Origin of the sequence: Kitasatospora sp. NPDC051705 (genome assembly GCF_044453265.1) — a bacterium.
Taxonomy (GTDB): Bacteria; Actinomycetota; Actinomycetes; order Streptomycetales; family Streptomycetaceae; genus Kitasatospora.
On sequence record NZ_JBITCO010000001.1, the window covers coordinates 1 to 56,317 of the forward strand.

Annotated in this window: 51 protein-coding genes and 1 pseudogene (1 of these 52 cut by a window edge); 16 read left to right on the plus strand and 36 right to left on the minus strand. The window is 73.5% G+C overall.

The window, feature by feature from the left end:
- Window positions 1-670: 670 nt before the first annotated feature.
- From ACIA8Q_RS00005 to ACIA8Q_RS00015, 3 genes are read right to left on the minus strand one after another with little or no spacing between them, the layout of a single operon-like run.
- Window positions 671-1,426 (minus strand): SDR family NAD(P)-dependent oxidoreductase, encoded by a 756-nt coding sequence (locus tag ACIA8Q_RS00005; protein WP_360206677.1) that lies wholly within the window; start codon window positions 1,424-1,426, stop codon window positions 671-673.
- Entirely contained in the window at window positions 1,423-2,406 is a 984-nt protein-coding gene (locus tag ACIA8Q_RS00010; RefSeq protein WP_360206675.1) for a beta-ketoacyl-ACP synthase 3, read from the minus strand. Before ACIA8Q_RS00010 ends, ACIA8Q_RS00005 begins: the two co-directional genes overlap by 4 nt.
- Before the next feature lie 21 nt (window positions 2,407-2,427).
- On the minus strand, window positions 2,428-2,688 hold the full coding sequence (locus tag ACIA8Q_RS00015) for a hypothetical protein (RefSeq protein ID WP_360206673.1): 261 nt from the start codon (window positions 2,686-2,688) through the stop codon (window positions 2,428-2,430).
- Between the two features lie 3,129 nt (window positions 2,689-5,817).
- Here ACIA8Q_RS00015 and ACIA8Q_RS00020 point away from each other — a divergent pair.
- The 5 genes from ACIA8Q_RS00020 (at window position 5,818) to ACIA8Q_RS00040 (ending at window position 11,154) form a co-directional block, all read left to right on the plus strand.
- Window positions 5,818-6,705: a class I SAM-dependent methyltransferase gene (locus tag ACIA8Q_RS00020; RefSeq protein ID WP_360206670.1), complete on the plus strand. Its 888-nt coding sequence runs from the start codon at window positions 5,818-5,820 to the stop codon at window positions 6,703-6,705.
- Window positions 6,706-6,723: 18 nt separating this feature from the next.
- Window positions 6,724-8,328 carry a flavin-containing monooxygenase gene (locus ACIA8Q_RS00025; RefSeq protein ID WP_396316462.1) on the plus strand — a complete coding sequence of 535 codons (1,605 nt, stop codon included), beginning with the start codon at window positions 6,724-6,726 and terminating at the stop codon, window positions 8,326-8,328.
- Window positions 8,329-8,535: 207 nt separating this feature from the next.
- Window positions 8,536-10,032 (plus strand): FAD-binding protein, encoded by a 1,497-nt coding sequence (locus ACIA8Q_RS00030; RefSeq protein ID WP_360206664.1) that lies wholly within the window; start codon window positions 8,536-8,538, stop codon window positions 10,030-10,032.
- Window positions 10,033-10,205: 173 nt separating this feature from the next.
- Window positions 10,206-10,973 (plus strand): 4'-phosphopantetheinyl transferase, encoded by a 768-nt coding sequence (locus ACIA8Q_RS00035; RefSeq protein WP_396316463.1) that lies wholly within the window; start codon window positions 10,206-10,208, stop codon window positions 10,971-10,973.
- Between the two features lie 19 nt (window positions 10,974-10,992).
- Window positions 10,993-11,154: a hypothetical protein gene (locus ACIA8Q_RS00040; protein WP_396316464.1), complete on the plus strand. Its 162-nt coding sequence runs from the start codon at window positions 10,993-10,995 to the stop codon at window positions 11,152-11,154.
- Between the two features lie 103 nt (window positions 11,155-11,257).
- On the opposite strand, the gene ACIA8Q_RS00045 is transcribed toward ACIA8Q_RS00040, so the two are convergent.
- Window positions 11,258-11,482, minus strand: a complete 225-nt coding sequence (locus tag ACIA8Q_RS00045; RefSeq protein ID WP_360206656.1) for an e9imm peptide — start codon at window positions 11,480-11,482, stop codon at window positions 11,258-11,260.
- 115 nt (window positions 11,483-11,597) lie between these two features.
- Between ACIA8Q_RS00045 and ACIA8Q_RS00050 the strand changes: the two genes are divergently transcribed.
- Complete coding sequence (locus tag ACIA8Q_RS00050) at window positions 11,598-12,191, plus strand: hypothetical protein (protein ID WP_396316465.1); 594 nt, start codon at window positions 11,598-11,600, stop codon at window positions 12,189-12,191.
- 90 nt (window positions 12,192-12,281) lie between these two features.
- On the opposite strand, the gene ACIA8Q_RS00055 is transcribed toward ACIA8Q_RS00050, so the two are convergent.
- Complete coding sequence (locus ACIA8Q_RS00055; protein ID WP_387903729.1) at window positions 12,282-12,986, minus strand: metal-dependent hydrolase; 705 nt, start codon at window positions 12,984-12,986, stop codon at window positions 12,282-12,284.
- A gap of 872 nt (window positions 12,987-13,858) precedes the next feature.
- Here ACIA8Q_RS00055 and ACIA8Q_RS00060 point away from each other — a divergent pair.
- Together ACIA8Q_RS00060 and ACIA8Q_RS00065 are read left to right on the plus strand one after the other, a co-directional pair.
- Complete coding sequence (locus tag ACIA8Q_RS00060; protein ID WP_360206649.1) at window positions 13,859-14,029, plus strand: hydrophobic protein; 171 nt, start codon at window positions 13,859-13,861, stop codon at window positions 14,027-14,029.
- Between the two features lie 498 nt (window positions 14,030-14,527).
- Window positions 14,528-16,258 (plus strand): thiamine pyrophosphate-dependent enzyme, encoded by a 1,731-nt coding sequence (locus ACIA8Q_RS00065; protein WP_396316466.1) that lies wholly within the window; start codon window positions 14,528-14,530, stop codon window positions 16,256-16,258.
- A 251-nt stretch (window positions 16,259-16,509) separates the two neighbouring features.
- On the opposite strand, the gene ACIA8Q_RS00070 is transcribed toward ACIA8Q_RS00065, so the two are convergent.
- The 3 genes from ACIA8Q_RS00070 to ACIA8Q_RS00080 form a co-directional block, all read right to left on the minus strand.
- The gene (locus ACIA8Q_RS00070) at window positions 16,510-16,989 is read right to left on the minus strand and encodes an ATP-binding protein (RefSeq protein ID WP_396316651.1); all 480 of its coding nucleotides are present in this window, start codon (window positions 16,987-16,989) and stop codon (window positions 16,510-16,512) included.
- A gap of 104 nt (window positions 16,990-17,093) precedes the next feature.
- Window positions 17,094-17,492 (minus strand): STAS domain-containing protein, encoded by a 399-nt coding sequence (locus tag ACIA8Q_RS00075; RefSeq protein ID WP_396316467.1) that lies wholly within the window; start codon window positions 17,490-17,492, stop codon window positions 17,094-17,096.
- The gene (locus ACIA8Q_RS00080) at window positions 17,489-18,469 is read right to left on the minus strand and encodes a SigB/SigF/SigG family RNA polymerase sigma factor (protein ID WP_396316468.1); all 981 of its coding nucleotides are present in this window, start codon (window positions 18,467-18,469) and stop codon (window positions 17,489-17,491) included. Before ACIA8Q_RS00080 ends, ACIA8Q_RS00075 begins: the two co-directional genes overlap by 4 nt.
- A gap of 396 nt (window positions 18,470-18,865) precedes the next feature.
- Here ACIA8Q_RS00080 and ACIA8Q_RS00085 point away from each other — a divergent pair.
- Window positions 18,866-20,212: pseudogene (locus ACIA8Q_RS00085) on the plus strand (ATP-binding protein); the annotation flags it as partial.
- Between the two features lie 127 nt (window positions 20,213-20,339).
- Entirely contained in the window at window positions 20,340-21,569 is a 1,230-nt protein-coding gene (locus ACIA8Q_RS00090) for a PP2C family protein-serine/threonine phosphatase (protein ID WP_396316469.1), read from the plus strand.
- An 86-nt stretch (window positions 21,570-21,655) separates the two neighbouring features.
- Here ACIA8Q_RS00090 and ACIA8Q_RS00095 read toward each other — a convergent pair whose 3' ends face one another.
- From ACIA8Q_RS00095 to ACIA8Q_RS00145, 11 genes are all read right to left on the minus strand, one after another.
- Window positions 21,656-22,042, minus strand: coding sequence for an STAS domain-containing protein (locus ACIA8Q_RS00095; protein WP_396316470.1), 387 nt, complete (start codon window positions 22,040-22,042; stop codon window positions 21,656-21,658).
- Between the two features lie 57 nt (window positions 22,043-22,099).
- On the minus strand, window positions 22,100-23,770 hold the full coding sequence (locus ACIA8Q_RS00100) for a fused response regulator/phosphatase (RefSeq protein ID WP_360206625.1): 1,671 nt from the start codon (window positions 23,768-23,770) through the stop codon (window positions 22,100-22,102).
- Window positions 23,767-25,614, minus strand: coding sequence for an ATP-binding protein (locus ACIA8Q_RS00105; protein WP_360206623.1), 1,848 nt, complete (start codon window positions 25,612-25,614; stop codon window positions 23,767-23,769). Before ACIA8Q_RS00105 ends, ACIA8Q_RS00100 begins: the two co-directional genes overlap by 4 nt.
- Window positions 25,611-26,879 carry an ATP-binding protein gene (locus ACIA8Q_RS00110; RefSeq protein WP_396316471.1) on the minus strand — a complete coding sequence of 423 codons (1,269 nt, stop codon included), beginning with the start codon at window positions 26,877-26,879 and terminating at the stop codon, window positions 25,611-25,613. The genes ACIA8Q_RS00105 and ACIA8Q_RS00110 overlap by 4 nt, the downstream gene beginning before the upstream one ends.
- Window positions 26,867-27,283: an anti-sigma regulatory factor gene (locus ACIA8Q_RS00115; RefSeq protein ID WP_360206618.1), complete on the minus strand. Its 417-nt coding sequence runs from the start codon at window positions 27,281-27,283 to the stop codon at window positions 26,867-26,869. Before ACIA8Q_RS00115 ends, ACIA8Q_RS00110 begins: the two co-directional genes overlap by 13 nt.
- Complete coding sequence (locus ACIA8Q_RS00120) at window positions 27,280-27,657, minus strand: STAS domain-containing protein (protein ID WP_360206616.1); 378 nt, start codon at window positions 27,655-27,657, stop codon at window positions 27,280-27,282. The genes ACIA8Q_RS00115 and ACIA8Q_RS00120 overlap by 4 nt, the downstream gene beginning before the upstream one ends.
- Entirely contained in the window at window positions 27,654-28,496 is an 843-nt protein-coding gene (locus tag ACIA8Q_RS00125; RefSeq protein ID WP_360206614.1) for an STAS domain-containing protein, read from the minus strand. Before ACIA8Q_RS00125 ends, ACIA8Q_RS00120 begins: the two co-directional genes overlap by 4 nt.
- Window positions 28,497-28,811: 315 nt before the next feature.
- Window positions 28,812-30,776, minus strand: a complete 1,965-nt coding sequence (locus tag ACIA8Q_RS00130) for an APC family permease (protein ID WP_396316652.1) — start codon at window positions 30,774-30,776, stop codon at window positions 28,812-28,814.
- Window positions 30,777-30,967: 191 nt separating this feature from the next.
- On the minus strand, window positions 30,968-31,327 hold the full coding sequence (locus ACIA8Q_RS00135) for an STAS domain-containing protein (protein ID WP_360206613.1): 360 nt from the start codon (window positions 31,325-31,327) through the stop codon (window positions 30,968-30,970).
- The gene (locus ACIA8Q_RS00140; protein ID WP_387903816.1) at window positions 31,324-32,433 is read right to left on the minus strand and encodes a B12-binding domain-containing protein; all 1,110 of its coding nucleotides are present in this window, start codon (window positions 32,431-32,433) and stop codon (window positions 31,324-31,326) included. Before ACIA8Q_RS00140 ends, ACIA8Q_RS00135 begins: the two co-directional genes overlap by 4 nt.
- An 11-nt stretch (window positions 32,434-32,444) precedes the next feature.
- Window positions 32,445-34,100, minus strand: coding sequence for a PP2C family protein-serine/threonine phosphatase (locus ACIA8Q_RS00145; RefSeq protein WP_396316472.1), 1,656 nt, complete (start codon window positions 34,098-34,100; stop codon window positions 32,445-32,447).
- 221 nt (window positions 34,101-34,321) lie between these two features.
- Here ACIA8Q_RS00145 and ACIA8Q_RS00150 point away from each other — a divergent pair, with 221 nt between their 5' ends.
- Together ACIA8Q_RS00150 and ACIA8Q_RS00155 are read left to right on the plus strand one after the other, a co-directional pair.
- Window positions 34,322-34,711 carry an STAS domain-containing protein gene (locus ACIA8Q_RS00150; protein WP_360206610.1) on the plus strand — a complete coding sequence of 130 codons (390 nt, stop codon included), beginning with the start codon at window positions 34,322-34,324 and terminating at the stop codon, window positions 34,709-34,711.
- A gap of 158 nt (window positions 34,712-34,869) precedes the next feature.
- The gene (locus tag ACIA8Q_RS00155) at window positions 34,870-35,310 is read left to right on the plus strand and encodes an ATP-binding protein (protein WP_396316473.1); all 441 of its coding nucleotides are present in this window, start codon (window positions 34,870-34,872) and stop codon (window positions 35,308-35,310) included.
- A gap of 284 nt (window positions 35,311-35,594) precedes the next feature.
- On the opposite strand, the gene ACIA8Q_RS00160 is transcribed toward ACIA8Q_RS00155, so the two are convergent.
- The 6 genes from ACIA8Q_RS00160 to ACIA8Q_RS00185 all read right to left on the minus strand — a co-directional run bounded on the left by ACIA8Q_RS00160 (window position 35,595) and on the right by ACIA8Q_RS00185 (window position 40,083).
- Window positions 35,595-36,317 carry a hypothetical protein gene (locus ACIA8Q_RS00160; RefSeq protein ID WP_360206604.1) on the minus strand — a complete coding sequence of 241 codons (723 nt, stop codon included), beginning with the start codon at window positions 36,315-36,317 and terminating at the stop codon, window positions 35,595-35,597.
- A gap of 273 nt (window positions 36,318-36,590) precedes the next feature.
- Window positions 36,591-36,944 carry a beta/gamma crystallin domain-containing protein gene (locus ACIA8Q_RS00165; RefSeq protein ID WP_360206601.1) on the minus strand — a complete coding sequence of 118 codons (354 nt, stop codon included), beginning with the start codon at window positions 36,942-36,944 and terminating at the stop codon, window positions 36,591-36,593.
- Between the two features lie 561 nt (window positions 36,945-37,505).
- Window positions 37,506-37,730 (minus strand): translation initiation factor IF-1, encoded by a 225-nt coding sequence (gene infA, locus ACIA8Q_RS00170; protein ID WP_360206599.1) that lies wholly within the window; start codon window positions 37,728-37,730, stop codon window positions 37,506-37,508.
- A 112-nt stretch (window positions 37,731-37,842) separates the two neighbouring features.
- A complete protein-coding gene (locus ACIA8Q_RS00175) occupies window positions 37,843-38,640 on the minus strand; it encodes a GNAT family N-acetyltransferase (RefSeq protein ID WP_360206596.1) in 798 nt (265 codons plus the stop codon).
- A gap of 214 nt (window positions 38,641-38,854) precedes the next feature.
- The gene (locus tag ACIA8Q_RS00180; protein WP_360206593.1) at window positions 38,855-39,139 is read right to left on the minus strand and encodes a hypothetical protein; all 285 of its coding nucleotides are present in this window, start codon (window positions 39,137-39,139) and stop codon (window positions 38,855-38,857) included.
- Window positions 39,140-39,285: 146 nt separating this feature from the next.
- Window positions 39,286-40,083, minus strand: a complete 798-nt coding sequence (locus tag ACIA8Q_RS00185; RefSeq protein WP_360206590.1) for an SDR family oxidoreductase — start codon at window positions 40,081-40,083, stop codon at window positions 39,286-39,288.
- Window positions 40,084-40,269: 186 nt separating this feature from the next.
- Here ACIA8Q_RS00185 and ACIA8Q_RS00190 point away from each other — a divergent pair, with 186 nt between their 5' ends.
- Both ACIA8Q_RS00190 and ACIA8Q_RS00195 read left to right on the plus strand, forming a co-directional pair.
- Window positions 40,270-40,986 carry a GntR family transcriptional regulator gene (locus tag ACIA8Q_RS00190; protein ID WP_396316474.1) on the plus strand — a complete coding sequence of 239 codons (717 nt, stop codon included), beginning with the start codon at window positions 40,270-40,272 and terminating at the stop codon, window positions 40,984-40,986.
- 107 nt (window positions 40,987-41,093) lie between these two features.
- Complete coding sequence (locus ACIA8Q_RS00195) at window positions 41,094-42,197, plus strand: NADH:flavin oxidoreductase/NADH oxidase (RefSeq protein WP_387903762.1); 1,104 nt, start codon at window positions 41,094-41,096, stop codon at window positions 42,195-42,197.
- Between the two features lie 148 nt (window positions 42,198-42,345).
- On the opposite strand, the gene ACIA8Q_RS00200 is transcribed toward ACIA8Q_RS00195, so the two are convergent.
- The 3 genes from ACIA8Q_RS00200 to ACIA8Q_RS00210 all read right to left on the minus strand — a co-directional run bounded on the left by ACIA8Q_RS00200 (window position 42,346) and on the right by ACIA8Q_RS00210 (window position 44,681).
- Entirely contained in the window at window positions 42,346-43,239 is an 894-nt protein-coding gene (locus tag ACIA8Q_RS00200; protein WP_360217300.1) for a hypothetical protein, read from the minus strand.
- A 145-nt stretch (window positions 43,240-43,384) separates the two neighbouring features.
- A complete protein-coding gene (locus ACIA8Q_RS00205; protein WP_396316475.1) occupies window positions 43,385-43,687 on the minus strand; it encodes a hypothetical protein in 303 nt (100 codons plus the stop codon).
- A gap of 145 nt (window positions 43,688-43,832) precedes the next feature.
- A complete protein-coding gene (locus tag ACIA8Q_RS00210) occupies window positions 43,833-44,681 on the minus strand; it encodes a hypothetical protein (RefSeq protein WP_396316476.1) in 849 nt (282 codons plus the stop codon).
- Window positions 44,682-44,871: 190 nt separating this feature from the next.
- Here ACIA8Q_RS00210 and ACIA8Q_RS00215 point away from each other — a divergent pair, with 190 nt between their 5' ends.
- Window positions 44,872-46,134 (plus strand): glycosyltransferase, encoded by a 1,263-nt coding sequence (locus ACIA8Q_RS00215; RefSeq protein ID WP_396316477.1) that lies wholly within the window; start codon window positions 44,872-44,874, stop codon window positions 46,132-46,134.
- Between the two features lie 145 nt (window positions 46,135-46,279).
- Here the strand turns inward: ACIA8Q_RS00215 and ACIA8Q_RS00220 are convergent, their stop codons facing one another.
- Window positions 46,280-47,332 carry a DNA polymerase IV gene (locus ACIA8Q_RS00220; RefSeq protein ID WP_360217291.1) on the minus strand — a complete coding sequence of 351 codons (1,053 nt, stop codon included), beginning with the start codon at window positions 47,330-47,332 and terminating at the stop codon, window positions 46,280-46,282.
- A gap of 463 nt (window positions 47,333-47,795) precedes the next feature.
- Between ACIA8Q_RS00220 and ACIA8Q_RS00225 the strand changes: the two genes are divergently transcribed.
- Window positions 47,796-48,302 carry a hypothetical protein gene (locus tag ACIA8Q_RS00225; RefSeq protein ID WP_360217288.1) on the plus strand — a complete coding sequence of 169 codons (507 nt, stop codon included), beginning with the start codon at window positions 47,796-47,798 and terminating at the stop codon, window positions 48,300-48,302.
- Window positions 48,303-48,407: 105 nt separating this feature from the next.
- On the opposite strand, the gene ACIA8Q_RS00230 is transcribed toward ACIA8Q_RS00225, so the two are convergent.
- The 7 genes from ACIA8Q_RS00230 to ACIA8Q_RS00260 form a co-directional block, all read right to left on the minus strand.
- A complete protein-coding gene (locus tag ACIA8Q_RS00230) occupies window positions 48,408-48,677 on the minus strand; it encodes a hypothetical protein (RefSeq protein WP_396316478.1) in 270 nt (89 codons plus the stop codon).
- 122 nt (window positions 48,678-48,799) lie between these two features.
- Window positions 48,800-49,759 (minus strand): hypothetical protein, encoded by a 960-nt coding sequence (locus ACIA8Q_RS00235; RefSeq protein ID WP_360217282.1) that lies wholly within the window; start codon window positions 49,757-49,759, stop codon window positions 48,800-48,802.
- A gap of 75 nt (window positions 49,760-49,834) precedes the next feature.
- On the minus strand, window positions 49,835-50,050 hold the full coding sequence (locus tag ACIA8Q_RS00240) for a hypothetical protein (RefSeq protein ID WP_360217279.1): 216 nt from the start codon (window positions 50,048-50,050) through the stop codon (window positions 49,835-49,837).
- Window positions 50,047-51,027 carry a S8 family serine peptidase gene (locus ACIA8Q_RS00245; RefSeq protein ID WP_360217276.1) on the minus strand — a complete coding sequence of 327 codons (981 nt, stop codon included), beginning with the start codon at window positions 51,025-51,027 and terminating at the stop codon, window positions 50,047-50,049. The genes ACIA8Q_RS00240 and ACIA8Q_RS00245 overlap by 4 nt, the downstream gene beginning before the upstream one ends.
- A 157-nt stretch (window positions 51,028-51,184) precedes the next feature.
- Window positions 51,185-53,245 carry a phosphocholine-specific phospholipase C gene (locus ACIA8Q_RS00250; RefSeq protein WP_396316479.1) on the minus strand — a complete coding sequence of 687 codons (2,061 nt, stop codon included), beginning with the start codon at window positions 53,243-53,245 and terminating at the stop codon, window positions 51,185-51,187.
- A gap of 217 nt (window positions 53,246-53,462) precedes the next feature.
- A complete protein-coding gene (locus tag ACIA8Q_RS00255; protein WP_360217270.1) occupies window positions 53,463-54,542 on the minus strand; it encodes an inosamine-phosphate amidinotransferase 1 in 1,080 nt (359 codons plus the stop codon).
- A 585-nt stretch (window positions 54,543-55,127) separates the two neighbouring features.
- Window positions 55,128-56,317 carry the 3' portion of a hypothetical protein gene (locus ACIA8Q_RS00260; protein ID WP_396316480.1) on the minus strand. The gene runs 763 nt beyond the window's last position, so 1,190 of the gene's 1,953 nt are visible here — the last part of the coding sequence; its start codon lies beyond the right edge, outside the window; its stop codon occupies window positions 55,128-55,130.

The window sequence follows — 56,317 nt, forward strand, 5'->3', positions numbered from 1 at the left end:
GCCCGCCCGCCCCCCGCCCCACCCCACGGGGCCCCCCCCCGGGGGGAAACCGGTCCACCCCCCACCCCCCCGGCCGCGCCCCGCCCCCCGGGGACAGGGGGCGGCCCGCGACGGGACCCCACCAAGGCGGCAAACCCCAGGAACGAGGGGCCACCGCCTCGGCGGGACAGGAGAACAGACAGACCAGACAGACCAGCCCCCACCCCGCCGAACGGACGGACCCGGCCGGGGCCACCGAGGGCGGACCGACCGCACGGACCAGACCCGGCAGCCCGCACGGGACGGGACGGACCAGACCCGGCAGCCCGGACGGGACAGGAACCGGCCCGACCGGGCGGGCCACGCCGAACCGGGCGGGCCGGCGGGGAGCCGGCCACAGCGGCCGGACCCCGACCGGCCCGACAAGCCCAACAGGCCGGCCGAGCGGGCCGGGAGGCGGCCGGCCCGGGCCGGCCCCGGGCGCCTGCGGACGGCGGGCTCCCCGGACCGGCAGGCCGCCCCGGGGAGGGCGGGCCTGCCCGGGAGGATGAGACGCCCGCACCGGCGGGCCGCCCCGGGGGTTGGCCGCCCCGGGGGTTGGCTCCCCCCGGGGGTTGGCTCCCCCGGGGCTTGGGCGCCCGGGGGGCCGCCCGGGGGCTCCCCGGGGGGTGGGGCGGCCCCCCGGCGCGGGTCAGGTGATGGAGGCGCCCGAGTCGATGCTGATGACCTGCCCGGTCATACAGTCCTGATCGAGGAAGAGCCCGATCGAACGGGCCACCTCCCGCGGGGTCACGAACCGCGGCACCGGGACCTTCTGCAGCATCCCCGTGACCACGTGCTCGGGCAGCGTGTCCGTCATCCCCGTGATCATGAACCCCGGCGACAACGCGTTGACCGTCACCCCCCGCCGCCCGCACTCCGCGGCCAGCGTACGGGTCAGCCCCACCAGACCGGCCTTGGACGCCGCGTACGCGGTCTGCCCGGCGGTCGCGATCAGCGCCGACGGCGACACGATGTTCACCACCCGCCCCCACCGCGCCCGCAGCATCGCCGGCACACACACCCGCGCCGTGTGGAACGCACCCACCAGATTCGTGTCGATCACCTGCCGCCACTGCACCGGATCCTGCATCGCCATCAACGCGTCCTTGCGCACCGCACCGTTGTTGACCAGCACGTCCACCGGCCCCAACACCTCACCGATGCGCTCGTACATCGCCGTGACCGCCGCGAAGTCCGCCACGTCACCGGTGACCACCACATGCGCGTTCACCAGCTTGCCCGCCACGTCCTCGGCCGCCTCACGGGCACTGTTGTAGTGCACCGCCACCCGACACCCGGCCGCGTCCAGCTCCAACGCCAGCTCACGCCCCAGCCCACCGGAGGCACCCGTCACCAACGCCACCGGCGCATCCGGACGCACACCGAACACCTGAGCCCCGCTCACCGCGCCCCTCCCCACGTCAACAGCACCGAACCCCACGTCATCCCCGCCCCGAACCCGGCCAGCAACACCGTGTCACCGTCCTGGATCCGGCCCGCGTCCAACGCCTCCGCCAACGCGATCGGAATCGACGCCGACGCCGTGTTCCCGTACCGCTCCAGATTCGTCACCAACCGATCGGAGGGAATACCCGTGTGCGCGAGAACCGAGTTGATGATCCGGATGTTCGCCTGATGCGGCACCACATGATCCACATCCGCCGGCGTCAGCTTCGCCTGCTCCAGCGTCTCGCGGATCGTGCGCACCGTGTACCGCACCGCGTTCAGATAGATCTCGTTCCCGTTGATCTGCGCGTAATGCAGACCCCGACGGACCGTCTCCTCACTGGTCGGCAACCGCGAACCACCCGCCAGGACCTTCAGACTGTCCTTGCACGAGCCGTCCGCACCCAGGTTCCACGCCAGGATCCGCTCCACCGAACCCGGCTGCAACACCACCGCACCAGCACCGTCACCCACCAGGATCGACAGATCCCGGTCCTGCGGATTCGCCGTCAGCGTGTGCGTGTCCGAACCGATCAGCAGCACCGGCCGCGGATCCATCCGCAACAACCCCGCCGCCGTCACCAACCCGTACACGAACCCCGCGCACTCCGAATTCACGTCATGCGCACTGCCCGCGATCTCCAGCGCCTCGTGCACGAACGCCGACGTCGCCGGCGAAGGCTGCTCGGGCGTGGCCGTCGCCACGATCAGATGCGCGATGTCCGCACCCGACAGCCCCGCCCGCTCCAACGCCCGCCGACCGGCCTCGACAGCCATCGACGCGGTCGACTGCCCCGCCCCGACCGCCCGCCGCTCACGGATCCCGCACCGCGACACGATCCAGTGCTCATCCACACCGAACCGCTCGGCCAGCTCCACACTGGTCACCACACGCTCAGGGACCGAAATCCCCCACCCCGTGATGTCGAAGCCGCTCATCGACCGACCCTTCCCTGCGGATCAGACGCCGGCCTGGCCCACGAGCGCCAGAATCCGCCCGTGCACCACCCGCAACGTCGTCGTGTCATCGATGTCCGCGAACAACGACTCATCCGCCGGAATGTGCGGGTACCGGTTCTGGAACCCGTACAACCACTCCATCAGATCCAGCGAATCCACATCCGCGATGTGCTGCAACGCCGCATCCGCATCGATCTCCTGAGCACCCGACACCGCCTGCAACTGCGCGGCCAGATCCTCGACACTCGGAACCTCGGACATAACCATCTTCCCTTTCACTCAGACGATCCCTGACAGACAGACCCCACCCACAACCACCAGGCAGAGCCACAACACAACCGAACCCGCACAACCCGAACCAACAGGCCACACGGACCGAACAGGCCGAACAGGCCGAACAGGCCGCACGGACCGGACCGGAGGAACCAGACCAGAGGAACCGGACCAGGCCGAGCTCGAACGAGCCAGACCATCCCGGGCCAGGCCCGAACGAACCGGACACAACAGGGCTGGACCACCCCGGACTCCAACAGGCCGGACCGAAAATGACCGGACCGGGCAACGCTCGGACGGACGGACCGGACAGACCGGACCCGGCGGACCGGACGGACCGGGCCAGGTGAACCGGACGGACCGGACGGACCGGACGGACCGGGCCAGGTGAACCGGACGGCACGGGCCAGACCAGGCCGGACTGCACCTGGCTGCACGACCTGGAGCAGGCCGCGCCGGAGCAGGCTGGACGACACCCGACCCGACAGGCCCGAAACGGACCCGACCAGACCCGGCCGGACAAGGCCGGACAGGACCGGGCCGGAACGGAACGGGCTTCGTGGGCCGCACGGCCGGGACAGACACCGCACCCCACAGGCCACCGGCCCAGGGCGACGACGCCACCCGCACAGCCCACACGAGACCCGACCCGCGAACCCGGACCGGACCCCACAGCGAGAGCCCCACCCACGGCAGAACCGGCCCGCGACCGGCCCCCGCGAAGCAGGACACCCGACGCCGGCCCCGCGAACGAGACCCTCACCCACGGACCCTGCAACGGCCGGCCCCCGCGAACGAGGGAACCGAGGCAAGCCCGGGCCGGACAGACCCGCGGGAAACCACCCCCACCCCCGCCCGCACACCACCCCGCACCCCCGCCCCGCCCCGCCCCCACCCCCGACTCACCGGAGACAAGAACGAACGCGACGAAAGACGAACGAGACGACACACGAACAAGCAACAGGAACGGTCAGCCCGCACCCCGCGACACGACACCGCGAGACCCGAAGCCGTCTGCCTTACCGAAACCGCATGAAACCCGCCCCCACGCAAACAACCCGCAACCCCCCACCAGCCACCACGCTTGCGCACCGCTTGCGACAAGCACGCTTACCTGACCACCTGACCCACCCCACAACACACCGCACCCACACGCACGAACACCCAAGCCCAACACCCCGACAACCACACACCAACCGGCAACCGGCAACCGGCAGAACAGCCAGACACCGGGCAACCAGGCACCAGAACAGCCAGGCAGCCAGGCAACCAGGCAACCAGGCACCAGAACAACCGGGCAACCAGGCACCAGAACAGCCGGGCAGCCGGGCAACCGGGCAGCCGGGCAGCCGGGCAGCCGGGCAGCCGGGCAAGGCCACCAGGCCACCAGGCGCCCGAACAACGGGACAGCGGGACAGCGGGAAGCCGAACCGCGGACAACAGGCAGCCGGCCACCAACCGGCAGCACTTCAGACACCGGGGCACCGGCACCAGGACGCGAAGGGAAGGGACCACGTGCAACCACCACCAACAACGCACACCACCCCCACCCCCGACGACCACGCCACCCACCACCGCGCACCGGCCACCACCCCGCACCGTCACCACCACGGCAACACCCCCGGCCGGACAGCACCCCACCTCCGCCAACACCCGCACCCGCACCCGCACCCGCACCCGCACCCGCACCGGGAACGGGAACGGAACCGGGCCCGCACCGGGAACGGGAACGGAACCGGGCCCGCACCGGGACCCGCACCGGGACCGGCAGCCCCCGGGTACCCGCCACCCACACCCCGGGTACACCGCCGCCCCTGCCCCCAACGGCAGGGACCGCACCCGGCAACGACCGACAGGCCGACACGGGGGGTCACGGGACGGCGGCAGCAACCGCGCTCACAGCCACACCAAGAGCGACCACGCCGCCCACCGGCACAACCCGGGCCGCCACCCCCGTCCCACCCCGCAACCACAAGCCCCTCCACGGGCCAACAGGACGCGGACCGCACCACACACCCGGCCCGCACCGGGCGACGAACAGCCCCACCCCACTCAGCGCGGGACACCACCACACCAACCGGCCACCACCACACGGCCGTTCACGCAGGCAGGCCACCAGCACCCGGGCACCCCTCCCACCGGACGGCACCAGGCCGCCCCACGGACAGCACCAGCCCACACACAACGGCCAACCCACACCCTCCGGGGCAGCACCAACCCAATGGAAGGCGGCCCACCACCCGGCACCAGGCCGCACCACCCACCACCGCACAGCGCAACCAGCCACACAGCGCAACCCCGCCAGGCCACAAGCCGCACACGAAACGCGACACAGCCCGGCACCCACACCCGACGGCGACGTCAACCAACCACGGAAACACCGCAGTTCACCTACACACCCCCGCAAGCCACGCCGACGCCACCCCGGCGCCACCCAGCACGACCCGGGCGTGCCACCCAGCGCCGAACAACGCCACCCCCGGACCAGCCCACCCAAAGCCGGCCCCCGCACCACCAACGGCCACCAGGCCCACCAGGCCCACCGCACCACCCGGCGTCTGCTCCCGGCGACCACCGCCAACACCCCTGCAGACACCCAAAGCCCCACCCAACAACACACCCCAGCACCACCGCACCAAAGCACCACAGCGGCCCGAGGCATTGAGGCACCACAGCACTGAGGCAACAAGGCACTGAGGGACCGGGACACCGGGACACCGGGACACCGGGACACCGGGGCACCGGGGCACCACCGGGCGCCGATGGCACCGGCGATCACCGCCGGCCACCACGCCCCCAAGACCACACAACCTCAGGGCCCAACGACCTCAGGGCCCAACGACCTCAGGGCCGCACAGACTCGACGCCCCACGGTCCCGCGAGCTCGAGGCCCCACAGCCTCAACGCCCAACGGCCACACGGCTCCACGGCCCCACAGGCCAACGGCCACACGGCTTCAGGGCCGCACAGACTCAACGCCCCACGGCCACACGGCTCCAGGACCCACAGGCCCGCGGCCCCTCAGGCCCACGGCCGCGGCCCCACAGGGGCCCGGCCCGCGGCCGCGACCACCGGGCACCACCGCCCACCCACCACCACCACGTGAGGACCCACCCCATGACCACCATCGACGCCCGCACCATCAACCCCGACGTCGAAGCCATCCGCCACCACTACGAGGTCGGCAACGACCTGTACCGCCTCATCCTCGGCCCCACCATGATGTACTCCGGCGGCTACTGGGAGGACGGCGAAGACCTCGTCGCCACCCTCGACGAAGCCCAGGAACGCAAGCTCGACGTCTTCACCGACCTCGCCCACGCCACCGGCACCGCCAAGGTCCTCGACATCGGCTGCGGCTGGGGCACCATGCTCAACCGCCTCACCACCGTCCACGGCGTCAAGCACGCCGTCGGCGTCACCCTCTCCCGCACCCAAGCCGACTTCGTCCACGCCCTCGGCAACCCCGCCATCGAAGCCCGCGTCGAAAGCTGGGAAGACCACAAGGCCGACGGCGACCCCTACGACGCCGCGTTCTGCATCAACGCCCTCGAACACTTCGTCCTGTCCTCCCTCACCCCCAAAGAGCGCACCCAGCGCTACCGCGTCTTCTTCAAGCAGGTCCACTCCCTCCTCAAGCCCGGCGCCCGCTTCGTCCTCCACACCATGACCGTCGAAAACCCCCCACTGCGCCGCCAGCTCCTCGACGACCTCAAGTTCCTCCAGCGCGAAGAATTCGAAGGCTGCCACATCCCCCGCCTGCCCGAACTCGCCGCCGGCCTCGACGGACTCTTCGAAGTCACCGAAATCCGCAACGAACCCGAATCCTTCGCCCGCGCCTGCCGCGCCTGGCTCGAACTCCTCGCCGCCCGCCGCGACGAAGCCGTCACCATGTCCGACGAAACCACCGTCAAGCGCTTCGAACGCTACCTCGACATCTTCGCCTACACCCTCGAAGACCACATCTTCAACAACTTCCGCGTCACCCTCACCCGCCGCGCCTGACCCCGGAGGGACACCACCATGACCACCACCGCCCCACCCCCCACCGGCCCCGCCCACAACCACCCCACCACCCCGGCAACAAACACCGGCACAGCCACCGACACAGGCACGGCAACAGCCACGACCGCGGACACGGCCGGCGCCGACACCACCCCCCTACGCCACCTCAAAGTCGCCGTCATCGGCGCCGGCATCTCCGGCCTCGGCGCCGCCATCCGCCTCCTCCAAACCGGCACCGACGACTTCCTCGTCTTCGAACGCGCCCACGACCTCGGCGGCACCTGGCGCGACAACACCTACCCCGGCTGCGCCTGCGACGTCCAAGCCCACCTCTACTCCTACTCCTTCGCCCGTAACCCCGACTGGAAATCCACCTTCGCCACCCAAGCCGAAGTCCACACCTACCTCAAAGACACCGCCCGCCGCTTCGGCGTCGAACCCCACCTGCGCTACGACCACGAACTCCTCACCGCCCGCTGGAACCCCACCCGCCAGCACTGGCACATCCACACCACCCAGGGCCACTACACCGCCCAGATCCTCATCACCGGCACCGGCTACCTCTCCGAACCCGCCCTGCCCGACATCCCCGGCCTCTCCACCTTCACCGGCACCCTCTTCCACTCCGCCCAATGGCGCCACGACCACGACCTCACCGGCCGCAACGTCGCCGTCATCGGCACCGGCGCCTCCGCCATCCAATTCGTCCCCCAGATCCAACCCACCGTCGCCCACCTCGACCTCTACCAACGCACACCCCCCTGGGTCGCCCACAAACCCGACAAACCCAACACCCCCCGCCACACCTGGCTCCTCCGCCACCTCCCCGGCTACCAGAAATTCCGCCGCAACTTCAACAAACACGGCCGCGAAATCGTCGCGTTCTTCATGTCCCGCCCCAGCCGCACCACCGGCATGAAAAACATGGCCGCCGGCCACCTCAAAAAATCCGTCCCCGACCCCGAACTCCGCAAACTCCTCACCCCCGACTACACCGTCGGCTGCAAACGCCTCCTCTTCTCCAACACCTGGTACCCCGCCATCCAACAACCCAACGTCACCATCATCCCCGACACCATCACCCACATCGGCCCCACCCACATCACCACCCAAGACGGCACCACCCGCCCCATCGACACCATCATCCTCGCCACCGGCTTCACCACCACCACCCGCCCCATCGCCCACCGCATCCACGGCACCAACGGCACCACCCTCGCCCACCACTGGACCACCCACGGCATGACCGCCCACCGCGGAACCACCATCCACGGCTTCCCCAACCTCTTCATGATCCTCGGCCCCAACACCACCCTCGGCCACTCCAGCCAAACCGTCATCATCGAATCCCAGATCACCTACATCACCCAAGCCATCAAAACCCTCACCACCCGCAACATCACCAGCATCCAACCCCGCCCCGAAGCCCAAACCACCTACAACAACACCCTCAACAAACGCCTCAAAAACACCGTCTGGAACACCGGCGGCTGCACCAGCTGGTACACCGACAAACACGGCAACAACCCCAACATCTGGCCCACCTACACCTACCGCTTCAAAAACCAAACCCGCCACCTCGACCTCACCAACTACCAAACCACCACCCACACCCACCCCTAACCACCCCACACACCAAAACCACCAAAACCAAACAACCGGAAATCACCGCCGGGATTCACCGGTGACGACGCCCCCCACGCCCGCCGGCCACCCCCACGGACCGGCGGGCACACGCCCGACCGCCGCACCCAGCCCCAGGCTCAGACCCACCGAACGCCGAAGTACGGACATGCGAAACACCGAATCCGACCGAGAGAAGGACCTCCCATGACCCGCCCGCCCCTGTCCCGACGCTCCGTGCTCGCCGGCACCGCCGCGACCGCCACCGCGATGGTCATCGGCTTCGACTCGGCCACGCGCGCCTGGGCGACCACCCAGGACGCAGTCCCGGCCGGGCGCCTCGTCCCCGTCCCGACCCTGGACGGCACGCTGACCTCGAGCGCGGCCACCGTGGCCGAGTTCAGCCAGGACTTCGGGCGGCTGACGACCAGCACCCCGTACGCCGTCCTGCGGCCCGGCTCCGACCAGGACGTCGTCAAGATCGTCAACTACGCGCGCTGCAACGGCCTCAAGGTCGCCATGAACGGTCGCAGCGGCACCGGGACCGAGCTCGAGTCGCACTCCAACTACGGCCAGGCCGGGGTCGCCGGCGGGATCAGCATCGATGCCCGTTCGCTGAACCGCATCCACTCCATCTCGGCGACCAGTGCGACCGTCGACGCCGGCGTCACCTGGGCCCAGCTCACCGATGCCGCGCTCGCCAAGGGTCTGACGCCGCCGTGCCTGACCGACTACCTCCACCTGTCCGTCGGCGGCACCATCAGCGTCGGCGGCATCGGCTCCACCGTCCAGAAGTACGGCCTCCAGGCGGACACCGTGGAGTCGATCGACATCGTGACCGGCACCGGGCAGCTCGTCACGGCCACCGCCACCCGCAACCGCGACCTGTTCAACGCCGCGCTGGCCGGCGCCGGGCAGTTCGGCATCATCCTGCGCGCGACGGTCAAGCTGGTGCCCGCCCCGCAGCGCGCCCTCGTCTTCAACCTCTTCTACGACAACCTCGCCACGTACCTCGCCGACCAGGAGACCATCCTCCGGGACGGCCGTTTCCCCAGCCAGGTCGGCGAGATCGTCCCGCAGCCGAACGGGGCCGCCCCCCGGTACAAGATCGAGACCGTCGTCTACTACAACGGCACCACCGCGCCCGACCCGGCGCGTTACCTGGCCGGTCTGTCGCCCGTCGCCGCCGACACGCTCATCGCCGACCAGACGTACCGCGAGTACACGTTCCGTGCCGACGCCTTCGCCGACAACCTGAAGAACCTGGGCTACTGGAACGAGCCCAAGCCGTGGCTGAGCCTCTTCCTCCCCGCTTCCAAGGCCGCCACCTTCGTCAACTACGCCCTGCCCGCGCTCACCCCGGACGCCATCGGCGGCGGCCTGCTGCTCTTCTACCCCTTCCCGACCAACAAGATCACCCGGCCCAACGCGATCACGCCCAACGAGCCGGTCACCTACCTCTTCGACCTGCTGACCTTCCCCCACCCCGGCACCGACCCGGCCCCCCAGCTGCAGCGCAACCGCACCCTGTACGACTACGCCACCACGCTCGGCGCCAAGCGCTACCTGGTCGGCGCCGTACCGCGGATGACCCAGACGGACTGGCAGCGCCACTACGGTTCCCAGTGGGCCACCCTGACCGCCCAGAAGTTCCGCTACGACCCGGCTCGCATCCTCACGCCGGGCCAGAACATCTTCGGCTGAGGCGCCGCGCCGCACCGCCCGTTGACGCGACCCCGGTTACTTCCCCTCCCCGACCAACCGCGTCACCGAACGACCGGGTCCAGGGCCCGCACCGCCCGCGGACCGCCCGGAGCTCCAGACCGCCCGGAACCCACCTCACCACGCCTCGTCGAGGCCACCAGCGGAGGCCGGAGATGACCACAACCCACCCCGCCCCGACGACCGTCCACACCATCCCCGGTGGGCCCGCCGCCCCCGGTGGCATCCGACGCCTCGGCGTCGCCACCGTCCTCGGCACCCTCCTCCCGCCCGGCGTCGAGTGCGCCGAGGCCTTCGGGCCCCCGCCCGAGGGCCCGCTCCTCGGGCCGGAGGCCGAGCACATCAAGGGCCGGACCCCCCGCCGGCGGCGCCAGTTCACCGCCGCCCGCACCCTCGCCCGCACCACCCTCACCGCCCTCGGCCACCCGCCCGTCCCGCTCGTGCCCGGCCCCGGCGGCGCCCCCCAGTGGCCCGAAGGCGTGACCGGCAGCATCACGCACACCCACGGCTACACGGCCTGCGCCACGGCCCCCACCGCGCGCCTCGCCTCCCTGGGCATCGACGCCGAGCCGGCGCAGCCGCTCCCCCACGGCCCCCTGCAGCTCGTCACCAGCGAGGCGGAGCGCCACCACCTCGCCGGACTGCCGGCCGGCCGCGTGCCCTGGGACCGCCTCCTCTTCAGCGCCAAGGAGGCCGTGTACAAGGCCGGCTACCCGCTCACCCGGCGCTGGATCCCGCTCGCCGCCATCACCGTCACCCTCGACCGGGGCCACGGCTTCACCGCGCACCACCCCGATCTCCCCGACGCCCACCGGGGCCGCTGGACGATGGTGCAGAACGTGCTCATCACCGCCCTCGTCATCCCCCGGACGGAAGAACCGGCAGGTCAGCGCCCCCTGCCCGGGGTCGACGCGCCGCGCTGACCGCTGCCAGGATGTCCCGGTGTCCTCCCGCGCCCTCACGGAAGCCCGCCTGCGCGGGGTCGCCGCCAATCCGGCCGCACCGCCCGAGGTGCTGCTGCGGCCGCTGAGCCCGCAGGCCCGCGCCGCCCGGGCGCCGCTCTGTCAGGAGCGCGCCTGCCCGCCGACGTCGTCGAGGCGGTGATCGCGCACCCGGAGCGGGCGGTGCGGGCCGGCTTCGCCCGCAACCGGCGGGCCGCCCCCGAGCAGCGCGGCCCCGGCCGGCCGACGAGGAACGGCTGCTGCTCTCACGGCGCGAACGGCCGGTAGGCGAGGGCCAGTTCGACCACCTCGGCGGCTGTCGGCTCCGGCTCGCCGGGCGGGTAGATCGAGTAGATCAGGTCGCTGACATAGCCAGTCGGACAGCCAAGGCCCCTGTCCAGCGCCTCCAGCGTGCGGTCGATCTCGGCGTCGTTGTAGCAGTCCCCATCCATGATCTTCTGCACCATCGCAACGGCCGACTCAAACGTCATCACTGCTCCGACCACTCCCTCCAGGACGCGGAGAGTTTAGCGAGTCGCGTGATCGACCGGACTGTCCCTAGGGTGGGACCGAAGAACGATCACCGAGCGCCCGGGGGGGGCCGAGATGACCACGACCACAGCCGTCCGATGGCGACGCCGCACCGTCCAGGGGCTCGTCGGCGGCGCAGTGGTGCTGGCGGCCCTCGGGCTGGTGGGCGACCGGTGCAGTGAGGACGGCGGTCTGCTCACCCCCGCCGAGCTGTTCCACCGCCCGCTGCTGTTCGGCACGTTGATCGCGGGCGCGCTGCTCGCCGCGGTCCTGATCGGCGTCCGCGACATCGTCGTCCGGGCCCTCACCACCGTCATGGCCGTCCTCCTCGGCCTGCTCGCCTCGCCGTTCTACATCCTGGCCGGCGACGGGACCAGAACATCGATGAACGAGGCCGCACCCGGCCGGGACGACCGCCACCTCGTCGTCGAGGAGGGGTCCGCGATGATCGACCCGCTCTGGTGGGTCTACGTCGACCAAGGCACCGGCCTCACCGAACGCCGGTGGAGGGTCGGCTACTTCAACGGCGACGCGGGCACGAACGCCCTGACGGGCGCCGCCTGGGACGGCCCCGACCACATCCGCCTCACCACCGGCGACACCCGGACGCAGGTCGTGGAGCTCACCGCATCCGGCCGCCCCACCCGGACCGTGACCCGCGGCCAGTGACCGCCGCAGATCCGCCCGGCGGCGGCCGCCGTCGAACGGGGCCACACCGGGTGGCCTGCCGGATCCGGCCGGTCTACCGGGTCGCCGTCCTCAGGTGGCCGGCGTGAAGGCCGGGAAGGCCGCGAACCAGAGCACCACGAAGGTCGCGATCGTCATGAGCGGGACGAGGAACCTCGTCTCCACCCTGTTGCCGGTGCGCTTGATCAGGGCGATTTCGTAGTGCCGCCCGAGAGGCCAGAACAAGGGTATTCCCCGCCTGGTCAGAAGGTCACCGAGCAGGTGCGCCGATACGCCCAGGGCCACCGCGCAAGGCAGCCACTGCGGGGTGTTCGGCAGCCAGGAGTCCAGCCCGGCCGCCCCGAGCGCGGCCAGGCCGGTGGGGTAGACCCAGGTCGCCGGACCGCTGCCGGGCGGATGCAGGTGCAACGCCCGGACGGCCAGCGTCAGGAGGCAGAACGTCAGGCCGAGGGTGAAGCCGCGCCCGAGACAGCTGATGCCGGTCCAGGTGCCACCGCCCGCCAGCACGACGAACAGCAGCGAGTGGGTGGCGCGGCGGTGACCGCCGGAGATCCAACCGACCAGTCGGCAGAGCGCTCTGGAGACCGGCCCGAGCCAGTGCGCGAACGTGCTGTCGTGGTGGTCCAGGTCGGGCAGGAGGGCAGCACCAGCACACAGGATCGTGCCCATCAGGACGTCGGCCGGCCCGAGAGGTCGGCCGACGAGTACGGGCGGGAGATGGGGTGAAGCGGCCGCGAACAGCAGCGCCCCACCCACCGCGTGCGAATGTCCCATCATGCGGCCCCGCCCCCTGTCGCTCTCTTCGGCCGGCCGGCCGACCGATCGGGCGGTCGACACGAGACGGGTCGCCGGGCTATCGGGGACGGCCGGTTCGCGCTGTGCGCCCGACAGCACGTCGGCTACCCGCGATCATCATCTTGAAGCACCGCCCGTGTGATCCCGACACCTTGACGAGGTGGCGCACCTGCTGGGGCAGCGCCCACCTGCTGGGGCAGCGCCACTCACGTGGTCTGCGCACCGGTGTCAGGAGCCTGACGGTGTACCGCCCCGAGCACCCCGCCACGCCGTGACCCGGCGCCGCGCGGTATCACGCGGCGATCCACGGCTCGGCCCTCATCCGGTGACGAAGGCGGCTGAGGGCTGGAGGCCCGCGAGGTCCGGAGCCGTGGCCGGCCGTTCGGGGCTGCCGGGTTCCCGGGGCTCCCGGTGACGCCGGTGAGGCCCCGGTCACGTCACCGGCCGGGACGTCGACACGGTCGGCCCGCGGCGGTGGTTCCGGCTGCCGGGCCGGGCCGCGGACACCGGTCCGCCCGGGCCGACGGGGGAACGAGCGCGGTGAGGATCGCCGCGAGCGCGAACGGAACCGGCAGCAGGACCACGGCCATGATCATGGACGCCCCTCGGGTGACGAGCAGGATCTGTACCGGCTTCCCCGATCTCCCCTGGCCATGTCGGGGAGGAACGGCCCGTCTCGACGGCACGGGATGCCGCCGCACCTGCCGGCGGCGGTCCGCGGGCCCGGAAGGACTCGCAGCGCCCGGCCGACCGGGCCGCGCCGAGACCCTCGCCGCCGTGTGAAGCAGCCATGTGCATACGTCTGCGGAAGCGGGGCATGCGGGGACCCATCACCAACCGAAAGGCCACTGACCATGGTTCCCCTGCTGCTCGTCCTCCTGCTGGCACTGCTCCTGTTCGGCGCCGGCTTCGCCGTCAAGATCCTCTGGTGGATCGCCATCGCGGTCTTCGTCGTCTGGCTGCTGGGCTTCGTCGCCCGGAGCACCGGCGTCTCGGGCACCCGCGGACGGTGGTACCGCTGGTGACCCGTCACGTCCCCGAACCGGTCGCCGACTGCCCGGCGCACGGGGCGGCCCCCGGCACGGCGCCGACGAACGGGGCCGGCCGGTGGCCGTCGTGAGGCTCCCGCAGGTCACCGGCCTCACGGTGGCGGCCGTCGCCCTCCCGGCGACGGCCGCCATCCTGTCCCGGCGTGTCCACGCAGGACCGCGACCGGGCACGTGCACGGCACGGCGGTGACGAGTCCGCACGGGTTCACCGCCCCCGGCAGCCGACTCTGCGGAGCGCCCGGCAGATCGTGGCCGCGACGGGCGTCGACCACCCGCCCCGACGGAACCCCGCACATGCTGCACCGCCGGGTCGACCCGCAGACCCTGCGCAGCCCCGCGCACCTCCAGCCCCGGCCGGCGCCGGGCCGGATCCTCCACGAGGCGCCCCCGTCCTGGGAGCAGGACCGGGAAGGCCGCCGGCCCCGACCGCTTCACCCTCTGACCCCGTGACCGCTCCTGCGAAGGGGAGTCCCCGTGCCGCGTACCGTCGCCCGTCTGATCGTCGACGCCCTGCAGGAACTGGGCGTGCGCCATGTCTTCGGCGTCGTCGGCGACGCCCTGAACCCGTTGACCGACGCCATCCGCACCACCGACGGCCTCTCCTGGGTCGGCTGCCGCCACGAGGAGGCCGCAGCGTTCGCCGCCGGTGCCCAGTCGCAGCTCTCCGGACGGCTGGGCGTGTGCATGGGCACCGTCGGCCCCGGCTCGGTACACCTGCTCAACGGCCTGTACGACGCGGCCAAGAGCCGCACCCCGGTACTGGCCATCGCCGGGCAGGTGCCCACCGCGGAGATGGGCGGCGACTACTTCCAGGAGGTCGACAACGACCTGCTGTTCCGCGACGTCGCGGTCTACCGGGCCACCCTGACCTCCCCCGGACAACTGCCCCGGATGCTCGAGGCCGCCGTCCGCGCGGCGACCGGCGAGCGGGGCGTGGCGGTCCTCACCGTCCCCGCCGACCTGGGTGAGCGCGAGGTACCGGACGACCGCCCGGCCCGCTTCCCGCGTTCCGGCCCGGTCATCCGACCGGACGACACGGGGATCCGGGCGGCCTCCGACCTGATCAACGCCGGCGGCCGGACCACCCTGTTGGTCGGACGCGGCGCCCGGGAGGCCCGCGCGGAGGTGCTGGCCCTCGCCGAGCGGTTGTCGGCACCGATGGTGCTCACCCTGAAGGCCAAGGAAGGCTTCGAGCACGACAATCCGTACCAGGTCGGTCAGACCGGCCTGATCGGCAACCCCGCCGCGGTCCACGCGCTCGAGGGCTGTGACACGCTGATCATGCTCGGCACGGACTTCCCGTACCGGGACTGGTACCCCACCGGCTGCAGGACCGTGCAGATCGACCTCCACCCACGCCACCTCGGCCGTCGCACACCGGTGGACGTCGGTCTGGTCGGGGACACCGCGGCCACCCTGCGCGCGCTGCTCCCCCACGTGGACGCGGTCGAGGGGAGCGCGCACCTCGACCGGGCACGCGCACGCTTCGACGACTGGCTCGCCGGCCAGCGGAAGCTCGCCGAACCACGCCGCGACCAGCACTCCCTGCTCGGCCGCATGCGCAGCGCCCTGGACAACCGGGGCCACGACGTCCGCCCCGAGGCACTGGCCGCCGCCGTGGACGCCTTCGCGGACGACGACGCCATCTTCACCTCCGACACCGGCATGGCCACCGTGTGGCTCTCGCGCTTCGTGACCATGCGCGGCCGGCGCCGGCTGCTGGGCTCCTACGACCTCGGCTCGATGGCCAACGCCATGCCCCAGGCCCTCGGTGCACAGCTCTGGGCCCCGGACCGCCAAATCGTGGCGTTCTGCGGCGACGGTGGTCTGAGCATGCTGCTCGGCGATCTGATGACGATCAGGGCCTACCGGCTGCCGGTGAAGCTCGTGGTCTTCGACAACCGACGGCTCGGCATGGTCAAGCTCGAACAGGAGCAGTCGGGCCTGCCGGAGTACGGAACGGAGCTCGACAATCCCGACTTCGCCGCGGTCGCCACCGCCCTCGGGCTGACCGGCATCCGCGTCACCGACCCCTCCGACCTGCAGGACGGCGTACGGCGGGCCTTCGGCACGCCCGGGCCGGTGCTGCTCGACGTCCTCACCAACCCCGGAGAGCTGGCGGTCCCGGGCAAGCCGACCGTCGAGCAGGGATGGGGTTTCGCCATCGCCAGGATCAAGGAGACCCTCCGCAGCCACGACGGCTGACACTCCCCCCGGGTGCGGAGGGCCTTTGCCCGGGTCGCCCGGCACTCGGCTCCGGGCGACCCGACGCCTGCCTGTGGGGCCGGCTGCTCTTACCGCCGGGACGCTGCGGCGAAGGCCGACGCGTCCCGGCGGTCGGCCCCGCCGTGTCCGTCGCCCGCGTCACCTCACCGGCTCGGCCGCGGGGCCGCTCGGCCGGTCCACCAGGTCTCCGGGGCTTGGAAGCCCCGGGGCCCCCGGGCCAGTAGCCGACCCTACGCGTAGTCGGCAGCGGGTGGACGGCCGGGGATGCCGGTCTCGGCCCACACGGTCTTGCCGGGGCCCCGGGGCTCGACGCCCCACCGACAGGCCAGCCGCTCGACGATGAGCAGCCCGTGACCGCCGGGGCTCGCGGGTGGCCGGGGAGTGCACAGGGCGGGCAGTGCCGGAGAGCCGTCGCCGACCTCGATCCGCAGCCTGCCCGTACGCGCCGACAGCGCGAGTTCCAAAGCCCCTCCGGCGTGCATCACGGCGTTCGAGACCAGCTCGGCCACCAGGAGGACGACGTCCCGCTCAGCCTCCGCGGAACTGCCGGGACCGGCCCAGTCCGCGAGCGCCCGCGAGGTGAACTCCCTCGCACGGGCGACCGGCTTCGGGACTCCCGCCAGCCGGAGCCGCCGGAGCTGCGCGACGGGCGGCCGCGCCGGACCGGCAGCAGTCCGCCCGTCCTCCAGGGCCCCGCCGCTGCCGGTCATCTGCACCTGTCCCCCTTCCAGTCCAGTGGTCCCTTCCTGAACCGGCTTCCCCGGCGAGCCGCGTCGAGCACGGTGTCGGTGTGGCCGCCCGCCCCACCGGCACGTCAGCCCGACGGTCGGGGTACGGCCGTGTCGTCCAGGTGGATGGAGAAGACCGCGTCGGTGCCCGTGAGCTCGAAGACCCGCGCGACAGCGGGTGAAGGGCGGGCGATCCGGAAGTCGATGCCGGCCGCCACGGCGTTCATGCGGGCCTGCAGGAGCAGGTTGAGGCCTGACGAGTCACAGAACGCCACGTGCTGGAGGTCGACGACGATCGACGAGGGGCGCTCCGCCGTCAGGCCGTCGAGCGCCGAGATGACGGGCGCCCGGGTCTCGGCGTCCAGGTCCCCGGCGATCTCGCAGACGGACGCACGTGTGGCGGTGCGGCGTACGCGTACCGCGAGACCACTCGTGGGTGGCCCCCATGCCTCTGCGGCATTCGTGCTCCCGGACTCGCTCGTCATTCGTCCCCTCCACCCCGGCGCGTGACCCCCTGCTCCTGCCCGTCCCGCTTCCCGGCCCGCACCGACGGTTCCCCGTCACCCACGAGGCCTTCGCGCAACGTCCTCAGCGTACGGCTGAGCAGGCGTGATACGTGCATCTGGGACAGACCGAGCCGGCCGCCGATCTGGGACTGCGTCAGGTCCTCGGTGAACCTCATCGACAGGATGAGTCGCTCGCGGGGCGGCAGGGCCGCGATCAGGGGCTTGAGCGCCACCAGGTCGGTCACCAACTCGGCGTGGTCCGCATCCGGGCCGAGGAGGCGGTCGGCTGACCGGGCCGCACCGTCCTGCTGGGGACCGGCCGGGAGGTCCAGCGAGCCGGCACTGCGGGCACGGGCGGCGGCAAGGCCCTCGGTGATCGACTCCTCGGGCAGTTCGAGGTGACGGGCCAGTTCGGCGACCGTGGGCTCTCGGTCGAGCTGCTGGGAGAGTGCGTCCTGGGCCTTCGCCAGGGCCAGCCGCAGCTCCTGCAGCCGCCTGGGCACGTGGACGGCCCAGGTGTTGTCACGGAAGTGGCGGCGGATCTCGCCCATCACGGTCGGGATGGCGAAGCTGCTGAACTCGACCCCGTGATCCGGATCGAAGCGGTCGATCGCCTTGATCAGGCCGATGGCACCGACCTGGAGCAGGTCGTCCCGGCTCTCGTGGTGAGGTGCGAAGCGGCGGAGCACGAACTGCACGAGGGACATGTTGAGTTCGATCAGCGTGCCCCGTACGTAGGAGTACTCCATGGTGCCCTCATCCAGGGCCGCGAGTCGAGCCAGGAGCGTTCGGGTCAACTCCCGCGCGTCGGCCGGGGCGACGTCGCACGGGTCGCCGACGTCGGCGAGCAACGATGCGAGATCGGGATCGGGGCCGCGGGTGACGACGGGGGCGCCGGGCGACGACGGCGCAGGCCGGGACGCGCACGGGAGCAGCTCGCTACTGGTCATGGTCATGTCGATCCTTTTCCTCCGTCACCACGGCGCGGGCCGTCCGCGGTTACCCCTCGGGGCGACATGCATGCCACCGCCGCGTGTGAAGGTTCTGTGCATGTCTGGACGGCGTCCGCGAACGGGGGCCGGCCGGGTGGCGGAACGTTCACCCCTGAGCGCCCTCAGCACACGGGAAGCGTGACGGTGATGCGCTTCCCGCCGCCGGGCAGCAGCTGGACGGTGCATGTGAGGGCCACCCGACGGACGATCGTCCAGCCGCGGCCGCCGGGGCGGGCCGGGTCCCCGCCGTGCAGCGCGTGCTGCCGTGGACGGTCTTCCGTGGCGTCCTCGACCTCGATGCACAGCACGGCCGGGTCCGCGTCCAGTCGTGCGGCAGCCGTCACCGTGGAGGGGTGGAGTATGACCGGCGAAGAGCGGCTGGTGCGGACTCGGTGGTTCGCCGCCTGGACGACCCGTCGGTGGCTTCGCGCCGGCGCGACGGCCGCGCTCGTCGTCCTGACCGTGCTCGGGGCGACGGGCTTCTGGGTCCTCGACCGGACCCAGGCTCCGTACCAGCAGGGTCTGTCCGACGAGGAGACCCAGACAGCGCGCCTCGCGGACCTGCTGAAGGACGACGCCTCCGCGCTCGAGGACCTGGCCGGCGTCGGGCGCGCGATCTCGGCGTGGCAGTCGGAGCTGGCCCGACCGGTGGCCGATTCCCCGCCCGGCGCGCCGGCGCCGGCGGCCGCCGCCCTCGCCGCGCCGGGCAAGGCCTCCTTCGACGGCGTCCGGGCCCGACTGGCCGAGCAGCAGGACCGTTTGCGCGCGGAGCGCACCAGGGCGAGGGATGAGCTCGCTTCCACACTGACGCTGCGGAACTGGGTGTTCGGCGCCATCGCGGGCCTCATCCTGATCCTCGCCGCCCTGGTGTTCGAAGGACTGCGGCGCGGCATCAACCGCCCGCTCGAACAACTCGGAGCCGATGCCCGCGTCATCGCCGGCGGCGAGTTCGACCACCCCATCACCACGACCGGCCCCGCCGACCTGCGCCGGCTCAGCGGTGAGATCGACCGCATGCGCGTTCGCCTCGTGCGGGAGCTCGGCTTCAGCGAGCAGGCCCGGCTGCGCCTGGACGCGCAGGCCGCCGACCTCCAGCGTTCCAACACCGAGCTGGAGCAGTTCGCCTACGTCGCCTCCCACGACCTCCAGGAACCGCTGCGCAAGGTCTCCAGCTTCACCCAGCTCCTCCAGCGCCGCTACGGCGGTCAACTCGACGCCAAGGCCGACCAGTACATCGGTTTCGCGGTCGACGGCGCCAACCGCATGCAGACCCTCATCAACGACCTCCTCGACTTCTCCCGGGTCGGGCGTCTCCACCACGCCCACCAGGAAGTCGACATGGACGAGGCGTTGGAGCAGACCCTGGCCGCGCTGAGCGTGGGCATCGAGGAAGCCGGGGCGGAGATCACCCACGACCCGCTGCCGACGCTGGTCGCCGACCCCACCCAGATGGGCATGCTCTGGCAGAACCTGATCGGCAACGCCGTGAAGTTCCGCAGGCCCGGAACCCGTCCGCACATCGACGTCTCGGCCGAGCGCGACGGCGCGCTGTGGCGGTTCTCGGTCACCGACGACGGCATCGGCATCGCACCCGAGTTCACCGAGAAGGTCTTCCTGATCTTCCAACGGCTGCACACCAAGGACGCGTACTCCGGCAGCGGCATCGGCCTGGCCATGTGCAAGAAGATCGTCGAGTTCCACGGCGGCACCATCACCGTCGACCCCGACTACCGGGCCGGTACCCGCATCACCTTCACCCTGGCAGCCGAACCGCCGAAGCCCCCGGCCTTCCGGCCATGCCCGAGACCTCCCGCACCCACCAGGAGCACGCACGATGACCACGACCATGGTGTCCTCCGCGGGGGCGGCCACCGGGGGGCCGTCGTACCGCATCCTCCTGATCGAGGACGACCCGGGCGACGCCCTCCTGGTCGAGGAACTCCTCCACGACACCGGCTTGCGCTTCGAGCTGACCACCTGTGCCACGCTCGCCGACGCCAGCAGCACGTTGTCCTCCGGTGTCACCGACTGCATCCTCCTCGACCTGCACCTGCCCGACGCCTCCGGCACATCCGCGGTCACGGCCGTCCGCGCACTCGCCCCGCACACGGCGGTCATCGTCCTCACCGGTCTGTCGGAGGCGCAGGCCGGCACCGACGCGATGGCCGCCGGCGCCCAGGACTACCTCGTCAAGGGCAAGGTGGAGGCGGAGTTGCTGCACCGCACAGTCCGTTACGCCGTGTACCGCAGCGAGACCGAACGCGCCGGAATCGAAGCCCAGGCGGCCCGGCTGCGGGCCGAGGAGAACGCGCGCCTCGAACGTGGCCTGCTGCCCCCTCCCATCCTCGACGCGTCGTCGGTGCGGGTCACCACCCGCTACCTGCCCGGCACCGCCATGGCACTGCTCGGTGGGGACTTCCTCGACGTCGTGGAGGGCGACGACGGGCTGCTGCACGCCGTCGTCGGTGACGTCAGCGGGCACGGCCCCGACGCGGCCGCCCTCGGCGTCTGCCTGCGGATCGCCTGGCGCTCCCTCGTCCTCGGCGGACACCGGGGCGAGGACCTGCTCGGCCTGATGGAACGCATCCTGGTCGCCGAACGGGTCAGCCCGTCGCAGTTCGCCACCTGTACCCTCCTCACCCTCGACCAGAACGTCTCCACCGCGACCCTCCACCTGGCCGGCCACCACGAGCCGCTCCTCACCACCACCGAAGGAACCCGCGAGCCGACCGCCGCCCACGGCATCGCCCTCGGCATCGTGCCCGGCCTTCGCAGGTGGCCCGCCACCGTCACCCCGCTGCCGCCCGGAGGTGCGCTCACGCTCTACACCGACGGCCTCACCGAGGGGCACAACGGAAACTCGGGAAGGCGGCTGGGCGTCGACGGGCTGCTCGCACTGATCGAGGCCCTCCCACCGGCCGACCCCGCCGCGCACATCGACCAGCTCATCACGCAGACCCACACCCTCAACGCCGGCCGCCACACCGACGACCTGGCAGTCCTCCGTCTCGACTGGGGCACCCACCGCCACGGACACCCGGCGGCGGAACAGCGGCTCGGCTGACTGCACACCGGGAGGTGGAGCAACCGGGTACCGGACGAGCGGGTCGCGTTCCGGGACGGTGGCGCCGTCCAGCGGCTCGACCCGGCTCAGCTCCTGTCCGTCCGGTCCGGGGGGCCGGGAGCGGGGAAGCAAGGGGAGCCGACGGCTTGGTCGACGTGTGCGTGGTGGGACACCAGCTGGTCCACCCCGGTCAACGTGAGCAGGTGCCGCAGGTCGGCCGGGGCGCCGACCAGCGGGAGCGGGGTTCCCGGTGTCCCGGCACGCAGGGAGGCGAAGACCAGCTCGGCGATGCCCATCGAGTCGCAGAAGCGCAGGCCGGCGATGTCCAGGACCAGCGGGAGGACGGTGGGAGTCCCCTCGATGGCCCTGCGCAGTCGTGGGGCGGTGTGGTAGTCGAGCTCGCCGGCGAGGACGACGACGGTCGCGCCTGCCGCGTGGGCGCTGACGTGGATGGTGAGGGCGTAGGCGGGCACCTGGGCTCCGGGGCGGTCGGCGGTCGGCGGTCGGCGGTCGGCGGTCGGGCGATCCGGTCACTGGAGGTGGGCGAGCAGCAGGGCCACGTCGTCGGCCTGCGCCTTGGCGAACGCGCCGAGCAGCAGGTCGCCCGCCGCGTCGAGGTCGGCTGGCGCCTCGGCGAAGGACTCCCTGAGCGCGCCCAGGCCTACTTCGAGGTGCTCGCCCGGAACCTCCACCAGGCCGTCGGTGACCAGCAGGAGGGTGCTTCCCGCAGGAGTGTCGTGGGTCGTCGCGGGCGGCTGCGGCAGGTCGAGTCCGAGCAGGATGCCGTGCTCGGTGAGGTAGCGGGTGGAGCCGTCGGCCAGCCGGAGCAGTGGCGGCAGGTGGCCGGCGTTGGCGACGTGGATCCGGCGGCCGCCGGGCTCGATGAGCACGAGGCAGACGGTCGCCGTGACGCCAGGGCGCAGCCGGACCATCAGGGTGTCCAGCCGGCGCAGCAGCGTCTGCGGATCATGTCCCTCGATGGCGTAGGCACGCAGCGCGTGGCGCAGTTCGCCCATCACCATCGCGGCTTCGAGGGAGTGGCCGGCCACGTCGCCGATGGCGAGGAGCAGCCCGGCCGGGGTGTCGATGGCCTCGTAGAAGTCCCCGCCGATCTCGCTTCGGTCGGAGGCGGGCTCGTAGCGGACGGCGAGGTCCACGCCGGTGACGGAGGGTAGTCGGTCGGGCAGGAAGCTGCGCTGGAGGGTGAGGGCCAGGGCGTGCTCCTCCGCCTGGCTCCGCAGGGCCTCCAGGGCCAGGGCGGCGGCCTGGGTGAGCTGGGAGAGCAACCGGTGCTGGTCCAGACCCGCGGCGGCCTGCGGATCGACCGCCAGCGCCACCAGGGGGCGGCCCGGCTTCGTCCGGGCCACGACCAGGGTGACCGGTCCGTCGGGTGTCACGTCCTGCGGCGCGGCCGCGCCGGCCAGGGCGGTCCGCCACTCGACGGCGGTGAGCAGCGCCGAGTCGGTTCCGGTGGCGTCGCCGAGGGTGTGGTGCGCGAGGGTGTCGAGCAGGACCGGCGGGGCGGTGCGCAGCCGGACCGACGGGCCCGTGTCCGGCACGGGTCCGTCGGGCCCGCCGTCCGGGGCCGCCGCCGGGGAGCAGTGGGCGAGGTGGAGCGTCTCCGAGTGGGGCCCCAGGACGACGACGGTGGCCTGGGCCGCACCGAGCTCGGTCGCGCCCAGCGCGGCGGCGGTGACCAGGGTGTCGGCGTCGGCGGCGTCGTAGAGCGCCAGCGTGCTGCGGTGCAGTGCGGCGACCCGGTCGGCGAGCCGTTCGGCCCTGCGGCGCGCCCGGGTGTAGCGCAGCACGGCGGTGACGGTCGCCTGGAGTTCTGCGGGGTCGATGGGTTCGGTCAGGTAGGCGTCCGCGCCCCGGTGCAGGCCCTGGGTGCGATCGCTGGCTTCGATGGCGGTGGCGGAGATGTGGACGACCGGCAGGTCGGCTGTGCGCGGCCGGCCCTTGATCCGCTCGCACACCTCGAAGCCGGTCATGTCGGGCAGTTTCACGTCCACGATGGCGAGTTCCGGCAGTTCGTGCGTCGGGGCGCCGGTGAGCAGGGCCAGCGCCTGGGTGCCGTCGACGGCCTCGACGACGGTGTGTCCGGAGCGGCGCAGCCAGCTGCCCACGATGTAGCGGGTGGTGGGGTTGTCGTCCAGGACGAGGACGGTGGCGGGGCCTGCGTCGGGGGCTGCGGTGGTCACGGTCCGCCCTCCGTTTCAACGTGGTGCTCGGGCGGTGCGCCCTCGGGGGCCGCGGACGCGTCCCGGAGGGGACGGCCCAGCGGTCCGTTCGGGGGCGCGATCGCGGTGGACAGGGCAGTGGACAGCCGCCCGGCGGTCAGGCCGGACTTCTGCAGCACCGACCGGGCGTGCGTCAGCCGGTCGCGATCGAGGGAGGAGGGGTCGGCCGAGGTCAGGACGACGACCGGGAGCCCGTGCAGGTCCGGGTCGCCCCGCAGTCGTGCGAGGACCGCGTAGCCGTCGAGGCCGCTCATGTGCAGGTCGAGGATCAGGGCGTCCGGGCGCTCGCGCCGGAGGGTGGCGAGGGCGTCGCCGCTGTCCGGGACCTCCACGACGTGGTCGGTGAGGTCTCGCAGCAGCGGCCGCAGGACGGCCCGGAACGCCGCGTCGTCGTCCACCACGACCAGGCGGGCTGCGCGGGGGAGCACGCCCGGGCCGGGCGCGGGCGCGGCCGGCAGCCGGACGGTGATGGTGGTGCCGCTGCCCGGGCTGCTCTCCAGGTGCATCGTCCCGCCGAGCAGTCCGACCAGCCGCCGGGCGTACGGCAGGCCGAGCCCGGTGCCGTGGCGGCCGCGCTGGTGGGGGCCCTTGACCTGGTAGAACTCCTCGAACACGCGCGCGTGCTGGTCCGCCGGGATGCCGATGCCGGTGTCGGAGACGGTCAGCACCAGCTCGCCCGGGCCGGCCGCGCCTCCGGTACCGTCCAGGTGTGCCGTCAGGCGGACCGACCCGGCCTCGGTGAACTTCAGGGCGTTGGACAGCAGGTTGCGCAGGATCCTGGCCAGCATGGTCTCGTCGCCGAGGATCGGGCCGGGGTCGGCGTCGGCGGTCACGGACAGCGTGACGCCGGGCCGGGCGAGACCGCGCAGTGTGCCGTCCAGTTGGGCGAGCACGGCGTGCAGGTCCATCGGTGCCCAGCTGGGTTCGAGGTTCCCGGACTCTGCCTTGGCGACGTCCAGGAGCTCGTCGACGAGTGCGAGCAGGGTGCGGCCGGAGTCCGCGATCAGTGAGAGCCGGTGTCCGCGCTCCGTCGCCGGCGCGTCCGCGTCCGCGAGGAGCAGCTCGGCCAGTCCCACGACGGAGTTGACGGGGGTGCGCAGCTCGTGGCTGACGTTGGCCCAGAACCGGGTCTTGGCCTCGCTGGCCTCGCGCAGTTGCCGCGACTTCTCGTCCAGCTCGGCGTAGAGGGCGACGACGCCGCGGTTGGTCTCCTCCAGTTCCTCGGAGAGTTCGGCGTAGAGCGCGACGACGCCGCGGTTGGTCTCGGCCAGTTCGTCGTTGAGCCGTTTCAGTTCCTCGCTCTGGGCCCTGGTCCGTTCGAGCGCGGCTATCAGGTCCTGGGTCTGCGCCTGGAAGTCGTCCGGGTCGGCCGGGCCGCCGTGCGCGTCCAACAGCCGGCGGGCCTCCTCCGCGCCGTCCGGTTGCTCGCCGGTCGGTGCGGGGAGCCGGTGGTCCAGGCGCACCCAGCCGCCGCCGTCGGCCGGTCCGTGGCTGGTCGGGAGCAGGCGGGCGGAGGCGTTCAGGGCGTCGGCGGACGGGCCGTCGGAGCCGTGCCAGTCCACGGTCACGCTCAGTACCCTCCCGGGTGCCGTGCACAGGTCGAAGTGTGTGGTGAGCCGGCCGGATCCGAGCATGTCGCGGCTGATTTCGCTCAGGGCGGTGGCCAGCCGGATCGCGTCCTGGCCGTCCGAGCCGAGCAGTTCGGCGACGGACTTGCCGATGCGGCGCAGAGCGAAGCCGTCCTGCGCAGACGCGACCGGGACCGTCCCCAGCCGGACCACCTGCGGTTCCTCGGGGCCCGTCACCACGGGCCCTTCGCCACGAGGACGCCCGCGTCGTCCCGGCGCACGCCGGCCTCGCGCAGCAGGAGCGCGGCGGCGGTGACCGGCAGGTGCTCGAGCACGCCGGCGAAGGCCTGGGCCTGCCAGCGGTCGGTCAGGCCGTCGGAGTGCATGACCACCGCGCTGCCGGGGGCGAGCCGATGACGGACCGTGTGCAGGGCGGGCATCTGGTGTCCGACGATGCCGGGCGCGGACGGCAGTGAGCGGCGGGTCCCGGTCGACGGGGCCACCACGAAGGTACTGATGTTCCCGACGCCGCAGAAGCCGATCCGCTGCGCTGCGGGCTCGACGAGCGCGACCGCGACCGCTCCGCCGCGTCCGGCGCGCAGGGCGCCGTGGACGTCGGACAACACGGCCTCCGGGGTTCGCGCCGCGCTGCGGCGGAAGGCCGCGACGGCGTCCAGCGCGGCTTTGGCGGCCAGCGGCCCGTGGCCCAACCCGTCGACGAACATGACGAGGAACGCCCCGGTGGTGGGGTCGGCCGTCGACCCCACGGGCCCGGTCGACCGGGTCGGCCCGCCGGGTGAGGAGACCGGCGTGCCGTGGTCCTGAAGGGGGGGCTGAGCCGGGCGCCGGGCCGCGCCCGTGAGCACCGACCAGTCCAGGACGGTTCCATCGGCGGTCTGGCGGCGTGACCGTCCTGCTCCGGCCCCCGCGGGCGCCCGGTCCGGTCCGGCCGGCGGTGCCACGAGCACGGGCCGTGCGGCCCAGGCGTCCCCGCAGAGCTCCTGGCCGCTCATCGGCCGGGTGACGCCCGCCACCACCGCCTCCCTGCCGGCCGCCGCGCGGCGGCCGCCGGGCGTGTGGTTCCAGAACCGCGCGGTCATCGCGGTGCCCCTGCCCGGCAGCGAGTGCACGTCGAAGGTGTCGGCGAGCCGGACGATGGCGCCCAGGCCGATGCCGAGCGTCCCTCCGGACGAGACTCCGTCGGTGAGCGAGCGGGGGACGTCTGCCATCCCGGGGCCACTGTCCAGAGCGACGAACTCCACGGCCGCCTCGCTGTCGGTGCGCACCACCCGCAGGAGGAGCGAGCCGTCCACCGCGTGGCGACGCAGGTTGGTCGCCGCCTCGCTGACCGCCAGCCCGACCTCGGCGACCCTCTCCGGCAGCAGCCCGGCGCGGTGCGCGATGGCCCGCGCCGCACTGCGCGCGGCGGCGGGCAACGATTCGGCGTCCCGGAACCAGACCGCGTCCTCGCACTCGAGCAACGGGACCGTCAGCGTCGCCACTTGGTCACCGACACCTTCGTGCCGGCCCCGGCCGCGCTCTCCAGGGCGAAGTCGTCCACCAGACGGCGCGCACCGCTCAGGCCGAGCCCGAGGCCCCCGCCGGAGGTCCAACCGTCGGTCAGGGCGAGGTGGATGTCGGGGATGCCCGGGCCACTGTCCTCGAACACCGCGTGCACGCCCTTCCGTCCGTCCCGGCGCACCGTGCCGCAGTGCATCGCTCCACCGCCGCCGTAGACCAGGGTGTTGCGGGCCAGTTCGCTCGCGGCGGTGACGAGTTTGGTCTGGTCCACCAGGGAGAGCCCGGCCTGCTGCGCGAGGGTGCGCACCAGTTGCCGGGCCCGGACGACGTCGTCGTTGGACATGATCGGGACCGTCTGCTCCGTTTCTCCGGCTGACCCTGTCATGCGCGGTCCGCACGTGCGGTGCGGTCGCGGTCCAGGAGGGCGAGGCCCTTGTCCAGGGTCAGGGCGGTGCGCACCCCGCCCAGGGACAGGCCGAGTTCGACCAGGGTGATCGCCACCGCGGGCCGCATGCCCACGACGACCGTCTCGGCGTCGAGCATCCGGGAGATCGCCGCGGTGTTGGCCAGCATCCGGCCGACGAAGGAGTCGACGATCTCCAGCGCGGTGATGTCGATGACGACCCCGATGGCACCGGTCGCCACGATCCGTGCGGCGAGGTCGTCCTGCAGGTCGACCACGGTCTGGTCCTCCAGGTCGATCTGGATCGACACCAGCAGGACCCGGCCGAGCTTGAGGATGGGGACGCGCTCGGTCACTGGTGACCGCCGGTCACGGCGTGGTCGCCACCGATGCGCTGGAGCACGTACCGCAACGCGTCGGCCAGGGTCGCCTTGGTGACGATGTCCCCGAACTGGACGCCCAGCGCCACGAGAGTCTGGGCGATCTGCGGCCGGATGCCGGAGATGGTGCACTCCGCACCCATCAGCCGGGCGGCCACGACCGTCTTGAGCAGGTGCTGGGCGACCTCGGTGTCCACCGCCGGTACACCCGTGATGTCGATGATGGCGTGCTCGGCCTCGGAGTCCACCAGGCTCTGGAGCAGCGTCTCCATGACGATCTGGGTGCGAGCCGAGTCCAGGGTTCCGACCAGCGGCACGGCCAGTACGCCCTCCCACAGCTTCACCACCGGGGTGGAGAGTTCGAGCAGCTGCTCGGCCTGGGCGCTGATGATCTCCTCGCGGGTGCGGGCGTACACCTCGATGGTGAACAGGCCCAACGCGTCCAGCAAGCGTGCGAGTTGGAGGTAGGCGGTGATGTCCTCGGCGGAACTGGCGGTGGTGGGCTCCAGCACGTCCTTGCAGGCGAAGACGCTCATCGCGGTCTCGGTGGGTGTGAACCCGTGCCGGGCCCGGCTGCGCGAGAGCTCCACCAGCAGCGCCCGCACCTCGGAGTACCCCTCCTCCTGCCACTCCAGGCCGCCCTGGCGCAGGGCCTGGGCCAGGGCCTGGTACAGGTCCGTCAGTTCCTTCTCGAGCTCGGCCCGGCTGATCCGGCCGCGCAGGATGGCCGACACGGCCTCCACCCATTGGTCCAGCACCGCGTCGTTTCGCGTCAGGAGCTCGACGAGCCGTTCGGACGATTCCTCTACCGCCATCAGGCGCACCCTTCCATCACAGGCATACCGGTCCCGGGAGACCCGGGCCGGGGCCCGACCCGTCGCCCCGGGTCAACCGGGCCCCGTCTGCCCCGCGATCCGGATCCCATGCACGTTCGGGCCCGCCGATTTCCGATCGGCCCGGATCACGGCCGCGACGGGCCCGTCCCGGCGGGGGTCGCCGCGACCGGCCGTCCGGGTGTGCCCAGGACGGCGAGCCCGGCCGGCAGCGCGAGCGGGTCGGCCGGGAGGCCGCCCTCCCTGCGGACCATCCGGACCCGTTGAGCAGCAGGCACCCGGCGACGACCCGTGCGCTCAGGGGCACCGCGACGACGCCGCCGGTGGTCCGCCGTGCCGGTGCTCCCGGACGGCCGCCGAGACGTCGAAGGGCACGATGGTGGCGGCGGTGTGCGGCAGCCGGCTCACCGCGTGGGCGATCGAGTCCCCGCTGCGGGCGTGCAGCAGGCGTCCCAGGACCGGGCCGTACGAGCGGCGCGGGATCAGCAGGGTGACCTGGGTGCGGCCGTCGGCGGTGGTGCGGCCCGCGAGCCGGGCGATCGCGCGGTGCAGCCGGCGGTCCGGGCACTCCACCAGGTCGAGCGGGACGTCGGCGGCCCGGCTGGCCTCCCAGCAACGCCGCAGGTGCTCGGCGTGCGCCGTGTCGAGGGCGACGTGCACGGCGCGCAGCCCGTCGGGGCGCAGGGTGTGCGCGTAGCGCAGCGCGGTGAGGACCGCGAGGTCGAGCCGGTCGACCAGCACCAGCACGACGTGGCGCGGGCGGGTCGCGCCGGTGGCGGTGGCGGGCGCCGCCTCCAGGGCCTCGGCCTCGTTGCGGTACCGCTCGTTGGTGCGGATCAGGGCCCACACGCCGACCGGGAAGACGACCACCACGAGCCAAGCGCCCTCGGTGAACTTGGTGACGACGAAGACGACGACCACGGCGGCGGAGGCGGCCGCGGCGGCCGCGTTGACGGCGGTCTTGACGGTGCGGTGCCTCCCCCGGCGCTGCCAGTGGTGCTTGGCCAGGCCGGCGGTCGCCATGAGGAAGCCGGTGAAGACCCCGATCGCGTACAGCGAGACGAGGTGGGTGAGGTTGCCGCGCGAGACGAGCAGCAGGGCCAGGGAGACGGCGGTGAGCACCAGGATGCCGTTGGAGAACGCGAGCCGGTGGCCGCGCTGGGTGAGCTGGCGCGGCAGGAAGGAGTCCTCGGCGACGAAGCCGGCCAGGAACGGGAAGCCGTTGAAGGAGGTGTTCGCGCCGGTGTAGAGGATCAGCGCGGTGGCGACCTGGACCAGTGCGAACATCGCCTGTCCCGGGGCACTCCCGCCGAAGACCAGGTGCGCCTCCTGGGCCAGCACGGTCGGGCTGCCGGAGGTGTACGGGATCGCGTGTGTCCACCAGGCGAGCGCGGAGATCCCGAGCACCAGGCCGCCGAGGACCGCGCTCATGACCACGAGGGTGCGGCGCGCGTTGACGCCCCGCGGTTCGCGGAAGGCGCCGACCCCGTTGGAGATGGCCTCGAGGCCGGTGAGCGAGGACCCGCCGTTGGCGAAGGCCCGCAGCAGGACGAACAGCGAGGCGCCCATCAGCAGGCCGTCGCCCGGCGTGCCCACCGGCACGGCACCGACGGCGTGCAGCTCGGCCGTGCCCAGCCTCGGCAGGCTGCCCGCCGCCAACCGGACCAGCCCCACCACGACGGTCAGGCCGGCGGCGGCGACGAACAGGTACGTGGGGACCGAGAACGCCTTGCCCGCCTCCCTGATGCCGCGCAGGTTCCCGTAGCACAGGAGGCCCAGCACCCCCACGGAGATCCACAGTTTGTCCGGGCCGATGTCGGTGTGGAGGAGCAGCTGTGCCATGGAGGCCAGGGCGTCCGTACCCGCGGCGGTCTGCACCGCGACGGTGACGACGTAGTCGATCAGCAGGGCCACCGCCGCGATCTGGGCGGTGCGCGGGCCGAAGTTCTCCCGCGCCACCACGTAGGAACCCCCGGCCCGGGTGTAGGTGGTCACCACGTCGCGGTACGACAGGGTGAGCAGGAGCAGCAGGGCGAGGATGACCCCGGTCACCGGCATGACGAGGGCGAAGCCCGCCATGCCGGCCACGGGGAGGAGCTGCGTCAGCATCTGCTCCGTGCCGTAGGCGCTGGAGCTGATGCAGTCCGGTGCGAGCACGCCCAGCGCCACCGGCTTGGAGAGCGTCTCCTCGCGCAGCTGCGCCGTCACCAGGGGCGGCCCCAGCAGTAGCCGCTTGACCCGGTACCCGAGGCGTTCCGGCACCTCGCCCGCCGCGGCGACCTGCCGCTGCTCCGCCCGCGTCCGCTCCGTGACCGTCACCCTCGTCCCCCTTCGGGCGGTCCGTCCGGCGTTCTGCCGGAGGCTCCCGCTCGACTGCCCCGGGAACCGCGGAGCATGCCGATCGTGTCGGGCGACGGTGGAAAGGCCGCTCGTTCGGGTGAGGCGTGCGGGGGTCAGAGGCCCGGGGAGCCGCTCCCTGGGGACCGGCGGAGCAGGTAGTCGGAGGTGCCGGTGAGCTGGAGGACGCGGTCCAGGAGCGCCGGACGGGGTTCGATCAGCAGGCTCAACCCGGCGGCGTCGGCGTGCCGGCGGATCTGGAGCAGGGTCGACAGGCCCATGGAGTCGCACATGGTCATGGCGCTGCAGTCCAGGTGGACGGTCGTCACGGACGGCCGGGCGGACAGCCCGGTGGTGACGTCGGTGAGGAGCGCGTCGCAGGTCTCGTGGTCGAGGTCCCCCTCGACCTCGACGGTGAGCGTCGCGGACGGCTCGGGGGTGAGGACGTCGGGAACGGGTTCGGGGGTCGCGGTCATGCCGGGTTTCCGTGGTGCTGGTGCTGGTGGAGGACGTTCGGTGGGTCGGTCAGGAGGTCGACGACCGTGCGGCCGTGATCGAGGATCGTGACGGAGCGCGGCAGGTCCCGTAGCTCGTGGCGGAGGACGTCCAGGGCGGGCAGCAGGGAGGCGGCCGGGACCGCGCGGACCGTGAGGACGCCGGCGGTCCACGTCAGGAACCGACCGAACAGGTCCCGATCGTCGGTGTAGAGGGCCGCGGCGAGGAAGTCCACGATGTGGGCGATGTCCTCGGCGGTGCGCTGCAACTGGACCTCGGCGTAGCCGCGCACGGCGGGGACCCGCTCGGCCAGGCCGGACATGACGGCGCCGACCAGGCGTGGCGCGCTCCGGCTGACCAGGGTGTACTCCTGGTCGGCGAGGTGGGGCAGGTCGTCCAGGGGCTGGTGCCGCACGGGGGCGGGCGGGCCGTCGGCGAGCCACTCGGCCGCGCCCCGGGCGTGCCCCGCCCAGCCGTCGGCGCCGAGCAGACGGGCGTAGCAGCCGTCGGGGCCGAAGGCCGCCCCGCCCGCCAGTACGGGGACGCCCGCGGCTTGGGCGGCGGTGATCGCCGTGTGGGCGGCGGGCAGGCGCGGGGCGAGCGAGGCGGACAGCGCCAGGGCGACGGGGGCGCTGCGGTGCAGTCGGCCGATCAGGTGCGGAGTCGGCACCTGGGCGCCGAGGTGGTCGACCTCCCAGCCGTGCAGACTCAGCACCTGGGCGAGCAACCGGGCGGGAAAGGCGTGCCACTCACCGTCGACGCACGACACGGTGACCCGCCCCCGGGAATCCCGGGGCGTGGCGTCGAGGACGGCCGGGTGGTGCGCAAGCGCGGTGACGACCCGGTCGTTGACAGCCGTGGCCGCGTGTTCCTGCGCCACCGTCATCCGGTTCGCCGCCCAGGCGTGGCCGACCCTGGCCTGGACTTCGGCGATCACGTCCAGGAGGACGGACTCGGGGCTCACGCCCGCGTTCAGTGCTCCGAAGGCGACGGCACGAGCCGCCGACTCGCTGCCGGCGGCGACCGCGGCCCACAGCTCGTCGGCCCAGTGGTCCGCCGCGCCCGCCGACGGTGTCGTGACGGTGATGTCGAGGGCCGTCACGCGGCGAACCCGTCGATGCCGCGCCCGCCGTCCCCGGGCAGCCCGCCGCTGCGCGGCGCGGCGACGACCATGACGGCCATGTCGTCGTGGCGGCCACTGCCGACCCACTGGGAGGCGAGCATCAGGACGCGTTCGACGATCGCCTCCGCGGGCATGGACCCGCACTCGCCGAGTACCCGGCGCAGACGCTCCTCGCCGAACATCGCGTCGCCGAGGGGGCCGCCGCGGGCCTCGGTGACGCCGTCGCTGTACAGCACGCACGCCTCGCCCGGTGCCAGGACGACGGTGTCCGACTCGACGGTGGTCTCCGGGAGCGCGCCCACCAGGCTCCCTGAGGTGCGGGCCGCCTCCACCCGCCCGTCGGCACGGACGATGAGCGGAGCCGGGTGGCCGGCCGCCGACAGCCGGACCGTCACCCGCTCCTCCCGGCGGCGGACCGAGGCCAGCACCATCGTGGCGAACCGGGTGTGGTGCGAGGTCAGCAGGGCTCGGTTGAGCAGCGTCAGCAACCGCGGGTGGTCGTCCGCCATCGGCAGCAGCGCGTGCAGGGTGTTGCGGATCTTGCCGGTGAGCACGGCGGCTTCGAGCCCCTTTCCGCAGACGTCGCCGAGCACCGCCAGCGTCTCACCATCGGGATCCGCGGCGGGGTGGACGTCGTAGAAGTCGCCCCCGATCCGGTCCCGGTCGACGGAGGCCCGGTAACCGCCCGCGTAGTCCGTTCCGTTGACCTGCTCCAGCCGCGGCGGCAGCAGCTCGCGCATCAGCAGGTCGGTGACGGCGGCCTGCTCCGAGTACATCACCGCGGCGGAGACGGCGGCGCCCGCCCGGGCGGCGAACAGCCGGGCGAAGACCTCCTCCGACGGCGCGAACGCGCCGTGCCCGGGGCCGCGCAGCAGCACGAGCGCCCCTGCGGGCACGCCGTGACCCGGCAGCGGGGTGACGGACACCGCGCCGAGGGCGTCCAGACCGTCGGGCAGCAGCCAGTCCGGCGCCGCATCCGGGTCGATCCAGCGCGACGGAACCGGCGGGAAGCCGCGCAGGGCCTCCGCCAGGCCGGGAACCTCCGCCGGGTCCGCCCGTACGCCGCCGTGCACCGGTCGGCCGCCGCGTACACAGGACACGAAGCGCAAGACCCGGCCGCTGGTCGGCGAGATGACCACCGCCGCGTCCGCGAGGTGGGCGGCCGCCTGCTGCGCGGTGGTTTCCAGGCACCGCTGGACGTTCAGCGAGGAGAGCAGCAGGCTCGACAACTGGGCCAGGAGTGACCAACGTTCGCGTTCGACCGCGAGTGCGAGACCACGGTCGGCGCCGTCCACCAGCCACCACACGACGGTGCCGTCCGCCCGGACCGACGGATGGGCCTCCACCTCGCCACCGGCGAGGAGCCCGCGCACCGGCACCGCCGCCGGTCGGGGGTCGTGGTCGCGGCCGTCGCGGTCGGCCGAGATCCGCAGGTGCGCGTCGAGCAGCCACGGTGCGATCGTCCCGCCCTCCGCTCCGGCGGGGCCGCCGATCAGCTCCCAGGCAGCGTCGCTGCCGTGTACGACCGATCCGTCGGCCGCCAGGACCAGGACCGGATAAGGGGCATCACCGAGGAAGGTCAGCCCGGGTTCGGCCGTCGTGCGGGGGGTGTCCGTCGGAAGGGGTACCATCGCGTCGGCCCTGTCGGACCATCACCTCGTCACTCGTGCTGTCAGCGGCCGGAGACCACCGCGGATGCGGCGCGGACGGGGACGAACCACGCCGGTGGCCCGATGTCCGTCCAAGGCCGACAGAGTCGACAGTACGCCCCGTACCGGGCGATCGTAACGTCCTGCACAGGGACGGGGGACCCGCCCGGCACCGTCACAGCGGGATGCCGTAGCATCCCGCTGTGACGGAGAACGCCGAGGCGGGCAGCCGCGAAGCCCGCGAGCCGGATGGCCATCAAGTGGTGTGCGCCCGGGGCGATCTCGACTGGGAGAGCGCCCAGGACTTCGCCGAGAGGATCCGCTGCGCCCGTGGGCGCCGTCCGGCCCTGCTGATCGCGGACCTGTCCGGGGTGACCTTCGCCGACTCCTCCACCCTGCACACCCTGTTCGAGGCGCACCGGGGCCTCGCCGCAGCCGGCGGGCGACTCGTCATCGCCGGTCCGCTGGACCCGGTGGTGCAGCGACTGTTCGACGTTTCCGCCACCGCCGGCTACTTCCACTTCGCAGCCTCGGCCAGGGAGGCGGCTGCCGGCGCGGACGTCACGAAGCCGCGCAGGGGCGACCGCCGATGACCGCGGCCGGTGCGGTGCGGCGGCGTGCCCGACCTCCGGGGCACGCGGCAGCCGACGCCTCGGGGGCCCCGCACGCCGCCGGACGCCCTGCGACTCCACTCATTCGAGGTCCTCGCATGCCGGAACCGTCCCCCCGCCCCGACCGCACGGCGAGCCCCGTGTCCGCACACGTACCGGCCCCCGCGGGAGAGCTCGCGGACGAGCCGCTGTCCGGGCCGGTCGACGCCGGCCGCGCGGTGACCACGGCCGCGCAGGCCCGGGCAGTCATCACCGGCCTGCTCGACCACGTCCCCGGTGACACCGGCGCCGCCCGTCGGGACGCCCACCTGGCGGCGACCGAACTCGTCACCAACGCCCTACGCCACGGCGGAGGCCTCACCGCGTTCCGCGCCCGGCTGGCCGCGGACGCCACGGTGCTCTGCATCGAGGTCGAGGACGCCACCAGCCAGTGCCCCCGGGAGCCCGAGCCCGACGGCCGGGACCCGAGCCGGCTCGGCGGCCGCGGCTGGATGATCGTCCGCCGGATCTCCGCCAGCTGCACCGTCCGGCCGCTGCCCACCGGCGGCAAGCGCATCAGCATCACGGTTCCCGTCCGCTAGGGCTTGCACCGTCGTCAACCCCGTCTGCGGGGCGATTCCGGGCGCTCCCGGTGGGAGCCGTCGGCGAGCCGGAGGCACGACAGGACGACCGGACGGCAGAGCCCGGAACGGGCTGGCCTCGTCCTGCCCTCGGTCCCGTACGCGGCTGTGCCGCCGGCCCGGCGCCGGCCGCGGGAACGCGGGCAGCGGGGCTGCACCCGACCGGGCCGGCGCGCAGCAACGGCGATCAGAGTGTCCCTGGGCCGTGGGGCGGCCGGTTCCCGGGGGCCCGAGGGGCCGGTGGGTCAGCGGGAGGGGTAGGTCTTGAGACTGACGGCTTGGCCGGCGCCGCGGTCGCGGATCAGGGCGGCGACGGGGGGTGTGACCGGGACGACCAGGTGGCCCTCGGGGGGCACCACCGCCAGGTCTCCGATCGGGGTCACGTGGACGACCTGTTGGGAGGCCCCGGGCCGCGGGGAGTCGTAGACCAGGTGCACCACGCGTCGGGTGACCGGTTCCGGATGCGGGTTCTCCAGGACGACGGCGTCGAAGGTGGCGAAGCGGCTGACCGCCTCGCCGCCGCGGGTCGGCTTGGCCTCGATGTAGCCGGACGGGCCGGCGGCGGGCAGCACCAGGAGCTTGGTGACGGTCACCCGGACGTCGGCCACCCGGTCCGCGTCCGGGCCGGAGAAGTTCAGTACGTCGAAGCCGCCGTCGGGGTGGACCACGAGCTCGCCCCGGTCGCTGCCGTACGCCGTGGCGACGCGGACCTTGCGCAGGGCGCGCCCGTCGGCGTCCACGGGGGTGAAGGCGAGGACCGGGGCCACGTCGACGGCGTTCGGGTTGGTGATGGCGAGGGTCTGGTCGATCCAGCCGGAACCGCCGTGCGCCCGGTACTCGAAGGTCGGTAGCGCGACCGACGGCCGTTCCGGTGCCCGGGCGCCGGCGCTCCAGCGACTGACCAGGACGACGAGTGCTGTGACGAGGCTCAGACCGGAGGCCAGGCTTATCAGCTGATGGGAAGACACGCGGGGAGTCTAGTGGTGGCGGTCCGTCATCTGTCCTGGGCCCCGGGTCACCCAGCGTCACCGCGGTGAGGCGGCGTACCACCGAGGCCAGGACGCCCTCCGCGGCCGGCCCCGGGGACGGATCCGGGGACGGCCGCGGGGACGGAGCCGGGTGGGCGCATTCCTTTGGCAGGGGAATTCGGTATCCACCCGGAGTCGGGTCGGCGGACGCGAGCGCTCAGCCGTTCCGGAACTCGGCTGAGAGCCTGCGCCCGGCCTTCAACCGGCGGTCCGTCAGAGGATTTCGATCGAGTTCACCTGCGGCGGTCGGTTCGGGAACGAGATGTCGGTCCAGCGCGGGATCTTGACGGAGTCGCCGTTGGCATCGTAGTAGATGAGGTCGTTGTTCCCGGTGGAGATCCGGTCGACCCACCAGCCGCCGAAGGACGTCCGGCCGGCGTTCGCGTAACAGTCGACGCTCTGGCTGCCGCCGCTGTGCGACCAGATCTTCAGGAAGTCCTCCCCGCCCCGGCACTCGATGTGGTCGATGGCGAACGCGGTGCCGGACGGCACCGCCACCGTGAACGCCGCCGCCGCGGCGAACGCGGCGGTCAGCGAGCCGACGATCTTCTTCGTCTTCGAGATCACGAATTCTCCTCATTCGAATGGAATCGAATTCCGAATCAGAACCCGGAATCCGGAGCCCGGAGCCCGGAATCCACCGCGCAACCGATTGGCGATTGCATCGTGCCCGATCAGCATCCCCAGCCCCTTCGTTCGCAGTCAATCTCATCGACCACGGACTGACGGCTTATCGGCCAGATCCATCCGCCTCGCCCGTGCGTGGCGGGGCTCGTCGGGCGGGTGGGGCGCGTGCGACGGAGCGACACGCGGACGCGGCGGTGGCCGCCAGCAGCCGGCCCCGCGGTGATCGCCCCCGTCCTGACCTGGGCCGACGGGCTCATCCCCGGTCCGTCCGCCGGGCCGCCGGTGGCGCGGGGCAGCGGCCGTGGCGGCAACCGTCCGCCGGATGAGTGGAACCGGCCGCGGCGCCCCGGCGGGCGAGGCGCCCGACCGGCGCGCGATATATCCTGCGCCCCCGCCCCACGGGTTCGGCAGGACGGGCCCTCGGCCGAACGGGCGGGCGGCACGGGCCCGGACACGGCGACGCCGGCGCCACCGTGGGGTGGCGCCGGCGTCGCTGCGGTCCTACCTGTAGCGGTAGCGGATGCGGCCGCGGGTCAGGTCGTAGGTGCTGAGCTCCACTAGGACCCGGTCCTCCGGGAGGATCTTGATGTAGTTCTTCCGGATCTTCCCACTGATGTGGGCGAGCACGGTGTGCCCGTTCTTGAGCTCCACCCTGAAGGTGGCGTTGCGCAGGCACTCGGTGACGGTGCCTTCGACCTCGATGCTGCTTCCTGCTGCTTTGGTCATGAGTCTCATTTCTTCGTTCGTCGACGTACGGTGGGTGCGGATACGGCTTGGCGGTGTGGCGATCGTGCGGTCATACGGTCGTGCGACGAGACGCCGAACGCGTGACAGGGCGTCAGCGGCGGACGAGCTCGAGGGTGCTGCCCGAGCGACGGGCTCCGATGCCCTCGAACAGGGCGGTGGCGGCCGTGTTGGTCTCCGTGACCTCGGCCCAGGCCGTGGCGGTGCCGGAGCGGTGCAGCTCGCCCAGTGCGTGGGCGAGCAGCGCCCGGGCGACCCCGCGGCGGTGCTGGTCGGCGCGGACGGCGACCAGTCCGATCCGCGGCTGCCTCGGCAGCCGCTTCACCCGGATCAGGCCGACGTACTCGTCGCCCTGCCGAGCCACAGCGTACTGCGACGAGTCGACGACGGTCGTCCCCGCCGGTCGCGGCAGGACCTCGGCCGGCATCGAGCACCAGCCGACGGAGGCCTCGACCTCGTCGCGGACGACGCGGTCCAGGGCGAGCAGCGGGGCCTCCTGTGCCTCGCCGGCGGGCAGGACGGTGACGCCGGCGGGCGGCTGCACCTCGCCGAGTCCGGTGACCTGCGGGTCGGTGGGCACGACGTAGCCCCACTCGCGGCGTTCGACCGCGAAGCCGACCCGCTGCCAGGCGGCCGTCGACGCGGGGTCGGCCTCGTCGACCACGGTGTACAGCGGGACCGCCAGGTCCGCCAGCATGGCGGTGGCGACGAGGTCGAAGTCCGCGTCCTGCCAGACGTCGACGCTGACGAAGAGCCGGCCGTCGGGTCGGCGCGAGGCGTCGCCGCAGCCGACCACCTGGTCGTCCGCGACGGCCTGCCACTGGGTGTCCGAGATCCTCGTCACCGCGACCTCGCGGTCGACCTGGTTCGAGGCGGGATGGGAAGGGTTCATGGGTGTGGCCTTTCGGGAGTGCCTGTTCCGAGGCGCTCCCGGCGACACCTTCGTCAATCGCCCGCCGTGACGACAAGGGGGAGCACCCACCTGCTGACAGCCTTCATGGGTCTCACCTCCTCGCGTTCGTTCACGGCTGCGCAGACGTTACCAGCCGGATGTCGTCCGCCCAACCGATTTACGCACGCGGCCCGCGCCGCGGCGCACGGGGCCCTCAGCGCGGCTCGTCGAGGTGCCGTAGGTCGTACAGGTACGACCTGCCGGCCTTCCAGCTGCGCCACGGGCCGCGCGGCGGCACCTCCTCCTCGCCGCTCCGGCCGTGCAGCGGCCAGGAGTTGGCGGTTCCGTCGGCGTCGACGGTGCACCAGCCCCGCTCCGGCAGCCACCGGCACCGGACGTCCAGGTCCAGCCGCCGGTAGGACGGTCGGCCGTTGAACGTCCCGTCCTCCCGGAAGCGGTACACCAGGCCGTCCACGCGACGGACGAACTCGATCGGCACGACGCCTCCCCCGGGTCACCGCGGCACGACCCGGATCGCTCCGGGGCGGTTCGGGTGGAACCCCTGCCGCAGGGAAGGCTACCCACCCGTTCGACCGCGCGCGGACGACCGGGCGGCCGCCGTCGGACTGCGGCGGCCCGGGCCGCTCAGAGCCGCAGGTGGGAGGCGCCGTTGAGGTCGAGGACGGTGCCGGAGGCCCAGGTGGCCTCGGGCGAGGCGAGGTAGCGGACGGCGGCGGCGACCTCCTCGGGGGTGCCGACCCGGCCGAAGGGGCTCTGGCCGCGCAGGGTGTCGCCGGAGGGGCCGGTCAGCCGGTCGGCGACGCGTTCGGTGGCGGTGAAGCCGGGGGCGACGGAGGTCACCGAGATGCCGTGCGGGGCCAGGGCGACGGCGAGGGACTGGCCGAGTGCGTGCAGGGCGGCCTTGGTCGCACCGTAGGCGGGGTGGTCCGGTTCGCCGCGGAAGGCCCCGCGGGAGCCGATGTTCACGATCCGGCCGGGTGCGCCGCGGGCGATGAGGTGGCGGGCGACGCAGTGGCTGAGGTTGGCCGCGGCGAGCAGGTTGACGTCGACCATCTGCCGCCAGATCCGCTGCCAGTCCTCGTAGGGGACCGTGGCCACGGGGTGCGCGTTGGCCTCCGAGGTGGCGACGGCGGCGTTGTTGACCAGGACGTCCACCCCGCCGAGCTCCGCGTGCGCGGTGTCGGCGACGCGCTGCGCGGTCGCGGGGTCGCTCAGGTCACCGCCCACCAGTACGTGGCCGTCGCCGGGGAGTGCGAGCAGGGTGGCCTCGGCCTGTGCGGCATTCGAGCCGTAGTGCACGGCGACGCGGTCGCCGGCGGCGGCGAAGGCGTGCGCGACGGCGCGGCCGATGCCCCGGGAGGCTCCCGTGACCAGGACGCCCCGGACCGGACGGGACGCCGGGGTCGCTGCGGACGCCGTCACGTCCGCGGTCGTTTCCGGCTCCGCGGGAACCACGGTCGTTTCCGGCTCCGCGGTCGGCACAGTCGCCGCGGGGGCTGGACGGGTCATGGGTGACGCTCCCTGGGGGTCGCGAGCGGGACGCACCGTGCACGACACGGCGGCGGTTCCACCTTGATCCCGACAGCGTCCGAATGTCAACATTCGGGCATGAGTGACCTACCCCTGATGAAGGCCACCCGCAGAGGGCTGGCCGACGAGGTCGCGGACCGGGTCCGCGAGGCGATCTTCGACGGGCACTTCCCGCCCGGCTCCCCGCTGCGGGAGACCGAGCTGGCCGACTCGCTGGGCGTCAGCCGCGGCGCCGTGCGCGAGGGCATCGCCCGGCTCGAGCGGGAGGGGCTGGTCCGGACGGGCTGGCACCGCCCGACCACCGTGGTGGCGACGACCGCCGACGACGTGGAGGAGGTCTACCGGGTGCGTGCCGCGCTCGACCGGCTGGCCGCCGTGACCGCCGCCCGGCGGGCGACACCGGCACAGCTGGACGAGCTCGACCGACTGGTCGAGTCGATGGCGGCCGCACTGGCCGACGGCGCCGGGGTGCCGCACCTGCTGGCACTGGACATGGCCTTCCACGACCAGGTGTACGCGACCGCCGGGAACCGGCGCCTCACGGACGCCTGGCAGGCGGTGCGCTCCCAGGTGTTCCTGTTCCAGCTGCAGCGGGTCGCGCTCGCCCGCGGACAGTACCGCGCCCTGGTCGTCGACGAGCACCGCGAGCTGGCCCGACTGCTGCGGGGCGGCGGCGCGCCGGAGGAGCTCGACCGGTTGGCCGGCGAGCACGTCGACTCGGCCCGCCGCAGCCTGCTCGCCCTGCTGCCCGGCGAGACGGGCACCGGCCCCGGGAACGAACCAGACGTCGCCTGACGGGAAAAATAGGCAGCGCTTGCAACTTACGCGCGTGCACAATTATTGTGTTCACGCGCAAAGATCGGCCGCAACCACCGCGCCGACAGCCTCACCGGGAGTCCGACATGAGCACCTCACTCTTCGCCCCGTACACCCTGCGGGAACTCACCGTCCCCAACCGCATCTGGATGGCGGCGATGTGCCAGTACAGCGCGGCCCCCGACGGCGACGCGGCCGGTGTCCCGCACGACTGGCACTTCACCCACCTCGCGGCCCGCGCCGCCGGCGGCACCGGGCTGATCATCACCGAGGCGACGGCCGTGAGCCCCGAGGGCCGCATCTCCCCGTACGACCTCGGGCTCTGGAACGACACCCAGACCACGGCGTTCCGGCGGATCACCTCCTTCCTGAAGGAGCAGGGCACCGTTCCGGTCGTCCAGCTCGCCCACGCCGGCCGCAAGGCGTCCACCGAGCGCCCCTGGATCGAGCGCGGCCGCGCGCTCGCCCCGGACGAGCCGCACGGGTGGACCCCGGTCGGCCCCAGCGCCGTCCCGTTCGACGCGGCGTCCACCACGCCCGAGGAGCTGACCACCGAGCAGATCGCCGGGATCGTCCGGCAGTTCGGGGACGCCGCCCGCCGCGCGCTCGAGGCCGGCTTCCAGGGGGTCGAGATCCACGGCGCCCACGGCTACCTGATCAACCAGTTCCTCTCCCCGTACAGCAACCGCCGCACCGACGCCTACGGCGGCTCCTTCGAGGGCCGGATCCGCCTCGCCCTGGAGGTCGTCGACGCCGTGCGCGCCGTGTGGCCCGAGGACCTGCCGGTGTTCTTCCGCATCTCCGCCACCGACTGGCTGACCGAGAACCCCGAGGACGACCGCGAGGGCTGGACCTCGGAGGACACCGTCCGACTGGCCAAGGAGCTGCTGGCGCACGGCGTGGACCTGATGGACGTCTCCACCGGCGGCAACGCCCCCGACGCCAGGATCGTGGCCGGACCGGACTACCAGGTGCCCTTCGCCGAGGCGGTGCGCAACGGCACCGGCATGCCCGTCGCCACCGTCGGCCTGATCACCGAGCCCGCCCAGGCCCAGGCCATCCTCGCCGAGGGCCGGGCCGACGCCGTCCTGCTCGGCCGCGAGCTGCTCCGCGACCCCTCCTGGGCCCGCCGTGCCGCCGCCGAGCTCGGCGGCGAGGTCACCAGGCCGATCCAGTACCACCGCGCCTGAGCCGCCCCGCGCGCCGACCCCGGGCGGCCCTTCGCCTCACCCGGGGTCGGCGCCGGCCCGAGCGGCCCGGCCCGCACAGGACCCGGCCCGAGCGGCCCGGCCCGAACAGGACCCGGCCCGCGAAGAGCCCGGCCGGAGCGGTCCCCGCTCAGCGCGGCGCCGCGGCCCGTGCCGCCACCGCCGCGACGAAACGCCCCAGCCCGTCCGGGTTCGCCGCCAGGAACAGGTTCGGCTCGATCAGTTCCAGCTCCAGCACCACCGGCTCCCCGGCCCCGTCCAGGACCAGGTCCACCCGGGCGAACAGCGGCGCGTCCGGCGACGGGACGGCCTCCAGCGCCGCCAGCGCGGTGCGGATCTCGGCACCGGTCGGCCGGTACGGCGTGACGCCGAGGTGCGGCATCCGGTCGTTGTCGATCAGCCCGGGCTCGGTGAGCAGCTGGTCCTTGCGGATCGCGTGGCTGAAGACGCCGCCGAGGAAGACCAGGGCACGCTCCCCCTCCGCCACCCGCGGCAGGTACGGCTGGACCATCGCGGCGCGTCCCCGTTCCTGCAGCATCCCGACGTGCCGGGCGGCGTCCGCCGACCCTCCGGGCCGGTAGCGCGCGGTGTCCTGCGCACCCGCCGAGACCGCGGGCTTGACCACCACGCCGTCCGCGCCGCCGATCCCGTCGAGGTCCGCGGCGGTGAACCGCTCCCCCGGTTCGAGGAACCGGGTCGGCACCACGGCGACCCCGCGCGCGGCGAGCTCCCTCAGGTAGTGCTTGTCGCTGTTCCAGCGCACCACCGGCGCCGGATTGCAGAGCCGGGTGGCGGCCGACACGCCGTCGGCCCACGCCAGGAACGCGTCGAGGTGTTCCACGTAGTCCCAGGTCGAGCGGATGACGGCCAGGTCGTACTCCGCCCAGGCCACCGAGCCGTCGTCCCAGCGCACGGACTCGGCCGACAGGCCGTCAGCGCGCAACGCCCGCACGATGGGCGGCAGGTCCTCGTCGAACTCGATCCCGGCGCCGCTGGTCACGACGGCCACCCTGGCACCACTCATCCGGCCCTCCCGAGCCCTCGCAGCCGTACCGCCGCCGCCCCGTCGCCTGCCCGGCCACCGGGCGCCGCCGGCCCTGACGGTTCCGAACCTACTCCCGGTCGGGCCGGGCGGGGGTGCGGGAGCAGCCCGATCCAGTGACGTTCCGTCACCGTTCCTCGGGTGCGGCGGCCCGGCGGCGTGTGCCGGAGCGGTCTGCGAGCCGGACCGCGAGCACCACCAGGACCGCGGCTGCCAGACCGTACACCGGCAGCCAGCGGGTCGTCGTGGCGGCCAGGCAGTCGTCCACGGCGTGCCGGGCCTGATCACTCTGCGCGTACGCCAGGGCAGCGGCGTCCTGGCCGGCCAGGTCACCCAGCGTGGCCTGGGCTCCGAGTTCGGCGTAGCGGCACAGGTGGGCGCACGCACTGCGGGTCTCCGGCATCGGGAACAGCCACGCCCAGCGCTGCATCGCCGGGGCGAGCGCCAGCGCCGCGGCCAGGCCGACGACCAGCGCGTAGGCCGCCAGGCTCCGCGCGAACCGGGCCCGGCGCCGGGACGAGGCCCTACGCGTCGGGGTCAGCAGTCACGGGTCGGGAGACACGAACCAGGGCCGGTCAGGACCCCGGCCGCCGCCGCAGCGCGAAGGTCCAGGTCCGGGTGGTGCAACTGCGCGGGTCCTCCGGGTCGCGGGCCTCGATCCGGGCCACCAGGTGCTCGCCCTCGCGGCGCAGCGAGCCGAGGAACCGGTGGTGCTCCCCCGCCGGCACCGGGAGGAGTTCGGCCAGCACCGTGCCGGCGAGGGCGCGGTCCACGGCGCGCAGCACCCCGGCGTCCAGGACCAGCACCGTGCCGTCCTCCAGGACCACCGGCCGGCCCACCTGGGACTCCGTCAGCTCGGGGCCCGGCTCGACGACCCCGCCCGGGTGCAGCCGGACCACCCGGCTCGGTTCGGCGGTGGAGCCCCGGGTCTCGACCACCCGGACGCCACTGCCGACGACGAGGTGGCCGCAGCTGCGCCAGGAGTCGGCGACGGTGCCGTCGGGCGCGTACTGCCAGGTGTCGAAGACGTCGTAACCGCGCAGTCCGACCAGGAACCGGCCGCCGCTCAGCGCCGCGGCCGACCCGGCCCGCTGCTCGGCGAGCGGCGCACCGTCGGCGAGGTCGAGCAGCAGCGCCGGGCCGGTGAAGCCCCAGGGCGTGTAGGCGAGGGTGTCGGTGGTGACCAGGACCCGGCCACCGGAGAGGTACGCCCCGGTGCAGCGCAGGCCCTCCAGCGGGCACGTCCACAGGTGGCGGCCGTCGGCGGCGGTGCACGCCACCGCCTGCTCGCGGGCGTGGATCCGGTGCCCGTCCTTGGCGGCCAGCAGGCCGTCCGGGCGCTCCCGGCGCCGGGCCGGCGCGGGGCCCGGCCTGGTCTGATCGCTCACCAGGGCGACGGTCCAGGGGAGTTCCCGATGCGGCATGGCCGTGATGGTACGACGCGCGGGTGGGGCGGGCCGGAACCCGGCCGGGTGCGGGAGGGGGCGGGGGAACGACGGATCTCCCCGCCACTACCAAGCTATAGCCCACCCGGGGGCTTGTGGCAAGGCCCCCCTCGTGCCGCACAATCGACCGCCGGAAGTGCCATGACCTGCGGAAACGGGAGTCTCGGAAATGCGCGTGCTGTTGACGACATGGGGATCGCGCGGGGATGTCGAGCCGCTGGCGGCGCTGGCGGTGGCCCTGCGGGAGCTCGGCGCGGAAGTGCGGGTGTCCGCGCCACCGGACGAGGAGTTCGCGACCCTGCTGGAGCGGGTCGGAGTGCCGCTGGTACCGCTCGGCCCGACGGTGCGTTCGATCGTCGCCGGCCCGCGGCCGCCGACGGCGGAGGACGCCTTCCGGCTGGCCCCGGAGCTGGTCGCCGCCCGGTTCGACACGCTCACGGCGGCGGCCGAGGGGTGCGACGTGCTGCTGGCCACCGGCCTGATGCCGGCCGGTGCGCGGGACGTGGCGGAGCAGCTGGGCATCCGGTACGTGCTCGCCTGCTTCCACGTCCTCGGGCTGCCGTCGCGGCACTTCCCGCCGGGTGCCCGGCCGGGCACGCCGTCCCCGGCGGGCGAGACCGACAACCGGGTGCTCTGGGAGCAGGACGCCCAGCGGGTGAACGCCCTGTACGGGCCGGCGCTCAACGCGCGCCGGGCGGCGATCGGCCTGCCGCCGGTGGAGAACGTCCGTGACCACGTCTTCGGCGACCGGCCGTGGCTGGCGGCCGACCCGACGCTCTGCCCGGCGCAGGGCATGACGGAGCTCGACCTGGTGCAGACCGGGGCGTGGATCCTGGCCGACGACCGGCCGCTCCCGGCCGACCTGGAGGCCTTCCTGGACGCCGGGGAGCCCCCGGTCTACGTGGGATTCGGCAGCATGGCCGCGCACGCCCCGGCGGACATCGCCCGGGTGGCCGTGGCGGCCTGCCGCGCCCTGGGCCGGCGCGTGGTGCTCGCCCGCGGCTGGGCCGGGCTGGCCCCGGTCGACGACGGCGAGGACTGCTTCGTCGTCGGCGAGGTGAACCAGCAGGCGCTGTTCCGGCGGGTGGCCGCCGTCGTCCACCACGGCGGCGCGGGCACCACGACGACGGCGGCCGTCGCCGGGGCGCCCCAGGTGGTGGTCCCGCGGATCGCGGACCAGCCGTACTGGGCGGCCCGGGTGGCCGAGCTGCGGATCGGCGTGGCGCACGAGGGGCGGACGCCGACCGTCGACTCGTTGTCCGCCGCGCTCGCCACGGCGCTGGCACCCGAGGCCCGCACCTGGGCGCTGGCGGTGGCCTGCACGATCCGCACCGACGGGGCGGCGGTGGCAGCGCGCCTGCTCGTCGAGGGGGCGGAGGCCGCGGAGGCGACGGACGCGGCCGGCGCCGGGCGGCGTCCCGGGTCGATGTGAGGCACCGCCCGGGGCCGGGGCGCCGCGCGGTCGGACGGTCCCAGGGCCGGCGAGGGCCGGTGGGTGCCGGTGGGCCAGACCGTCCGTAGGCCGGTAGACCCGTGGGCCGGTGAGCCCGTGGGCCGGACGGGGCGGCTCGCGGCTGCTACGGCTCGCCGAGCTCGGCGCGGACGCCGAGCAGCCGGACCGGGCGGTCCCGGTCGAAGCGCTCCAGGGCCTCCAGCGCGGCGCGGGTGATCTCGGCGGGATCGCTGGTCGGTGCCTCCAGGGCGAGGCCGTGGGTGTGGGTGTGGAACGGCGCGAAGCGGACCTTCACGGTGACCCGGACGGCCGGCCGGCCCTCGTCCTCGACGTCCCTGGCCACCCGCCCGGCCAGCACGGTGACGTTGCGGGCGATCTCCGCGCGGTCCACCAGGTCGTGCTGGAAGGTGGTCTCCCGGCTGTGCGAGCGCGCGCGGTGCGGGGCGTCGCTGACCTCGGTGTCGCCGACGCCGTGGGCGAGCGCGCGGTACCACGGGCCCGTGACGGGGCCGAACCGGGCGGCCAGCTCCTCCGGGTCCGCGGCGGCCAGCTCGGCGACCGTGCCGATGCCGGCGTCGGCCAGCTTCCGGGCCGTCCTGGCCCCGATGCCCCAGAGGGCGTCGGTCGGGCGCCCGGCCATCACGGGCACCCAGTTCTCCCGGGTGAGCCGGAAGCTGTGCCCGGGGGGCGGCCCGTCCGGGGCGGTCGGTTTGGCGAAGCCGGTGGCGAGTTTGGCGCGCAGCCGGTTGTCCCCGATCCCCACCGAGCACCAGAGGCCCGTCCCGGCGTGCACCGCGGCCCGGATCCGGGCGGCCAGTGACTCGGGGTCGTCGGTGTCCGCGCCGAGGAAGGCCTCGTCCCAGCCGAGTACCTCCACCACGGCGGGGAAGCGGCGCAGGGTGTCGGTGAACCGCTCGGAGGCCTCCCGGTAGACCGGCGCGTCGACGGGCAGGAACACCGCCTCCGGGCAGCGCCGGGCGGCCAGCCGCAGCGGCATCCCGGAGTGGACGCCGTGGGCGCGCGCCTCGTACGAGGCGGTGGACACCACGCCCCGGGCGGTCGGGTCGCCGGTGCCGCCGACCACCACCGGCCGACCCCGCAGTTCCGGCCGGCGGGCGACCTCGACGGCGGCGATGAACTGGTCGAGGTCCACGTGGAGCACCCAGTGCGCGGACACGGGTTCCAGTATCCGCCGACCGCCCCGGGGCGGCGGCCCGGCGTCCGCGACGGCGCTCCGGGTGAGGTCGGACCACGGGCCGGACGGGGTCGGGGTGAGGCCCGGACGGGGCCGGGGCGAGGCCCGGACGGGCTGCTCCGCCGGGCCGTCCGGCGCACCGTCACTCTCCGTGGGGCGGGCGCCCGCGCGGGGTCGGCGGCCGGGATGCCGCGGGGTGCCGGGCTCCCTATCGTGAGGAGTGGAGGGCTCGCGTTCCGGGGGCGGACCCGACAGCCCCGGCCGTGTCAGCCCCGGCCACCGAATCGCCACCGGAGCGCCGCCGGATCCCGTCGCGGCCTCCGCGCCCCTCGCGACCTCCGCGGCCCGACCGCGCGACCGGCCCGCCCGTGCAACCGGCCGACCCCGACCCGGCCGGTAGCGCTTCACGCTGCTCGGAGGACAACTCCGGGAGGAGGCAATCACGATGAACATGCCAGGCTTTGCCGCCGAGTCGTCGCTCGGCCCACCGGGCGGGTACTACCGCACCGGCGCCCGTCGCCAGGGCCCGCCGTCCGGGGGCCGGGGGGTGGCCCCGGCCCGGGCCCTCGGATCCGGGCTGAATGCTTCCGGGCTCGGCTGCATCCCCAACTGCGTCTGCATCACCGCCGAGGGCTGCCCCTGCTGCGACTCGGGCGGGTTCCCCGTCGACGAGGGCGCCCTGCGGTACGCCGTGCCCCGCGGGACCCAGGTCGCCGCGCCCTGGCGCCGTCGCGGCACGCCCGGCCGGAGCTCGTGGGGATCCGCCCCTCAGGGGCTGGTCCGTCCGGCGGGCTGCAGCTACTCGTACGGCGGCTGCGCCCCTGCGGACGACGTGTCGTGCATGCGCGGCGCGAGCGGCGGCGGGATCTGCGTCGGCCCGGGCTACGCACCGGTCGAGGTGAGCTGTGACGACGGCAGCGTCTCCTACGGCGAGGCCCCGTGCGTCGTGTAGCGACGACCGGGCCCGGCAGTACTGCGGGTCCCCCCTGACACCTCCTGTCAGGGGGGACCCGCGGTACTGCGCGCCCGGCTGCCCGAGGGCCGCCCGTAGCGCCGTCTACATCGGGAAACTGCCGTCCGACGGCTCGCAGCTGCCGATCTCGTCGACGTTGTGCCAGCCGGTGACCCTCCCTTCGTCGTCCCGGTCCACGGTGACGACGGTGATCACCCCACCCATGCACCACGTGCCGCCGTACGCGCCCTGCACGGCCGCCCGGTGGACGGCGGGCACCTCGGTGCCGGCGGTTGCGATGGTGCTGCGGCCGCTCCCCCGGTAGTGACCGCGCGTCACCGCCGTCGCCCGGTCAGCCGTGAAACCTGGAAGCATGACGCTTCTCCTCTCACTGGTTCGGTTCGTCCTCTGTCCCGTTCGTGCCTCGCTCCTCGCTCGTCGCTCCTGGTTCCTGGCTCCTGGCTCCTGGCTCCGCCCAGCGGCCTCCTTCACCGTCGTCAGCGCTCGAAGTACGGCTGGAGCCGGGTGACCAGGAAGGGGAACCGCTCGGTCACGTCGACCCGGACGAAGGCCTTCTCCGTGACGTCCGTGTCGCGACCGGTGTAGGAGAAGACCACGTCCACGATCGTCCGGCCGCCCCCGCCCATCCGCGACGGCCGGACCTCGACCGCGGCCAGGGACTGGTTGCGGCCGAACGCCTCGGCCGCGCGCGCGTAGACCGCCGGGTACCGGACGGCCAGGTAGTTGACGGCCCGGTGCTCGTCGGCGGCGCCCGCGTTGTCGGAGAGCTGCAGGACCAGGTCCAGCACCTCCTCCGCGGTCGAGCGGTAGCGGTCCTCGTCCTGGCCGTCCGGCACCGGCAGGCTGCCGAGCAGCGTCCGGCGGTCGAAGGAGTAGATCTGGTCGAAGGCCACCACCGGCACCGCCAGCCCGTTGCAGGCCTCCGGCGGGGCGATCGGCCCGGCCGTGCCGATGACGACGTCGAGGTCACCCGGGTCGGGCCTCGGGCGGACGGCCTCGACCAGCTGGGAGAGGTCCAGCGGGTCGCGGGGGTACAGCAGGTAGGTCTCCAGCCCCTGGATGGTCAGCACCCAGCACAACTGCCGTGCCAGGTAACGGTTCCCGGGCTGGGCGAGGACGGCCTGCAGGGCCTCCCGGTCGGTCAGCCCGGTGACCTCGGACCGGCCGGTGACCTGGGCGAACTCCTTCTCCGCTCCCAGGGTGGGGAAGCGCGGTTCGATGCGCCCCACCGCGTAGACGTGTGCGGACCCGGCCCGGAACGGGTCCGTTCCGCCGCAGCCGGGGCAGCCGGCCGGGGTCGGTTCCGCGGCGGCGACGGACACGGGGACCACCTCGGCGGTCTCGCCCGCCCGCGCCCCTGGGCCACTCGTACCGTCCGCTCCCGCGGGTTCGTCGATCAGCTCTGTTGCCGTGCGCTCGGTGCTGGACTCCTCCATCGGTCCACTCCCTTCTGCTGCGGAACCGTCTGCTGCGGAATCGGCTGTGTTCCTCGGTCCTGCGCCGGCGGGTGCTCACCGCGGCGAGCGGCCGCGGAAGCCCACCCACCGGTTGAGCGTCTCGGCGCGCCGGCGGCAGCCTCCGCAGGGCCGGATGCCGACCGTCGAGGTCGCGCGTTTGATGACGTCCCCCAGGCCGACGTCCTCGTCGGTGAGGAACCCGGGCAGTCGCATCCTGGGCCGGTCCTGCTTCCGGGCCGGCTCGGGGGCGGCCGGTGCGCGGTCGGTCATGAGGGCCTCCTCGCGGTGGTCGTCACACCGGTCCGGGCCGCCAGCCGGTCCAGGGCGCGCGAGGCGTCCAGCAGGGCCGGCCAGAGGGTCCGGCGGGAGCGGGCGGCGTCGCACAGCGCCCGGCGGACGTCGGCCGCGCCGGCCCGCGGGAACTCGGACCACAGGAGGGCGACGGCGCCCGTCACCAGGGGCGCGGCGACGCTGGTGCCCCTGATCGGCGGCTGGCGCTCGCCGGTGGCCAGACCGAGGAGGCCCTCGCCGGGGGCGCTCAGACCCGAACGCCCGATCGTGGCGCCGAGGTTGGAGTAGGGCGCCGGGCGGCCGTGGCGGTCACAGGCGGCGACCGGGATCACCGCGGGGTGGCGGGTGAGCACCGAGCTGCCGACCACGCCCTGGTTGCCGGCCGCGGCCACCACGATCACTCCCCGCCGGGCCGCGTGGTCCAGGGCTCCGGTCAGCGCCCGGCCGTCCCGCACCGCCGACCAGCTGAGGTCCGCGCTGATGTTCACCACCCGGGCACCGGCGTCCACGACGGCCGCGAGCGCCTCGGCGAGCTGGTCGGGGTCGGTCCGCGGCGCGGCGGCGCCCGGCTGCCCGGGTTCGGCGAAGACGGGCCGCACCAGCAGGGTGCAGTCCGGGCAGATACCGGGCGCCGCCGTGCCGCGTCGTGCGGCCAGGAGGCCGGCGACGAAGGTGCCGTGCCGGCACTGCTCGCTCCCCGGTTCGGCGCACCCCACCGGGGTGCCGCCGGGGAGTCGGCGCAGGCTTCCGCCGCGCAGGCCCGGGTGCCCGAGGGCGACCGGACCGTCCAGCAGGGCCACCACGGTCTCCGGCCGCCCCCGGGAGCGGGCCATCAGGGCCCCGAGGGTCACCAGGTCCAACGGGCTCGCGCCCCCGGTGCGCGATGCGCTCGACGGCTCGTCGATCCGGGACCGCCGGGCACCGCCGGAGACGGTTTCCGTACGGATCGTGCCCATGTTCCTACGGTAGGACGGGCCTCGGGCCCCGGCACGTCCGGCCGCGTGGGCGGGACGTGCCGGGGCCCGAGGGGCCCGCACCGGCGTTGACGGACAGTGGCGGAGGGGGGTTGACGGACAGTGACGGCGGAACGGGGAAGGCTCCGGCCGCCCGGTGTCAGGAGGTGATGATGCCCGGGTCGGACAGGCCCGGCGCCCCGGTCTCCACGTGCCCGGCCAGCCGGCGCACGAAGTCCGCGGTGGCGCTGGAGGTGACGGTGACGTCGTACCAGTTGCGGCAGCCGCCGAGGTCGACGGTGTGGGCGACGGTGGCGCCCGGGCGGACGGTGACGGTGCGTGGCGTGCCGCCGTAGGCGTTGGTGACGGTGAGGACCGCGTCCGCCGTGCCCGCGTTGGTCAGGGTCAGGTCGAGGTTGCCGGTGGTCGGGTTGTGGCGCGCGGTGACCTCGGGCCCGGCGGTCTTGCCGGGGTTGCGGAAGCGGCGCAGGAAGCCGTTGGGGCCGTGGACGGTCAGGTCGGTGACGCCCTTGGAGTACGTGGTGTTCCAGGCGTCCGCGATCGTCTTGCCCGCCTCCGCGGTGTACGTCCACGGGCCGTCGGTGCGGTTGGCCGAGGTCGTCAGGAACTGGCCGCCGGCCGCGGCGCCGGCACTGAACGTGAGCCGGTACTTGCCCGTGCCGGTGTCGGCCGAACCGTCCACGTAGGGCGCGTACTTGAGCGGGCGGGTGGGCTTGGTGCCGGCCTCCTGCCGCGGCATGGTGCCGGTGGCGGGCGGGGTGGGGACGTAGTCGGGGTGCCGGTTGCGGTCCGGCGGGAGGTAGCGGGCGGTGGACGGCAGCGCCGCCGGCGCCGGGTTCGAGGCGGTGAAGTCGAAGGCGGTGGTCAGATCGCCGCAGATCGCCCGCCGCCAGGGCGAGATGTTGGGCTCGGCCACGCCGAAGCGGCGCTCCATGAAGCGGATGATCGAGGTGTGGTCGAAGGTCTCCGAGCAGGTGTACCCGCCGGTGCTCCACGGCGAGACGACCAGCATCGGGACGCGCTGGCCGAGGCCGTACGGGCCGGCCGCGTTGCCGGCGTTCCCGGCGAAGTAGTCCGCCGTGGTCGACACGGTGGACAGCCCCTGGGAGGCGGAGGAGGGCGGGAACGGCGGCACCACGTGGTCGAAGAAGCCGTCGTTCTCGTCGTAGGTGATGAACAGCGCGGTGCGGGCCCACACGGCGGGGTTGGAGGTCAGCGCGTCCAGGACCTGGGAGACGTACCAGGCGCCGTAGTTCGCGGGCCAGTTGGGGTGCTCGGTGAACGCCTCGGGCGCCGCGATCCAGGAGACCTGCGGCAGCGTGCCGGCCTGGACGTCCCGCTTCAGCTGGTCGAACAGGCCGTCGCCCGCCTTGGCGTTCGTACCGGTGCGGGCCCTGTCGTAGAGCGGGGAACCCGGCTTGGCGTTGCGGTAGTTGGTGAAGTAGAGCAGCGAGTTGTCGCCGTAGTTGCCGCGGTAGGCGTCGCCGATCCAGCCCCAGGAGCCGGCCGCGTCCAGGCCGTCGCCGATGTCCTGGTAGACCTTCCAGGAGATCCCGGCCTTCTCCAGGCGCTCCGGGTAGGTCGTCCAGCCGTAGCCGGCCTCCTGGTTGCCGAGGACCGGGCCGCCGCCGGTGCCGTCGTTGCCGGTGTAGCCCGTCCACATGTAGTAGCGGTTCGGGTCGGTGGAGCCGATGAAGGAGCAGTGGTAGGCGTCGCAGAGGGTGAAGGCGTCGGCGAGCGCGTAGTGGAACGGGATGTCGTCGCGGGTCAGGTAGGCCATCGTGGTGGCCGTCTTGGCGGGGACCCACTGGTCGTACCTGCCGTTGTTGAAGGCCTTGTGGCCGCCGGCCCAGTCGTGGTTGAGGTCCTGGACGAACTGCATGCCGAGGTCGCTGACCTGCGGGCGGAACGGCAGCACCTCCTTCTTGGCGCTGTCCGTCTGGTGCCACACCGACTTGCCGCTCGGCAGGGTGACCGGGCGCGGGTCGCCGAAGCCGCGGACGCCCTTCATCGCGCCGAAGTAGTGGTCGAACGAACGGTTCTCCTGCATCAGCACGACGATGTGGTCGACGTCCTGGATGGTGCCGGTGCTCCCCGCCGGGGCGATGGCGGCGGCACGGGCGATGCTTTCCGAGAGGGAGGAGAAGGCGACGGTCGCGCCGGCCAGTTGGAGGAAACGGCGGCGGTTCAGCTCAGCCATGGGGGACGACTCCGCGGGTCACGAAGGGGTGGAGGACGGGCCCCCCAAGAACAGCGGGTACGGGGTGCCGCCCGGCGGACCGTTCATGACTGCCCGCTGTACGGCAGACGAATGCCTGAAGTTGTACGGACATCTACGGTCGGGGTGCGGGTGGCGGTCCCGCCGCCCGCACCCCGCCGCCCGCTCACCCCCCGCCCCGGCGTCCGTGCCGTCCGGGTCAGGACAGGTAGTCCTCCAGCCCGCCGTCCCGCCGGATGTCCAGGGTCACGCAGTGGAAGCCGCCGCCCAGCACCCGCGAGTGCCGCAGCCGGTGCGGCAGCACCGTGATGCCCGCGTGCTCCAGCAGCTTGATCAGGCTCTCCTGACCCGACTCCACGATCGCCGTGTCCGGGGAGACCATCAGCAGGTTCATGCTGATCCAGCTCTCGCTCAGCGAGTGCTCGGGCGCCTCCCCGGTGGGCTCGGCCGGCGGGCACCACAGGATGTCCCAGTTCCGCAGCGGGGCCGGCACGGTCTCCGGGGTGACCCGCTCCGGGTTGAGCAGCACCAGCCCCGGGCGCAGCAGCGCGATGGTGCTGTCGATGTGGGTGTAGCCGTAGATGTCGCGCAGCGGGTGCAGCCGCAGGCCGCCGTCACCGAGCAGTCCGAGCGTCGACTCCAGCCACTGCAGGCCCAGTTCGTTGCCGCTGCGGGAGACCTGGTAGAACACGTCCCGGCCGAGCCGCAGCACGTTCGCGGCGTCGAAGACCGGCTCGGCCTCACCGAGCAGCGGCAGCCCGTCGGCGTCGTACTCGAACAGCTCGTCCCTGAGCTGCGGGCGGGGGGCGGCCAGCCAGCGGGCGCCGCGGCGCAGGTAGTCCTGGAAGAGGCCGCGCAGTCCGAACACCTCGAAGTAGCGCTGCCGCATCGGGCTGGCCACCTCGATCACCGTCTCGCCGATCACGAGCGTCAGGTCGCGCGGGCAGTAGGAGTGGAAGCCACCGTCGGCCGCCCAGTAGGGGGAGGCGAACGCGGCCGCGTGGTCGATGACTTCGGGCTGGTGGACGGTGACGCCGAGACCGCGCAGGGTGGCCACCAGGGCGTCCAGGTCCTCCTCGGTCTCCTCGACGACCTGCTGTGAGTAGGGGCCGACCTCGATCGAGGCGAGGTCGGCGGCGCTGGTCTTCGGGAAGCAGGACAGCCACGAGGACGGCTCGGACTGCTCGGGCAGCCGGGCGCCGACCGCGCTGCCGACCACCACCTCGCGCAGCGTGCTGAACTCGTCCCAACTGTGGACCGGACGGGCCGAATTGGACATGACTCCCCCTTGACACGGGTTTCGGGAAACGGAACGCGGAAACGGCGGAACGGCGAGCAGCACGAAAGCGGCGAAAGCGGCGGGAACGCGGGAACGCCGGGAACGGCGACGAGCGGCGGGGACCACGGAATGCGGTGCGAAAAAGCGGGATACGGCGGGTACGGAGGAGAACGGCGGGATTCCGCGCCGCCGGTGGACGACGCGACGCGACCACCGGCGGCGCGACGGCGAAGTCGGCCGGGCGCCGCACGTCGCGGGCCGGCCGCGGCGCAGGGAGCCGAACCGGTCGGGCCGGTCGCGGAATCGGTCCGGACCGATCGCCGGAACGCCTCCGGCCGACCACGGCGGAACGGGAAATCGTCGATCGGGCAGCCGAATTCACCGTTCGACGGGCCCGGGATCGACCGTCAAGCTACCGGCCGGGCCGACGGCGGCGCAAGGACGTGATCGCCGCCCCCGCGCCGCCGCGACCGCCCGTCGTTTGATCGGGGCGGTTGTTCAGCTCTCCCCGCCCCGAGGCCGATCAACGCCCGGACGGGGCCCGCCCGGAGCCGGCCCGGGCGGGGCCGGGGTGCGCCGCCGCGGTCACCACCGCCAGGCCCGCCGGATCCGGCTGCCACCCGCCAGCGCCAGCAGCGCTCCACCGGCCGCCGCGAACCCGGCGACCGCGAGGTTCTGGCGCTGCGCCCGGCGCCGGTCGTCGGCCGCCGCCCGCGCCGAGGCCGCCAGGAAGGCGCGTTCCACCCCGGCCGGGGCCAGCTCGCCGGCCGCCATCCGCCGACGGGCCTCCTCCAGGCGCACGCCGCGGTAGAGCAGTTCCGGGTCCCGGTCGGCGGCCGCCCACCCGCGCGCGGCCGCCGTGAGTCTGCGCTGTTCGCCGAGCGCCTCCCGGCCCTCGGCCAGCCATCCGCGCAGCCTGGGCCACGCCTGCGGGAGCGCGTGGTGGGACAGCTCGACGGTGTCCCGGTCGACCACCACGAGCCGTGCGCGGACCAGCCGTTCCAGCACCTCCGGCACTCCGGGGTCGTCGAACTCGGCCCGGCGGACGGGCCGCCTGCTCGTCGTCTCGCCACCGGAGCCGAACCCGCCGGAGGCGAACCCACCGGAGACGAACCCGCCGGTGCCGGCGAATCCGCCGCCTGGCGCGAACCCGACCCCTGCTCCTGGCGCGAACCCGCCTCCTGACGCGAATCCGCCGGTGGTGAACCCGCTTCCCGCGGTGAACCCGCCAGCGGGGCCGAACCCACCGCCCGGCACGAACTCGCCGCCGGAGGTGATCCCGCTGCCCAGGGCCGGCCCGCCCGCCGGGAGCAGCCCGTCCACCGGGGCCGGCGCCCCCGTCTGCACCGCTCCGCCGACGGGCGCGGCCTCCACCCCGCTCAGCAGCTCCACCCCCAGCCGCAGGAACACCGCCCGCGCCCGCGTCCGGTCCGCCGCGTCCAGCCCGTTGAACAGGGCCTCCGCCGTCCGGGCCAGCGCGCCCTCGAACCCCCCGGTGGCCTGGAACCCGGCCAGCGTCAGGGCGTTGCCGCTGCGCCGCCGCCAGGTCTCCAGCAGGGCCGCCGACAGCAGCGGGAGCGCACCCGGCTGCTGAGCGGCGGCCGAGATCAGGACGGCCAGCAGCGCGCCCTCGACGGTGCAGCCCGCCCGTAACGCCGGTTCGGTGATCGCCCGGCGCAGCTCGTCCGGTGCCGGACGCCCGACCGCCAGCACCGCGTGCCGACCGGCGCCGGCCAGCCCGGGGTGCTCGGCGAACAGCGCGGCGCTGCGGTCCG

What these genes read in the sequence shown, in the direction of transcription:
- ACIA8Q_RS00240 (WP_360217279.1), bottom strand. Translation starts at nt 50,050, where the DNA reads ATGACCGACCGCGCACCGGCCGCCCCCGAGCCGGCCCGGAAGCAGGAC.
- ACIA8Q_RS00135 (WP_360206613.1), bottom strand. Translation starts at nt 31,327, where the DNA reads ATGACCGCGACCCCCGAACCCGTTCCCGACGTCCTCACCCCCGAGCCG.
- ACIA8Q_RS00020 (WP_360206670.1), top strand. Translation starts at nt 5,818, where the DNA reads ATGACCACCATCGACGCCCGCACCATCAACCCCGACGTCGAAGCCATC.
- ACIA8Q_RS00195 (WP_387903762.1), top strand. Translation starts at nt 41,094, where the DNA reads ATGAGCACCTCACTCTTCGCCCCGTACACCCTGCGGGAACTCACCGTC.
- ACIA8Q_RS00030 (WP_360206664.1), top strand. Translation starts at nt 8,536, where the DNA reads ATGACCCGCCCGCCCCTGTCCCGACGCTCCGTGCTCGCCGGCACCGCC.
- ACIA8Q_RS00250 (WP_396316479.1), bottom strand. Translation starts at nt 53,245, where the DNA reads ATGGCTGAGCTGAACCGCCGCCGTTTCCTCCAACTGGCCGGCGCGACC.
- ACIA8Q_RS00045 (WP_360206656.1), bottom strand. Translation starts at nt 11,482, where the DNA reads ATGACGTTTGAGTCGGCCGTTGCGATGGTGCAGAAGATCATGGATGGG.
- ACIA8Q_RS00050 (WP_396316465.1), top strand. Translation starts at nt 11,598, where the DNA reads ATGACCACGACCACAGCCGTCCGATGGCGACGCCGCACCGTCCAGGGG.
- ACIA8Q_RS00215 (WP_396316477.1), top strand. Translation starts at nt 44,872, where the DNA reads ATGCGCGTGCTGTTGACGACATGGGGATCGCGCGGGGATGTCGAGCCG.
- ACIA8Q_RS00225 (WP_360217288.1), top strand. Translation starts at nt 47,796, where the DNA reads ATGAACATGCCAGGCTTTGCCGCCGAGTCGTCGCTCGGCCCACCGGGC.
- ACIA8Q_RS00145 (WP_396316472.1), bottom strand. Translation starts at nt 34,100, where the DNA reads ATGGTACCCCTTCCGACGGACACCCCCCGCACGACGGCCGAACCCGGG.
- ACIA8Q_RS00015 (WP_360206673.1), bottom strand. Translation starts at nt 2,688, where the DNA reads ATGTCCGAGGTTCCGAGTGTCGAGGATCTGGCCGCGCAGTTGCAGGCG.
- ACIA8Q_RS00010 (WP_360206675.1), bottom strand. Translation starts at nt 2,406, where the DNA reads ATGAGCGGCTTCGACATCACGGGGTGGGGGATTTCGGTCCCTGAGCGT.
- ACIA8Q_RS00190 (WP_396316474.1), top strand. Translation starts at nt 40,270, where the DNA reads ATGAGTGACCTACCCCTGATGAAGGCCACCCGCAGAGGGCTGGCCGAC.
- ACIA8Q_RS00255 (WP_360217270.1), bottom strand. Translation starts at nt 54,542, where the DNA reads ATGTCCAATTCGGCCCGTCCGGTCCACAGTTGGGACGAGTTCAGCACG.
- ACIA8Q_RS00125 (WP_360206614.1), bottom strand. Translation starts at nt 28,496, where the DNA reads ATGGCGGTAGAGGAATCGTCCGAACGGCTCGTCGAGCTCCTGACGCGA.
- ACIA8Q_RS00235 (WP_360217282.1), bottom strand. Translation starts at nt 49,759, where the DNA reads ATGGAGGAGTCCAGCACCGAGCGCACGGCAACAGAGCTGATCGACGAA.
- ACIA8Q_RS00205 (WP_396316475.1), bottom strand. Translation starts at nt 43,687, where the DNA reads ATGCAGCGCTGGGCGTGGCTGTTCCCGATGCCGGAGACCCGCAGTGCG.
- ACIA8Q_RS00115 (WP_360206618.1), bottom strand. Translation starts at nt 27,283, where the DNA reads ATGACAGGGTCAGCCGGAGAAACGGAGCAGACGGTCCCGATCATGTCC.
- ACIA8Q_RS00175 (WP_360206596.1), bottom strand. Translation starts at nt 38,640, where the DNA reads ATGAACCCTTCCCATCCCGCCTCGAACCAGGTCGACCGCGAGGTCGCG.
- ACIA8Q_RS00230 (WP_396316478.1), bottom strand. Translation starts at nt 48,677, where the DNA reads ATGCTTCCAGGTTTCACGGCTGACCGGGCGACGGCGGTGACGCGCGGT.
- ACIA8Q_RS00035 (WP_396316463.1), top strand. Translation starts at nt 10,206, where the DNA reads ATGACCACAACCCACCCCGCCCCGACGACCGTCCACACCATCCCCGGT.
- infA (WP_360206599.1), bottom strand. Translation starts at nt 37,730, where the DNA reads ATGACCAAAGCAGCAGGAAGCAGCATCGAGGTCGAAGGCACCGTCACC.
- ACIA8Q_RS00070 (WP_396316651.1), bottom strand. Translation starts at nt 16,989, where the DNA reads ATGACCGGCAGCGGCGGGGCCCTGGAGGACGGGCGGACTGCTGCCGGT.
- ACIA8Q_RS00025 (WP_396316462.1), top strand. Translation starts at nt 6,724, where the DNA reads ATGACCACCACCGCCCCACCCCCCACCGGCCCCGCCCACAACCACCCC.
- ACIA8Q_RS00060 (WP_360206649.1), top strand. Translation starts at nt 13,859, where the DNA reads ATGGTTCCCCTGCTGCTCGTCCTCCTGCTGGCACTGCTCCTGTTCGGC.
- ACIA8Q_RS00080 (WP_396316468.1), bottom strand. Translation starts at nt 18,469, where the DNA reads ATGACCATGACCAGTAGCGAGCTGCTCCCGTGCGCGTCCCGGCCTGCG.
- ACIA8Q_RS00210 (WP_396316476.1), bottom strand. Translation starts at nt 44,681, where the DNA reads ATGCCGCATCGGGAACTCCCCTGGACCGTCGCCCTGGTGAGCGATCAG.
- ACIA8Q_RS00200 (WP_360217300.1), bottom strand. Translation starts at nt 43,239, where the DNA reads ATGAGTGGTGCCAGGGTGGCCGTCGTGACCAGCGGCGCCGGGATCGAG.
- ACIA8Q_RS00090 (WP_396316469.1), top strand. Translation starts at nt 20,340, where the DNA reads ATGACCACGACCATGGTGTCCTCCGCGGGGGCGGCCACCGGGGGGCCG.
- ACIA8Q_RS00245 (WP_360217276.1), bottom strand. Translation starts at nt 51,027, where the DNA reads ATGGGCACGATCCGTACGGAAACCGTCTCCGGCGGTGCCCGGCGGTCC.
- ACIA8Q_RS00075 (WP_396316467.1), bottom strand. Translation starts at nt 17,492, where the DNA reads ATGACGAGCGAGTCCGGGAGCACGAATGCCGCAGAGGCATGGGGGCCA.
- ACIA8Q_RS00055 (WP_387903729.1), bottom strand. Translation starts at nt 12,986, where the DNA reads ATGATGGGACATTCGCACGCGGTGGGTGGGGCGCTGCTGTTCGCGGCC.